General features: G+C 69.8%; 52 protein-coding genes, 1 tRNA gene and 1 pseudogene (2 of these 54 running past the window's edge). 18 read left to right on the plus strand and 36 right to left on the minus strand.

Going from position 1 to position 57,057, the window contains the following annotated elements:
- Nucleotides 1-304 carry the start of an anthranilate phosphoribosyltransferase gene (gene trpD, locus EVS81_RS01075; protein ID WP_130108754.1) on the minus strand. 761 nt of this gene lie to the left of the window's left edge, so 304 of the gene's 1,065 nt are visible here — the first part of the coding sequence; the start codon lies at nt 302-304; the stop codon falls past the left edge of the window.
- Between the two features lie 252 nt (nt 305-556).
- On the opposite strand from trpD, the gene ctaE reads away from it, so the two are divergent.
- From ctaE to qcrB, 4 genes are read left to right on the plus strand one after another with little or no spacing between them, the layout of a single operon-like run.
- Nucleotides 557-1,171, plus strand: a complete 615-nt coding sequence (ctaE, locus tag EVS81_RS01080) for an aa3-type cytochrome oxidase subunit III (RefSeq protein ID WP_053384091.1) — start codon at nt 557-559, stop codon at nt 1,169-1,171.
- A 20-nt stretch (nt 1,172-1,191) separates the two neighbouring features.
- Nucleotides 1,192-1,992: a cytochrome bc1 complex diheme cytochrome c subunit gene (gene qcrC, locus EVS81_RS01085; RefSeq protein WP_130108755.1), complete on the plus strand. Its 801-nt coding sequence runs from the start codon at nt 1,192-1,194 to the stop codon at nt 1,990-1,992.
- 45 nt (nt 1,993-2,037) lie between these two features.
- Nucleotides 2,038-3,153, plus strand: coding sequence for a cytochrome bc1 complex Rieske iron-sulfur subunit (gene qcrA, locus EVS81_RS01090; RefSeq protein WP_130108756.1), 1,116 nt, complete (start codon nt 2,038-2,040; stop codon nt 3,151-3,153).
- Nucleotides 3,150-4,778, plus strand: a complete 1,629-nt coding sequence (gene qcrB, locus EVS81_RS01095) for a cytochrome bc1 complex cytochrome b subunit (RefSeq protein WP_130108757.1) — start codon at nt 3,150-3,152, stop codon at nt 4,776-4,778. The genes qcrA and qcrB overlap by 4 nt, the downstream gene beginning before the upstream one ends.
- Before the next feature lie 452 nt (nt 4,779-5,230).
- On the opposite strand, the gene EVS81_RS01100 is transcribed toward qcrB, so the two are convergent.
- From EVS81_RS01100 to EVS81_RS01125, 6 genes are all read right to left on the minus strand, one after another.
- Nucleotides 5,231-5,644: a TetR family transcriptional regulator gene (locus EVS81_RS01100; RefSeq protein WP_165384162.1), complete on the minus strand. Its 414-nt coding sequence runs from the start codon at nt 5,642-5,644 to the stop codon at nt 5,231-5,233.
- A gap of 4 nt (nt 5,645-5,648) precedes the next feature.
- Entirely contained in the window at nt 5,649-6,092 is a 444-nt protein-coding gene (locus EVS81_RS01105) for a GNAT family N-acetyltransferase (protein ID WP_130108759.1), read from the minus strand.
- A 21-nt stretch (nt 6,093-6,113) separates the two neighbouring features.
- Entirely contained in the window at nt 6,114-6,536 is a 423-nt protein-coding gene (locus EVS81_RS01110; protein WP_130108760.1) for a cytochrome c oxidase subunit 4, read from the minus strand.
- Nucleotides 6,537-6,555: 19 nt separating this feature from the next.
- Nucleotides 6,556-8,187, minus strand: a complete 1,632-nt coding sequence (gene ctaD / locus EVS81_RS01115; RefSeq protein WP_130108761.1) for an aa3-type cytochrome oxidase subunit I — start codon at nt 8,185-8,187, stop codon at nt 6,556-6,558.
- Nucleotides 8,188-8,204: 17 nt separating this feature from the next.
- On the minus strand, nt 8,205-9,059 hold the full coding sequence (ctaC, locus tag EVS81_RS01120) for an aa3-type cytochrome oxidase subunit II (protein WP_130108762.1): 855 nt from the start codon (nt 9,057-9,059) through the stop codon (nt 8,205-8,207).
- Nucleotides 9,060-9,210: 151 nt separating this feature from the next.
- Nucleotides 9,211-9,588 (minus strand): HesB/IscA family protein, encoded by a 378-nt coding sequence (locus EVS81_RS01125; protein WP_130108763.1) that lies wholly within the window; start codon nt 9,586-9,588, stop codon nt 9,211-9,213.
- A gap of 172 nt (nt 9,589-9,760) precedes the next feature.
- Between EVS81_RS01125 and EVS81_RS01130 the strand changes: the two genes are divergently transcribed.
- Nucleotides 9,761-10,339 carry a DUF3043 domain-containing protein gene (locus EVS81_RS01130; protein WP_130108764.1) on the plus strand — a complete coding sequence of 193 codons (579 nt, stop codon included), beginning with the start codon at nt 9,761-9,763 and terminating at the stop codon, nt 10,337-10,339.
- A 75-nt stretch (nt 10,340-10,414) separates the two neighbouring features.
- Here the strand turns inward: EVS81_RS01130 and EVS81_RS01135 are convergent, their stop codons facing one another.
- From EVS81_RS01135 to EVS81_RS01170, 8 genes are all read right to left on the minus strand, one after another.
- Nucleotides 10,415-11,455, minus strand: coding sequence for a quinone-dependent dihydroorotate dehydrogenase (locus EVS81_RS01135; protein WP_130111216.1), 1,041 nt, complete (start codon nt 11,453-11,455; stop codon nt 10,415-10,417).
- Between the two features lie 11 nt (nt 11,456-11,466).
- The gene (nrdR, locus tag EVS81_RS01140; RefSeq protein WP_130108765.1) at nt 11,467-11,973 is read right to left on the minus strand and encodes a transcriptional regulator NrdR; all 507 of its coding nucleotides are present in this window, start codon (nt 11,971-11,973) and stop codon (nt 11,467-11,469) included.
- A complete protein-coding gene (hisD, locus tag EVS81_RS01145) occupies nt 11,973-13,298 on the minus strand; it encodes a histidinol dehydrogenase (protein ID WP_130111217.1) in 1,326 nt (441 codons plus the stop codon). The genes nrdR and hisD overlap by 1 nt, the downstream gene beginning before the upstream one ends.
- A 75-nt stretch (nt 13,299-13,373) precedes the next feature.
- Nucleotides 13,374-14,912 carry a class I SAM-dependent methyltransferase gene (locus EVS81_RS01150; protein WP_130108766.1) on the minus strand — a complete coding sequence of 513 codons (1,539 nt, stop codon included), beginning with the start codon at nt 14,910-14,912 and terminating at the stop codon, nt 13,374-13,376.
- Between the two features lie 52 nt (nt 14,913-14,964).
- A complete protein-coding gene (locus EVS81_RS01155; protein WP_130108767.1) occupies nt 14,965-15,609 on the minus strand; it encodes an NAD(P)-dependent oxidoreductase in 645 nt (214 codons plus the stop codon).
- Between the two features lie 103 nt (nt 15,610-15,712).
- A complete protein-coding gene (locus EVS81_RS01160; RefSeq protein WP_130108768.1) occupies nt 15,713-17,167 on the minus strand; it encodes a glutamate synthase subunit beta in 1,455 nt (484 codons plus the stop codon).
- The gene (gltB, locus tag EVS81_RS01165) at nt 17,160-21,779 is read right to left on the minus strand and encodes a glutamate synthase large subunit (RefSeq protein ID WP_130108769.1); all 4,620 of its coding nucleotides are present in this window, start codon (nt 21,777-21,779) and stop codon (nt 17,160-17,162) included. Before gltB ends, EVS81_RS01160 begins: the two co-directional genes overlap by 8 nt.
- Before the next feature lie 422 nt (nt 21,780-22,201).
- Nucleotides 22,202-22,963 carry an SDR family oxidoreductase gene (locus EVS81_RS01170; protein ID WP_130108770.1) on the minus strand — a complete coding sequence of 254 codons (762 nt, stop codon included), beginning with the start codon at nt 22,961-22,963 and terminating at the stop codon, nt 22,202-22,204.
- A 174-nt stretch (nt 22,964-23,137) separates the two neighbouring features.
- On the opposite strand from EVS81_RS01170, the gene EVS81_RS01175 reads away from it, so the two are divergent.
- Nucleotides 23,138-23,494, plus strand: coding sequence for an RNA polymerase-binding protein RbpA (locus tag EVS81_RS01175; protein WP_130108771.1), 357 nt, complete (start codon nt 23,138-23,140; stop codon nt 23,492-23,494).
- A gap of 4 nt (nt 23,495-23,498) precedes the next feature.
- On the opposite strand, the gene lnt is transcribed toward EVS81_RS01175, so the two are convergent.
- From lnt to EVS81_RS15975, 8 genes and pseudogenes are all read right to left on the minus strand, one after another.
- Nucleotides 23,499-25,112 carry an apolipoprotein N-acyltransferase gene (gene lnt, locus EVS81_RS01180; protein ID WP_130108772.1) on the minus strand — a complete coding sequence of 538 codons (1,614 nt, stop codon included), beginning with the start codon at nt 25,110-25,112 and terminating at the stop codon, nt 23,499-23,501.
- Nucleotides 25,102-27,426: a DEAD/DEAH box helicase gene (locus EVS81_RS01185; protein WP_130108773.1), complete on the minus strand. Its 2,325-nt coding sequence runs from the start codon at nt 27,424-27,426 to the stop codon at nt 25,102-25,104. Before EVS81_RS01185 ends, lnt begins: the two co-directional genes overlap by 11 nt.
- A complete protein-coding gene (tatC, locus tag EVS81_RS01190) occupies nt 27,423-28,244 on the minus strand; it encodes a twin-arginine translocase subunit TatC (RefSeq protein WP_240739906.1) in 822 nt (273 codons plus the stop codon). Before tatC ends, EVS81_RS01185 begins: the two co-directional genes overlap by 4 nt.
- Nucleotides 28,245-28,309: 65 nt before the next feature.
- Nucleotides 28,310-29,254, minus strand: a complete 945-nt coding sequence (locus tag EVS81_RS01195) for a helix-turn-helix transcriptional regulator (RefSeq protein WP_130108774.1) — start codon at nt 29,252-29,254, stop codon at nt 28,310-28,312.
- The gene (locus tag EVS81_RS01200) at nt 29,247-30,284 is read right to left on the minus strand and encodes a helix-turn-helix transcriptional regulator (protein ID WP_130108775.1); all 1,038 of its coding nucleotides are present in this window, start codon (nt 30,282-30,284) and stop codon (nt 29,247-29,249) included. Before EVS81_RS01200 ends, EVS81_RS01195 begins: the two co-directional genes overlap by 8 nt.
- An 8-nt stretch (nt 30,285-30,292) precedes the next feature.
- The gene (locus tag EVS81_RS01205) at nt 30,293-31,216 is read right to left on the minus strand and encodes a peptidylprolyl isomerase (protein ID WP_130108776.1); all 924 of its coding nucleotides are present in this window, start codon (nt 31,214-31,216) and stop codon (nt 30,293-30,295) included.
- 33 nt (nt 31,217-31,249) lie between these two features.
- Complete coding sequence (locus EVS81_RS15970; protein ID WP_240740039.1) at nt 31,250-32,377, minus strand: tRNA (adenine-N1)-methyltransferase; 1,128 nt, start codon at nt 32,375-32,377, stop codon at nt 31,250-31,252.
- Nucleotides 32,378-32,575: 198 nt separating this feature from the next.
- A pseudogene (locus EVS81_RS15975) lies at nt 32,576-33,088 on the minus strand (HAD family hydrolase); the annotation flags it as partial.
- Between the two features lie 132 nt (nt 33,089-33,220).
- On the opposite strand from EVS81_RS15975, the gene EVS81_RS01215 reads away from it, so the two are divergent.
- Nucleotides 33,221-34,264: a proteasome assembly chaperone family protein gene (locus EVS81_RS01215; protein WP_205879366.1), complete on the plus strand. Its 1,044-nt coding sequence runs from the start codon at nt 33,221-33,223 to the stop codon at nt 34,262-34,264.
- On the opposite strand, the gene mshC is transcribed toward EVS81_RS01215, so the two are convergent.
- The 3 genes from mshC to EVS81_RS01230 all read right to left on the minus strand — a co-directional run bounded on the left by mshC (nt 34,261) and on the right by EVS81_RS01230 (nt 37,815).
- Nucleotides 34,261-35,520 carry a cysteine--1-D-myo-inosityl 2-amino-2-deoxy-alpha-D-glucopyranoside ligase gene (mshC, locus tag EVS81_RS01220; RefSeq protein ID WP_130108778.1) on the minus strand — a complete coding sequence of 420 codons (1,260 nt, stop codon included), beginning with the start codon at nt 35,518-35,520 and terminating at the stop codon, nt 34,261-34,263. The two genes, EVS81_RS01215 and mshC, sit on opposite strands and share 4 nt — an antisense overlap.
- Complete coding sequence (locus tag EVS81_RS01225; protein WP_130108779.1) at nt 35,517-36,404, minus strand: undecaprenyl-diphosphate phosphatase; 888 nt, start codon at nt 36,402-36,404, stop codon at nt 35,517-35,519. Before EVS81_RS01225 ends, mshC begins: the two co-directional genes overlap by 4 nt.
- 73 nt (nt 36,405-36,477) lie before the next feature.
- Nucleotides 36,478-37,815 carry a M20/M25/M40 family metallo-hydrolase gene (locus EVS81_RS01230; protein ID WP_130108780.1) on the minus strand — a complete coding sequence of 446 codons (1,338 nt, stop codon included), beginning with the start codon at nt 37,813-37,815 and terminating at the stop codon, nt 36,478-36,480.
- Nucleotides 37,816-37,923: 108 nt separating this feature from the next.
- Between EVS81_RS01230 and EVS81_RS01235 the strand changes: the two genes are divergently transcribed.
- The gene (locus EVS81_RS01235; protein ID WP_240739907.1) at nt 37,924-38,925 is read left to right on the plus strand and encodes an EamA family transporter; all 1,002 of its coding nucleotides are present in this window, start codon (nt 37,924-37,926) and stop codon (nt 38,923-38,925) included.
- A gap of 66 nt (nt 38,926-38,991) precedes the next feature.
- Here EVS81_RS01235 and EVS81_RS15720 read toward each other — a convergent pair whose 3' ends face one another.
- The 5 genes from EVS81_RS15720 to EVS81_RS01255 form a co-directional block, all read right to left on the minus strand.
- Complete coding sequence (locus EVS81_RS15720) at nt 38,992-39,147, minus strand: hypothetical protein (RefSeq protein WP_165384163.1); 156 nt, start codon at nt 39,145-39,147, stop codon at nt 38,992-38,994.
- Entirely contained in the window at nt 39,144-39,608 is a 465-nt protein-coding gene (locus EVS81_RS01240) for a hypothetical protein (protein WP_205879367.1), read from the minus strand. Before EVS81_RS01240 ends, EVS81_RS15720 begins: the two co-directional genes overlap by 4 nt.
- 100 nt (nt 39,609-39,708) lie before the next feature.
- The gene (locus EVS81_RS01245; protein ID WP_130108781.1) at nt 39,709-40,704 is read right to left on the minus strand and encodes an Fpg/Nei family DNA glycosylase; all 996 of its coding nucleotides are present in this window, start codon (nt 40,702-40,704) and stop codon (nt 39,709-39,711) included.
- A 4-nt stretch (nt 40,705-40,708) separates the two neighbouring features.
- Nucleotides 40,709-41,200, minus strand: a complete 492-nt coding sequence (locus EVS81_RS01250; RefSeq protein WP_130108782.1) for a ribose-5-phosphate isomerase — start codon at nt 41,198-41,200, stop codon at nt 40,709-40,711.
- Nucleotides 41,201-41,241: 41 nt separating this feature from the next.
- Nucleotides 41,242-41,862: a mycothiol-dependent nitroreductase Rv2466c family protein gene (locus EVS81_RS01255; protein ID WP_130108783.1), complete on the minus strand. Its 621-nt coding sequence runs from the start codon at nt 41,860-41,862 to the stop codon at nt 41,242-41,244.
- A gap of 128 nt (nt 41,863-41,990) precedes the next feature.
- Between EVS81_RS01255 and pepN the strand changes: the two genes are divergently transcribed.
- From pepN to EVS81_RS01270, 3 genes are read left to right on the plus strand one after another with little or no spacing between them, the layout of a single operon-like run.
- Nucleotides 41,991-44,552: an aminopeptidase N gene (pepN, locus tag EVS81_RS01260; RefSeq protein ID WP_130108784.1), complete on the plus strand. Its 2,562-nt coding sequence runs from the start codon at nt 41,991-41,993 to the stop codon at nt 44,550-44,552.
- Nucleotides 44,553-45,467 carry a mechanosensitive ion channel family protein gene (locus EVS81_RS01265; protein WP_240739908.1) on the plus strand — a complete coding sequence of 305 codons (915 nt, stop codon included), beginning with the start codon at nt 44,553-44,555 and terminating at the stop codon, nt 45,465-45,467.
- Nucleotides 45,464-45,910: a globin gene (locus EVS81_RS01270; protein WP_130108785.1), complete on the plus strand. Its 447-nt coding sequence runs from the start codon at nt 45,464-45,466 to the stop codon at nt 45,908-45,910. The genes EVS81_RS01265 and EVS81_RS01270 overlap by 4 nt, the downstream gene beginning before the upstream one ends.
- A 23-nt stretch (nt 45,911-45,933) precedes the next feature.
- On the opposite strand, the gene EVS81_RS01275 is transcribed toward EVS81_RS01270, so the two are convergent.
- Nucleotides 45,934-46,578: a LysE family translocator gene (locus EVS81_RS01275; protein ID WP_130108786.1), complete on the minus strand. Its 645-nt coding sequence runs from the start codon at nt 46,576-46,578 to the stop codon at nt 45,934-45,936.
- A 140-nt stretch (nt 46,579-46,718) separates the two neighbouring features.
- Between EVS81_RS01275 and EVS81_RS01280 the strand changes: the two genes are divergently transcribed.
- From EVS81_RS01280 to EVS81_RS01290, 3 genes are all read left to right on the plus strand, one after another.
- Complete coding sequence (locus EVS81_RS01280; RefSeq protein WP_130108787.1) at nt 46,719-47,288, plus strand: HhH-GPD-type base excision DNA repair protein; 570 nt, start codon at nt 46,719-46,721, stop codon at nt 47,286-47,288.
- Between the two features lie 38 nt (nt 47,289-47,326).
- Nucleotides 47,327-47,399, plus strand: a tRNA-Arg gene (locus EVS81_RS01285).
- 59 nt (nt 47,400-47,458) lie between these two features.
- Entirely contained in the window at nt 47,459-48,658 is a 1,200-nt protein-coding gene (locus EVS81_RS01290; protein WP_130108788.1) for an MFS transporter, read from the plus strand.
- 58 nt (nt 48,659-48,716) lie between these two features.
- Here EVS81_RS01290 and def read toward each other — a convergent pair whose 3' ends face one another.
- Complete coding sequence (def, locus tag EVS81_RS01295) at nt 48,717-49,280, minus strand: peptide deformylase (protein ID WP_130108789.1); 564 nt, start codon at nt 49,278-49,280, stop codon at nt 48,717-48,719.
- A 63-nt stretch (nt 49,281-49,343) separates the two neighbouring features.
- Here def and orn point away from each other — a divergent pair, with 63 nt between their 5' ends.
- Nucleotides 49,344-49,994: an oligoribonuclease gene (gene orn / locus EVS81_RS01300; RefSeq protein ID WP_240739909.1), complete on the plus strand. Its 651-nt coding sequence runs from the start codon at nt 49,344-49,346 to the stop codon at nt 49,992-49,994.
- A gap of 3 nt (nt 49,995-49,997) precedes the next feature.
- Here orn and EVS81_RS01305 read toward each other — a convergent pair whose 3' ends face one another.
- Complete coding sequence (locus EVS81_RS01305; protein ID WP_130108791.1) at nt 49,998-50,423, minus strand: DUF1801 domain-containing protein; 426 nt, start codon at nt 50,421-50,423, stop codon at nt 49,998-50,000.
- Nucleotides 50,424-50,639: 216 nt separating this feature from the next.
- Here EVS81_RS01305 and EVS81_RS01310 point away from each other — a divergent pair, with 216 nt between their 5' ends.
- Nucleotides 50,640-52,970 (plus strand): EAL domain-containing protein, encoded by a 2,331-nt coding sequence (locus EVS81_RS01310; protein ID WP_130108792.1) that lies wholly within the window; start codon nt 50,640-50,642, stop codon nt 52,968-52,970.
- Between the two features lie 41 nt (nt 52,971-53,011).
- Here EVS81_RS01310 and EVS81_RS01315 read toward each other — a convergent pair whose 3' ends face one another.
- Entirely contained in the window at nt 53,012-53,833 is an 822-nt protein-coding gene (locus EVS81_RS01315) for a hypothetical protein (protein WP_240739910.1), read from the minus strand.
- A gap of 335 nt (nt 53,834-54,168) precedes the next feature.
- On the opposite strand from EVS81_RS01315, the gene EVS81_RS01320 reads away from it, so the two are divergent.
- Together EVS81_RS01320 and EVS81_RS01325 are read left to right on the plus strand one after the other, a co-directional pair.
- Nucleotides 54,169-54,894, plus strand: a complete 726-nt coding sequence (locus EVS81_RS01320; protein WP_240739911.1) for an N-acyl amino acid synthase FeeM domain-containing protein — start codon at nt 54,169-54,171, stop codon at nt 54,892-54,894.
- Nucleotides 54,894-55,835: a ThiF family adenylyltransferase gene (locus EVS81_RS01325; RefSeq protein WP_130108795.1), complete on the plus strand. Its 942-nt coding sequence runs from the start codon at nt 54,894-54,896 to the stop codon at nt 55,833-55,835. The genes EVS81_RS01320 and EVS81_RS01325 overlap by 1 nt, the downstream gene beginning before the upstream one ends.
- Before the next feature lie 38 nt (nt 55,836-55,873).
- Here EVS81_RS01325 and EVS81_RS15980 read toward each other — a convergent pair whose 3' ends face one another.
- Nucleotides 55,874-57,057, minus strand: the 3' portion of a protein-coding gene (locus EVS81_RS15980; RefSeq protein WP_240740040.1) for a DUF5979 domain-containing protein. It continues 2,776 nt past the right edge of the window; the window shows 1,184 of its 3,960 coding nt (coding positions 2,777-3,960); its start codon lies beyond the right edge, outside the window — the gene reads right to left on this strand; the stop codon is at nt 55,874-55,876.

Below are 57,057 nucleotides of genomic sequence, written 5' to 3' on the forward strand. Positions count from 1 at the left end.
TGATCGAGGCCATGGTCGAGATGTTCACCGTGCCGAACCGGTCGCCTCCGGTGCCGACGATGTCGAGCGACATCGCAGGCAGCGAGATCGGGGCGGCCTCGGCGAGGATCGCATCGCGGAAGCCGATGACCTCTTCGACCGTGACGCCCTTCGAGCGAAGGGCGACCAGGAACGCGCCGATCTGCGCGCCGCTCGCCTCGCCTGTCATGAAGCGCGACATCGCCCACTCGGCTTGCGACACGCTGAGGTCCTCGCCGTCGAGCAGAGTCGAGAGCACGATGGGCCAGCTGCGTTCGTCGATCATGCGCCAATCCTACCGAGGACTGCCGCGCCGCCGAGCGCAGGGCGGGGAGCACCGGCGCGTACTGCGGCGAGCCGCTCGACCGGACGTCGCAACGACCCATTCATCAGATGTATGTGATACCGCGTCGCGCACGATCGAGGCCCGCGAACCCGATAAGCTGGGCGGGAGACTCGCAGAAAGTTCGGCGCGCCGGGTTCGAGTGAAAACGCACACCAAACTTTCAGCCATAATGGAGGGGTGACAACGACCACTATGAATACCAAGTCAGCCGTGCCCTCGGTGAAGCGACCGAACCTCGTCGCCGTGGGCACGATCGTGTGGCTCGGCAGCGAGGTCATGTTCTTCGCCGGCCTCTTCGCGATCTACTTCACGCTTCGGGCCATGAATCCCGAGCTGTGGGCCGAGCAGACCGCGAAGCACAACTTCACCTTCGCGCTGATCAACACTCTGATCCTGGTCGCCTCCTCGTTCACCGCTCAGGCCGGCGTGTTCGCCGCCGAGCGGATGCAGCCGCGCGCCACCGGCGCCAGCCCCAAGAAGTGGGGCACGGTCGAGTGGTTCTACCTCACCTTCTTCATGGGCGCCGTGTTCGTCGCAGGCCAGGCCTGGGAGTACGCGACGTTCGTCTCCGAGGGCATCACGCTCGCCTCCGATCCTTACGGCTCCGCGTTCTACATGACCACCGGCTTCCACGGCATCCACGTGTCGCTCGGGTTGGTCGCGTTCCTGCTGGTGATCGGGCGCATCTACGCGGTCAAGAACTTCACCCACAAGGAGGAGACCACCGCGGTCGTCGTGTCGTACTACTGGCACTTCGTCGACATCGTGTGGATCATCCTCTTCATCGTCATCTACGTCCTCAAGTAGGGTCAGGAGAAATCGAGAACATGGCTCGCGCCAAGAAGAACGTTCGCAAGTCGGGCCGCCGGCATCCGCTTGCCACCGCAGCCCTCGTTGCGGTCGGCCTGCTCGTCACGGGTGCCGCGTACACCGGCTTCAGCCAGACCTCCGCGACCGCTGAGATCGACCTCGAGTCCCCCGCGACCATCGAGGCCGGCGAGAAGCTGTTCGGCGCCAACTGCGCCACCTGCCACGGAGCCAGCGCCCAGGGTACGCCCGACGGGCCCTCGCTCATCGGCGCGGGCGCCGCGTCGGTCAACTTCCAGGTCGGCACCGGCCGCATGCCCCTCGCCTTCCAGGGTCCGCAGGGCATGGTCAAGCCCGCGCAGTTCAGCGAGGACCAGACGCTGCAGATGGCCGCGTACGTGGCTTCCCTCGCCCCGGGGCCGGCGCTGCCCGATTCCCGATACCTCCAGGGCGACGGTGATGTCGCGAACGGCGGCACGCTGTTCCGCATCAACTGCGCGATGTGCCACAACGTCGCAGCGGCCGGAGGCGCGCTCACCGAGGGCAAGTTCGCCCCCAAGCTGACCGGGGTCGCGCCCACCCACGTGTACGAGGCCATGATCACCGGCCCCCAGAACATGCCCGTCTTCAGCGACGCGAACATCACGCCGCAGGAGAAGGCCGACATCATCTCGTACCTCAAGTACATCGAGGAGAAGCCTGCTGTCGGCGGGCTCACCCTCGGGTCGATCGGCCCGGTGGCCGAGGGCCTGTTCATCTGGGTGATCGGGCTGGGTGCCATCGTGGGCCTCACCGTCTGGGTCACCGCGAAGTCGAACTAGTCCGACAGCGGCAACGAGTTCATGAGTCAGGAGTCAAGGAGCAACATGGCAGAGGAAGCGAAGAACAGCGGCGACGAACACGCCGTTGTCGCCGCCCAGGGCCACGGCCCGGTCGAGGCAGCGGTGGGTACCGCGGTCGTCTCGTCCGACGCCGTGCAGAATCCGGGCCTTCCCCCGCACCGCAAGCGCGTCACGGATCTCGATCCGAAGCGCGCAAAGCGCGCCGAGCGTCTGGTCTACACGCTCTTCTACATCTCGATCGCCGGCAGCCTGGGCGCCGTGCTCGCGTACATGTTCTTCCCGATCGAAACGGGAGATCTCATGGCGATCCGGCTGCAGACGCTGTTCGTCGGCCTCGGCATGGCGCTCTCCCTTCTCGCGATCGGCATCGGCGCGGTCCACTGGGGCAAGGCGCTCATGGCAGACCACGAGTCGATCGACGAGCGACACCCCGTGGCGAGCGACGAGCCCACGCGCGAAGGCGCCGCAGAAGTGTTCAAGCTCGCCGACGAGGAGTCGGGCTTCTCCCGCCGCTCGCTCGTGCGCAACAGCCTGATCGGCGCACTCATCGCGTTCCCTCTGCCGGGCATCACCCTGCTCCGCGGTCTGGCCCCGCAGGATCGCGATCCGGTGCAGCTGCTCAAGCACACCATGTGGGACACGGGCGTGCGCTTGGCGCGCGATCCCTCCGGTGTTCCGATCAAGGCCAGCGAGGTCACCATCGGCTCCGCATTCCACGTGATTCCTGAGAGTCTGAATCACGACGATTTCCACAACCTCACGCTCGACGAGCGCGGCGGAAGCGACAACCTGCTCGACGCGAAGGCGAAGGCGATCGTCCTGCTCATGCGCCTCGACCAGTCTGAACTCAAGGAGCTTCCCGAGCGCGCGGATTGGTCGTACGACGGCATCGTCGCCTACTCGAAGGTCTGCACCCACGTCGGGTGCCCGGTCGCGCTCTACGAGCAGCACACGCATCACCTCCTGTGCCCGTGCCATCAGTCGCAGTTCGACGTCTCCGAGCACGCGAAGGTCGTCTTCGGCCCGGCCAAGCGGCCGCTGCCGCAGCTGCCCATCACCGTAGACGACGAGGGCTACCTCGTCGCGCAGAGTGATTTCCATGAACCTGTCGGCCCGAGCTTCTGGGAGCGCCTCAAGTGAGCAGCACCGTAACCGAATCCCCCGCCCAGAGCGGTTCGACGCAGAGCGGTTCGAGCCGGTTCACCGCTGCGGCCGCGAACTACCTCGATGAGCGCACCAAGATCGGCGTCGCCGTCAAGGAGTTCGGCCGCAAGGTCTTCCCCGACCACTGGTCCTTCCTGCTCGGAGAGGTGGCGCTCTACAGCTTCGTCGTCATCCTCCTCTCGGGCACGTTCCTCACCCTCTTCTTCCAGGCGTCGATGGCCGAGGTGCACTACACCGGCCCCTACGTGCCCATGAAGGGCCTCGAGATGTCGGTGGCGATGGCGTCGACGCTCGACATCTCCTTCTCGGTGCGCGGTGGTCTGCTCATGCGCCACGTGCACCACTGGGCAGCGCTGCTCTTCGTGGCGTCGATCGGCCTGCACATGCTGCGCATCTTCTTCACGGGTGCGTTCCGCAAGCCTCGCGAGCTCAACTGGGTCATCGGCTTCGTGCTCTTCGTGCTCGCGATGGCCGAGGGCTTCACCGGCTACTCGCTCCCCGACGACGTGCTCTCGGGCAACGGTCTCCGGATCATCGACGGCATCATCAAGGCCATCCCGGTGATCGGCACCTACCTGTCGTACTTCTTCTTCGGCGGCGAGTTCCCCGGAACCGACATCGTCGGTCGTCTCTACATGCTGCACATCATGGTGCTGCCGGCGCTCGTCATCCTCTTCGTGGCGCTGCACCTCGCTTTCGTCGTCATCCACAAGCACACGCAGTACCCCGGCCCGGGCAAGACCCAGCAGAACGTGGTCGGCTACCCCGTGCTCCCCGTGTACGCGGCGAAGGCCGGCGGCTTCTTCTTCATCGTGTTCGGTGTGATCGCACTGATCGCCTCGACCGTGGGCATCAACCCCATCTGGAACTACGGCCCCTACGACCCGTCACCCGTGTCCGCGGGCACCCAGCCCGACTGGTACATCGGCTTCGCCGACGGCATGCTGCGTCTCGTGCCGCCGGGGCTCGAAACCGAGTGGTTCGGCTATACGTGGTCCTGGAACATGCTCCTGCCGCTCATCATCATCGGCATCTTCCTCGTGCTCGTGGTCGCCTACCCGTTCATCGAGGCGTGGGTCACCGGAGACAAGCGAGAGCATCACATCCTCGACCGTCCGCGCAACGCCCCCACCCGCACCGCGATCGGCGCGGCCGGCGTCACCTTCTACGCGGTGATGTGGGCGGGCGCGAGCTCCGACCTCATGGCGACGCACTTCCAGCTCTCCATGGAGGGTGTCATCCACGCGCTGCAGGCCGCGCTTATCCTTGGGCCGATCATCGCCTATCAGCTCGCCAAGCGCATCTGCCTGGCCCTGCAGAAGAAGGATCGCAGCATCGCGCTGCACGGCTATGAGTCCGGGCGTATCGTCCGTCTGCCCGGCGGCGAGTTCGTCGAGGTGCACAAGCCGCTCGACGAGTACGAGCAGTGGGAGCTGGTCAGCTACCACGACTACGCTCCGCTCATGCTGCGCCCGAACGACGATGGTCGCATCCCCTTCTCGAAGCGTCTGCGCGCCGGCTTCAGCCGTTGGTTCTTCGAGGACCGGATCGTTCCGCCGACGAAGGGCGAGATCGAGCAGGGACACCACGAGGGTCACTGATCGACCACCCTCCGCACGTGTGAGGCCCCGCAGGAGTTTCCTGCGGGGCCTCACACGTGCGTCCGGGGGCGGCACCACTCCCCTGCTGCCACTCGGAGCGAGCGAGACACCCGTGTCGGTGCACGCATGCGCATCGGTGCACGAACTCGTCGGTGCACGACGAGTCGGTGCACAGCTGCGTTCGTACGCAATCCCGTCCGGGCACGGATGAATCCGTGCCCGAGCCCTTCAGGCACACGAGCTCGTCCGTACGGGAGGATGAGAACGCGCCGGCCCGCTCACACCCATACCAGCCGGCTGGTCGCACTGGGCGGTAGGTACACGAACGGCATTCGTGAGAGCACTTGCGTGATCGCCCCGTAGCCTGGGACGGCAACGACGCCGATGAAGCGCCGGGACGCAATCAGCCTACGGACGGTACACGAAACACCGTTCCGATCCTGCGCTCACGGCTATGGAGCATCGATCAGCGCGTGAGATCCCTCCGCGAGCAGTGCGGCGAATCGGGACTCCCCCAGGGAGCTGCCCAGCTCGAGGAGGCCGGCCGTCAGCGGCTCGCGCATTCCTGGTACATGGCTTGAGGCGACACACTGCACGAGAAAGCGCAGCAGCGTGGCTCGATGCGCTTGGTCCCTCTCCGATACCGGCTCGCGCAACTCGTCGAGCACGAACGCGAAGCACGCGAGAAAGAGATCTCGCTTCGTGGCGAAGCTCGCGTAGAGGTGCGGTTGGGACATCTCAGCGCGGGCGGCGATGGCCGAGGTCGACGCTGCGGAAAAGCCGAAGAGGCCGAACTCGATGAGTCCGGCCTCCAGCAGGCGGCTGCGATTCTCGCCGGGCGGCCTGCGAGCACGACGTTCGGTCACCCGATCACCGCAGATCGAGAATCTTGCGGTAGTGCTCCCCAACGGGTTCGAATCCGCGATGATTGTAGAAGGAGCCGATACGAGCGGTCGATGCGGAGAGCTGACGCACGCCGCGCCCCATGCAGTAGTGCTCGTTCGCCTGCATCAGCCGGTCTCCGACCCCGTGACCACGGGTACCTTCGTCGACGACGATCTCCTGCAGGTGCGCGGTGAGACCGGGCGCGTGCAGAAGGCGCGACACCGTCATCAGCGAGTACCCGACGACGGTGCCGTCGCGCTCCGCGACGAAGAGCACGTTCGTCTCCTGGTCGCGGTGGCGCAGCACGTTGTCGTAGGCGACCATGAACTCGTCGCGGCCGATGGCCTCGCGACCCGTGGTGAACTGGCGGGCCAGAGCGAAGACGGCGGTACCGTCTTCGCTCTGGCCGCGGCGGATGATGATGCTCAAGCGAACAATCCTCTGTCGAAACTACCGTGCGAAGTTGCCACGGTAGTACTCGTAGACCCAACCCACCACGCCGACGAGCACGATCGGCAGGGCGATGAACGAGAGCCAGAAATTGAAGCCGATGCAGAGTCCGAGCACCACGAGGGATGCGCCGAAGGCCAGGAAGATGGGCCACCAGCTCCAGGGGCTGAACTCACCGAGCTCGGGGTCGCCGTCGTCGATATCGGAGTCCTCGCGGTCCTCGACCAGCACGCCGCCCTGCTTCTTCTGAACAAGCACCAAGTAGAAGGCGATGAATCCGGTGAGGCCCGCGGACAGGAGGATGGTCACGCTGCCCGACCACTCGATGTAGCCGTGCTCGATCACGTTCCAGAGTGTGTAGACCGTGGCGAGCAGCACGAAGTAGGCGGTCAGCAACCAGAAGAGGACGATGTTGGATTTCATGGTTCAGTTCTCCTCGGGGTCACTTCGCGAGTTCGCTCGCGCGCACCGGCTGCTCGATACCGCTGACCTCGGGATGGTTGAGGTCGAACGCCGGCGACTCCGACCGGATCCGCGGGATCGAGGTGAAGTTGTGACGCGGGGGCGGGCACGAGGTGGCCCACTCGAGCGAACGTCCGTAGCCCCAAGGATCGTTGACAGTCACCTTCGGTGCGCGACGCGCGGTCAGGTAGACGTTGAGCAGGAACGGAATCATCGACGCACCGAGAATCATCGCTCCCACGGTCGAGAGCTGGTTGCCCCAGGTCACGCCGTCCGACGGGAGGTAGGTGTAGTAGCGGCGGGGCATGGCCATGACGCCCAGCCAGTGCTGCACGAGGAAGGTCGTGTGGAAGCCGATGAAGAGCACCCAGAAGTGCACCTTGCCGAGACGCTCGTCGAGGAGCTTGCCGGTCCACTTGGGCCACCAGAAGTAGAAGCCCGCGAACATGGCGAACACGACCGTACCGAAGACGACGTAGTGGAAGTGCGCAACCACGAAGTAGGTGTCGGAGAGGTGGAAGTCCAGAGCCGGCGACGCGAGGATGACACCGGTGAGACCGCCGAAGACGAACGTCACCAGGAAGCCGAGCGACCAGAGCATCGGCGTCTCGAAGGTGATCGAGCCCCGCCACATCGTTCCGAGCCAGTTGAAGATCTTCACGCCCGTGGGGACCGCGATGAGCATCGTCATCAGCGCGAAGAACGGCAGCAGCACCGATCCGGTGACGTACATGTGGTGCGCCCACACGGTCATCGAGAGCGCCGCGATCGCAATGGTGGCGTAGATCAGCGTCTTGTACCCGAAGATCGGCTTGCGGCTGAACACCGGGAAGATCTCCGAGACGATGCCGAAGAACGGCAGCGCGATGATGTACACCTCGGGATGCCCGAAGAACCAGAAGAGGTGCTGCCACAGGATGGCTCCACCCTCGCCGTTGTAGATCTGCGCACCGAAGATGCGATCCGCGGCGAGACCGAACATCGCTGCGGCGAGCACGGGGAAGACGAGCAGCACGAGGATCGAGGTGATCAGGGTGTTCCAGGTGAAGATCGACATGCGCCACATGGTCATGCCCGGTGCGCGCATCGTGATGATCGTCGTGATGAAGTTGACGCCGCCCATGATCGTTCCGAAACCGCTCACGCCGAGGCCGAGCACCCAGAGGTTGCCGCCCACACCCGGCGAGTACGTCATGTCCGACAGCGGCGCGTAGGCGAACCAGCCGAAGGACGCGGCGCCCTGCGGGGTGAGGAAGCCGCCGACCGCGATGAGCGAGCCGAAGGTGTAGAGCCAGAACGCGAATGCGTTGAGCCGCGGGAAGGCCACATCCGGTGCGCCGATCTGCAGCGGCATGAGGACGTTCGCGAAACCCGCGAACAGCGGGGTGGCGAACATCAGCAGCATGATGGTGCCGTGCATGGTGAACAGCTGGTTGTACTGCTCCTTGGTCGCGACGACCTCGAGGTTCGGTGCGAACAGCTGCGCGCGGATGACCAGTGCCATGAGGCCGCCGATCAGGAACCACACGAAGGAGCTGATCAGGTACATGTACCCGATCACCTTGTGGTCCGTGGACGTCAGCCACGAGACGATGACGTTGCCCTTCTTCATGTTCTTGCTATCCCTCGCTAGTCGTTCTGCGCCTTGGCGCTGTCGTTATCGCCGGCGATGTGCTCCTGGTTCGGGTTGAACTCCTTGGTCACCTGTCCCGTGTTGCCGGCGTCGCGCAGCGACTCGATGTACGCGTCGTACTCGTCCTGCTCGACGACCTTCATCTGGAAGAGCATCATCGAGTGGTACTCGCCACAGAGCTCGGCGCACTTGCCCATGAACGTGCCCGTCTTGGTCGGGGTGAAGCTCATGTAGTTGGTCTGGCCGGGGATCATGTCCTTCTTGTAGAGGTACTCGACCACCCAGAAGGAATGGATGACGTCGCGGGTCTCGAGGCGCAGCTCGGTCGTCTTGTCGACCGGCAGGTAGAGCACCGGCATCGTGTCGTCCGTCGCCTCGCCCTCGTCATCGGTCTGCACCTGGACGCCCTGGAAGTAGACGTCGTCGTTCACGTAGTTGAAGTCCCAGGCCCAGCGCTTGCCGATGACCTCGACCACGTTCTCGGGCGCCTCGTAGCGCTGCTCGATCTTGCTCTGCTCCTGAGCGGTGAACGCGAAGAAGCCCAGCACGAGGATGACCGGGACGACGGTGAAGAAGGTCTCGATCGGCATGTTGTACCGCATCTGCACCGGGAGACCCGTCTGACCCTTGCGACGGCGGTACGCGATCGTGGCCCAGATGATGAGGCCCCACGTGATCACGCCGACGGCGAGCAGCACGATCCACGAGGTCACCCACAGCCCGGTGATCCCGTCCGTGTGGTTGGTCGCCCCTTCGGACCCCTCGGGCAGGAAGCCACGCTGCTGCTCGGGGGTGCAGCCGGCGAGAAGCAGTGCCGTCGAGAGCACCACCGGGGCCGCAACCCATTTCATTCGACGATTGGAACGCACCGCATACCTTTCGAAACGTTTCTCGCCGGCACCGGATGCAGGCGAAGCTGATGACTCCCTGATAGCTTAGCGCGATCCCGAGCGTTCCCCGAACCACGCGCGGGTGTCGCGGATGTTCTTCGCGCTGCGCGACTCAGCTGAAGCTGTCGCCGCAGGCGCAGCTGCCCTGCGCGTTGGGGTTGTCGATGGTGAAGCCCTGCTTCTGGATCGTGTCCTCGAAGTCGATCATCGCCCCGTCGAGATACGGAATACTCATGAGATCGACCACCACCTCGACCCCGTCGAAGTCGACCACGGCATCGTTCTCGAGCTCGCGCTCATCGAAGAACAGCTGATAGATGAGGCCCGAGCAGCCGCCCGGCTGCACCGCGATGCGAAGCCGCAGGTCGTCGCGGCCCTCCTGCAGCAGCAGGCTGCGCACCTTTTCGCGCGCGGCCTCGCTCAGCTGCACCCCGTGGGCGCGCTCCGGGGCCGCGACGCCGCCCTCCGAACCGATCGTTCCCGTGCTCATGCGTTCTCCTCACTCGTGCCCTCGTGACTGCCATCAGTCTACCGCCGACGCGGGATCACCGGGACCGGGAGATCGGCCGGGTCGCCGGGGCGGTATCCTGGAAGGAGACGTCGGCGACGCGCCGGCATTGCAGCGAGGATCGAGCGCGGATGCGCGGAACGAGAGGACAGGCGTGGCGAAGAAGGGCGTTGACAACGCGGCCGGCGCGAACGAGCAGGGGGCGGACGACCGCGGGCCGGTCGGCAAGGGCCGTCCGACGCCGTCGCGCAAGCAGGCGGAGGCCGCGAACGCCCGGCCGATCGTCGGTTCCAAGGACAAGTCGATGGTCAAGGAGCAGCGTCGGCAGCAGGCGAGCCAGCGAGAGCGGGCCCGGATCGGCATGATGGAAGGCGACGAGCGCTACCTCGGTCCGCGCGACCGCGGCCCGCAGCGCCGCTTCGTGCGCGACTACGTCGACGCCCGGTGGAGCATCGGCGAGCTGCTCATCCCGATGATGCTGGTCGTCCTCGTGATGACGTTCATCCCCGGCATCATGCAGGTCGTCAGCCTCATCGTGATCTGGGCCTTCGTGGGCCTCGCGATCATCGACGCCGTGCTGCTCGGCGTGCGGCTCAAGCGACTGCTCGGCCAGAAGTTCGGAGAAGATCGCGTGCAGTCCGGCTACCGGTGGTACGCCGCCATGCGCGCCTTCCAGTTCCGCCCGCTGCGCGTGCCGAAGCCACAGGTGAAGCGCGGACAGCGCCCCAACTGAGGGCGAGCCGAGACGAGCACGGCCCCGGGAGGATCCCTCCCGGGGCCGTTCGCATGCATTCGAAGGGTGCGACGGCTACCCCGCGTTCCCCCGCCAGCCGGCGCGTCGCAGTCCACGGTTGATGGCCCGGGCCCAGAGCGGTCCCTCGTAGAGGAACGCTGTGTAACCCTGCACCAGCGTCGCGCCGGCGCCCAGGCGCTCGAGCACGTCAGCCGCGGTCGTGACGCCGCCCACGGAGACGACGCAGAATTCGGGATCCGGTGCCGCCGCGCGGATCCGTCGCAGCACCTCGGTCGACCGCTGCCGCAGCGGTGCTCCGGAGAGCCCGCCGGCCCCCATCGCCTCGATCGCATCCGCGGAAGCACTGAGCCCGTCTCGGGAGACCGTGGTGTTGGTCGCGATGATCCCGTCGAGGCCGAGGCGCAGCGCGAGGTCGACGATGCCGTCGATCTGCTCGTCCTCCATATCCGGGGCGATCTTCACGAGCAGCGGAACGCCGTCGGCCGCCTCGCGCACGGCGGCGAGCAGCGGCTCGAGCATCTCGAGCTCCTGCAGGCCGCGCAGCCCGGGAGTGTTGGGCGAGCTCACGTTGACGGCGAGGTAGTCGGCCAGCGGCGCCAGACGCTGCGCGCTCCACACGTAGTCCTGCACCGCATCGTCGACCTCGGTCACCCGGCTCTTGCCGATGTTCACGCCGATCACCGGGCGGTGCCGGGCCAGTCGCGCGCGCTCCACGCAGGGGACGGCCGCCGCCGAGCCGCCGTTGTTGAATCCCATCCGGTTGATGAGGGCGCGGTCCTCGACCAGGCGGAACAGGCGAGGTGCGGGGTTGCCCGGTTGCGCGTGCCGGGTGAGCGTGCCCACCTCGACGTGGCCGAAGCCGAGCGCGCCGAGGCCGAGGATGCCGTCGGCGTTCTTGTCGAACCCCGCGGCGATCCCGAACGGGCTCGGAAACTCGGTGCCCAGTGCGCGCACGCGCAATGAGGGATCCGGAGCGCAGGCCCGGCGGGCGAGACCGCCGAGCAGCGGCACCGCACGGATCACGCGAAACGCGAGGTGGTGCGCGCGCTCGGGGTCCATCCGCCGCAGAACGGTGCTGAAGAGCAGCGGGTACAGGCGCATGTGCGTCACTCCTCGGGGGTGCGGGCGTCTGCCCGGGAATCGGATGCGTCGGAATCGGAACCGCCGCCGGGGTGCGCCCGCAGCTCGGCGATCGCGGCGTCGAAGTCCGCGAGCGACTCGAACGCCTGGTAGACGCTCGCGAAGCGCAGATACGCGACTTCGTCGAGCTCGCGCAGATGCGGCAGGATCGCGAGACCGATCTCGTTCGCGTCGAACTGGGCGATGCCGCTCGAGCGCACCGACTCCTCGACCTGCTGCGCGAGCACCGCCAGGTCGGCCTCGGTCACCGGTCGGCCCTGGCACGCCTTGCGCACCCCGCTCATCACCTTCTCGCGGCTGAAGGGTTCGACGACCCCGGAGCGCTTGATCACCGTGAGGCTCGCGGTCTCGGTCGTGGTGAACCGACGGCCGCACTCGGGGCACTGGCGGCGGCGGCGGATCGAGAGCCCGTCGTCGGCGGTGCGGGAATCGATCACCCGGGAGTCCGGGTGCCTGCAGAACGGGCAGTGCATCAGGGGGCCTCCTCGCCGCGGTCGCGCTCGAACCGCGCGCTGACCGCCTCGCCGTGCGCGGGCAGACCCTCCGCGCCGGCCAGCGCGAGCAGGGGGCCCTCGACCCGGGCGAGCGCCGCGCGGTCGTAGCTGACGATCTGCTGCGGCCGCAGGAAGGTGTGCGCTCCCAGCCCGGCCGAGAAGCGCGCGGTGCCACCGGTGGGCAGCACGTGGTTGGATCCGGCGAGGTAGTCGCCGAGGCTCACCGGCGTGTACCCGCCGACGAAGATCGCGCCCGCGTCGGTGATGCGCGCGAGCACCGCCGAGTCGTCGGCCGTCTGGATCTCCAGGTGCTCGGGCCCGTAGGCGTTGCTGAGGCGAGCCGCCGTGGCCAGGTCGTCGACGAGGATCACCGCGGACTGCGGCCCGCCGAGCGCTGCGGCGACGCGATCCGCGTGCCGCGTGCGCGGCGCGCGCTGCGCCACCTCGGCGAGCACCCGCTCCGCGAGCTCCGTCGAGTCGGTGACCAGCACCGACGCGGCCGCTTCGTCGTGCTCGGCCTGGCTGATGAGGTCGGCCGCGACGAAGCCGGGATCGGCGGTCTCGTCGGCGATGACGAGGATCTCGGTGGTACCTGCTTCGGAGTCGATGCCCACGCGGCCGCTCACGACGCGCTTCGCGGCCGCGACGAATACGTTGCCCGGCCCGGTGACCACGTCGACGGGCTCGAGCCCGATCTGCGGGACCCCGTGCGCGAACGCCGCGATGGCCCCCGCGCCCCCGATCGCGTACACCTCGTCGATGCCGCACAGCGCTGCGGCCCAGAGCACCGCGGGGTGCGGCAGTCCGCCCGTGTCGCGCTGCGCGGGCGATGCGAGCGCGAGGCCGGGAACCCCCGCCGTCTGCGCCGCCACCGCGTTCATGATGACCGATGACGGATAGGCCGCCTTGCCTCCCGGCGCGTAGAGTCCCACCCGGGACACCGGCTGCCAGCGCTGGCGGATCTCGGCGCCGTCGGCCAGACGCGTCACCTGCTCCTGGGGCACCTGCGCCGCGGAGGCGCGGCGCAGCCGGGAGATCAGCTCCCGCAGCGCGTCGGCGACATCCGGCGGGCAGTCGGCCAGCGACGCGGCGATCGCCTCCGCGGGCACCCGCAGCGCGTGCCCGTCGACGCCGTCGAAGTCGCGCGCCTGCTCCCGCAGCGCCGCTTCGCCGCGCTCGGCGACATCGGCGACGAGGGGACGCACCCGCTCGACCGCCTGCTCGGCGCTCACGGCGGCGCGCGGAACGAGTTGCTGCAGATCGCCTCGCGAGAGTTCCCGCCCCCGCAGATCAATGGTTCGCATCACCGAACCAGTCTACCGGGGCGCGGAAGCGTCGGGGCGCGGGAGGGCGGGGTGCGCTCGTCGCGGGCTCCTGCGTCAGCGAGCGATGGGCACGAGCATGCCGCACCAGGCCAGTTCGCGCGCGCTGGACACGAGGGCCTCCGCCGCGGCGCCCGCGTCGACCTCGAGCAGCGTCGCGAGCGCGTCGGCGATCGGGCCGAGTGCGAGCTCGCCGTCGCAGACTCCGACGGCCGCGGCGAGCAGCGGATCCGCGGCGATGCGCCGGGCGATCGGACGATCGGTCGTGAGCACGATCGACCGGGGGGCCTCCTCGCCCGGGCGATGCTCCCGCGCCTCCCCGACGGCCGGGTCGATCAGCCAGCGGGTCGCCAGCACCTCATCGTCGCTCATGAGCTCCGCGGCCGCCCCCGCGTCGAACGCCCGCGAGAGCAGATCGCCGGGCGCGTCCCCCCGGAATCCGCCGGCGGCGTGCTCGACGTGGACCACCCCGCCGTCCGCCGTCCGGGGACTCCGCCGCACGCGGATCGACCCGAGGCCCACCGCGACGATCCGCCGCTGCGAGAAGTCGTCCAGCCACCCCTCGACCAACTCGTCGAACTCCGGAGAGCCCGGCCGCGCTCCCCCGTCGCGGGCCCAGGTCTCGGCGTACTGCACCGGTTCCACACGATCCCGCTCGATCACCCAGGCGTCCAACGCGCCGAGGCGTTCGCCCGCTCCCGTGATCCATGCGCGCACCCGCTCGAGGCCGTTTCCGCCCCACGGGGACTCCCAGTTCGCGAGGCACAGCAGCTCGCCGCCCTCCGCGAGCAGCTCCGGCGCCTCCCGCACCACGCGCTCCGCGAGCGCGTCGCCGATCATGCCGCCGTCGCGGTACTCGTACACCGGGGTCTCAGCAGATCGCGGCGTGATCACGAACGGCGGGTTCGAGAGGATCAGGTCGAAGCGCTCCCCCGCCACCGGCGCGAACAGGTCGCCGCGGCGGAACTCGATCTCCCCCTCCAGCCCGTTGAGCCTCGCGTTGGCCCGGGCCATCATCAGTGCCCGCTCCGAGATGTCGGTGGCCACCACTCGCCCGCGCAGCGCCAGGTGCATCGCGACGACGCCGCAGCCCGTGCCGAGATCGAGGCAGCGCGGCGCGTCGTACGGGGGCGCCTGCCCGATGAGCGAGCGGGTGGCGCCGCCGACCCCCATCACGTGGTCGGCGCGGGCGGGGCCGCTCCGCAGATGGTCGTCGAGGTCCGAGAGGATCCACCAGTGCAGCGGCTGCTCCTTCCGCGCGTCCGCGACTTCCACGGGGGTGAGCGAGAGCGCCGCGCGCAGGGATCCGGGTGGCGTCTCCTCGACGAGGCCGAGCGCGAGCGCACCCTCCGCGCCGAGCGCGGGAAGCGCCGCGTCGATCGCGGAGCTGTCGACCGCGTCTCCGAGCAGCAGCAGGCGGATCAGCTGCGGGAGCGCCCCCTCGGCCCGCGCCCGCAGCGCGCGGCGGGCCGGGGCGAGCACTCCGCGCCGACGTGCCGCGTCTGCGCTCGCTCCGAGCATCTCGGCAATGGCGCCGACGCGGTAGTCCGCGGCGCGCAGATCGGTTCTCAGTCGGTCGATGAGGTCGGGATGCACCCGTCCAGACTAGTCACCCGAGGCGCGATGCACGCGCCGCCCGAGCTCGGGATCAGTACGCGACGGTGAAGCGCGCCCGATGGTGCTTCGGCTCCTCGATCTCGTCGACGATCGCCACGCCGAAGTCGGCGCCCGAGATCTCCGAGGCGCCGTCGGCGTCGGTGAGGAGCACGTCGCCTCCGATCCGATACTCGCCTCGGTACTCGCCGGCAGCCCAGGCGCCGAACGTCGCGGCCGGGCTCACCAGGAACCAGTCGAGCGCCTCGGGCGCGCCCCGGAGGTCGTCGAGCACGCCACCCATCTCGGAGGCCTCGGGCTTGATCGCATCGGCGAACTCGGGGTCGTCCATGACGCGCGGGCCGCCCTCGTGCTGCAGCAGCGAACCGGCCCCGCCGATCACACCGAGACGCACTCCGGCAGCCGCCGCTTCCGCCGCCAGTTCTGCGATCGCCGAGCGAGTACGCCCTGCCATGTCGCCGCGCGGCGACACTGCGACGACCACCACGTCCGCATGCTCGAGCGCCGCTGCGCGATCCGCGGGATCGGTGATCGATCCCGTCGCGTAGCGCACTCCCGCGACCTGCTCGGCCGCCTCGCCGCGGCTCATGCTCGTGACCTCGAGTCCGCGCACCGCCGCGGCCTCCACGATGTGCGATCCCGCGTATCCGCTGCCGCCGATCACTGTCACCTGCGTCATGTCGATCCTCGCTCCCTGTTGCGCTCGCGCCCGCACATCGCGGACCCGCCGAGTGCAACCGCACGCGGGCACGCGGTATTCCGTCGCCGTCGGGAGCTCCGCCCTAGGCGAATGCGCGATCGAACGCGGTGACGGGGCTCGGCAGCACCGTCTCCCCGGTCAGGTACCGGTCCACCGACGCCGCGGCGGCGCGCCCCTCGGCGATGGCCCACACGATCAGGGACTGGCCGCGACCGGCGTCGCCGGCCACGAACACCCCGGGGAGGTCCGTCGCGTAGTCCCGCTGCCGCTCGAACGCGCCCCGAGCGTCGCGCGGCAGCGCGATCGTCGCGTCCTCGACCGCCTCGGGGCCCGTGAACCCCATGGCGATGAGCACGAGATCGGCATCGATGAGGCGCTCGGTGCCGGGGATCGGCACGCGCCCCTCCTCCGTGAAGCCGGTCTCGGCGACCCGGAGCGCCCGCACCGCGCCGTCGGCGTCGCTCACGAACTCGACGGTCGACGCCAGGTAGCGGCGCTCCCCGCCCTCCTCGTGCGAGCTCGACACCTCGAACAGCGTGGGGTGCACGGGCCACGGCTGCGCATCGCTGCGGCTCGACGACGGCTTGCGGCCGATCGCCAGGTTGGTCACCGAGCGGGCGCCCTGGCGGTGCGCCGTGCCGATGCAGTCGGCGCCCGTATCGCCGCCGCCGATCACCACCACGTGCTTGCCCCGGGCGTCGATGGGCCCCGCGACGCTGCGATCGGTCGCCCGGCTGCGGTTCGACGCCGTGAGGTACTCCATAGCGAAATGCACGCCCGGAAGATCGCGGCCCGGAATCGGCAGTTCCCGCGGCACGGTCGCACCGGTGGCCACCACGACGGCGTCGAAGCGGCGGCGCAGCTCGCTCCAGGCCATGTCCCGACCGACCTCGATGCCGCAGCGAAAGCGGGTGCCCTCCTGCTTGAGCTGCTCGACGCGCCGCGCCACGAGCTCCTTCTCCAGCTTGAAGTCGGGGATCCCGAAGCGCAGCAGCCCCCCGGGCTCCTCGTCGCGCTCGTACACCGCCACCGTGTGGCCGGCGCGCGTGAGCTGCTGGGCGGCCGCGAGGCCGGCCGGACCGGATCCGACCACGGCGACCGTCTTGCCCGTGAGGCGCGACGGCGGCTGCGGCTGCACCCAGCCCTGCGCGAACGCCTGGTCGATGATGCTGTTCTCGATCTGCTTGATCGTGACGGCCGGCTGGTTGATGCCGAGCACGCACGCCGATTCGCAGGGCGCCGGGCAGGCGCGCCCCGTGAACTCGGGGAAGTTGTTCGTCTCGTGCAGGCGCTCGATCGCCTCCCGGCCGCGACCGCGGTGCATCAGGTCGTTCCACTCCGGAATCAGGTTTCCGAGCGGGCAGCCCTGGTGGCAGAAGGCGACGCCGCAGTCCATGCAGCGCGACGCCTGACGTGCGACGAGCTTCGGATCGGCGGGATCGACGACCTCTCGCCAGTCTTTGAGTCGCAGCGCGACGGGACGCTTCGGGGCGAGCTCGCGCTCGCGCACCTTCAGGAATCCGCGGGGATCAGCCATGGGTCGCCTCCAGGATCTCGGACCAGACCCGCTCGCCGTCGGGGTCGATGCCCTGCTCGTTCGCGCGCACTCGGATCTCGAGCACCCTCGAGTAGCCGCGCGGGATCAGTCGGGTGAAGCGCCGGAACAGGCGCTCGGGGTCGGCGTCGAACTCGGCCAGCAGCTCGCCGGCGATCTCGGACGCGGTCTGCTCCCGATGCCGGCGCAGCAGCGTCACGATCTGCTCGCGGAGCCCCTGCTCCTCGGCGGACACGGGGTGCAGCATGAGCGCTCCGGATCCGAGCTCCGCCGAGTTGACGTCGGCGGGATCCAGATCGAGGATCACCGCCTCGCCGCCCGACATGCCGGCACCGATGTTGCGCCCCGTGGGGCCGATGATCAGCGCGAAGCCGCCGGTGAAGTACTCGAGCGCGTGATCTCCCGTGCCCTCGACCACGGCGGTGGCACCCGACCCCCTGACGAGGAAGCGCTCTCCCACCGTGCCCGCGATCCACAGGTGGCCACTCGTCGCCCCGTAGCCGATGGTGTTGCCGGCGATCACGTTGCCGAACGCGGGATGCCCGGCATCGGGGTGCGGCCGGATGGCGATCTCGCCTCCCGAGAGCCCCTTCCCGACGTAGTCGTTCGCGTCGCCGATGAGTCGCAGCGCGATTCCGGCCGGCAGGAACGCCCCGAGGGACTGCCCGGCCGAACCCGTGAGCGTTACGTCGATCGTCTCGGGCGCCAGGCCGCCGGAGCCGTGGCGCTTCGTGACCTCGTGGCCGAGCATGGTGCCCACGGCGCGGTCGATGTTGCGGATGGGCAGGTGGACGATCACCGGTTCGCGGCGCTCGAGCGCATCGGCGGCCATGGGGATGAGCCGCGTGTCGAAGTGCTGCTCGAGGCCGTGATCCTGCTCGGCGCCGTGCCTGCGCGGGGCATCCGCGGAGAACTGCGGGCCCCGCAGGATCGGCGTGAGGTCGAGCCCCTCGGCCTTCCAGTGCCGGATCGCTCCGTCCACGTCGAGGGCCGCGGTGTCGCCGACCGCCTCGGCGAGCGATCGGTAGCCGAGCGAGGCGAGGATCTCGCGCACCTCCTCAGCGATGAAGCGGAAGAAGTTGACGATGTGCTCCGCCTGGCCTGTGAAGCGCTCCCGCAGCTCGGGATTCTGCGTGGCGACGCCCACCGGGCAGGTGTCGAGATGGCAGACCCGCATCATGATGCAGCCGGAGACCACGAGCGGCGCCGTCGCGAATCCGAATTCCTCGGCGCCGAGCAGCGCCGCGACGACGACGTCGCGCCCGGTCTTCAGCTGACCGTCGGCCTGCAGCACCACTCGCTCGCGCAGGCCGTTGAGCATGAGCGTCTGCTGGGCCTCGGCGAGACCGAGCTCCCACGGCGATCCCGCGTGCTTGAGCGAGTTCATGGGGCTGGCGCCCGTGCCCCCGTCGTGCCCGGAGACGAGGATCACGTCGGAGAGCGCCTTCGCCACGCCCGCGGCGACCGGACCGATGCCCGACTGCGCCACGAGCTTCGTGGAGATCCTCGCCGCGGGATTCGCCCGCTTGAGGTCGAAGATGAGCTGCTTGAGATCCTCGATCGAGTAGATGTCGTGGTGCGGAGGCGGTGAGATGAGGCCGACGCCGGGTGTAGCGTGCCGGGTCCGCGCGATCCAGGGATACATCTTCTGCGGCGGGAGCTGCCCGCCCTCGCCGGGCTTCGCGCCCTGGGCGAGCTTGATCTGGATCTCATCGGCGTGCGTCAGGTACATGGACGTCACCCCGAAGCGACCCGAGGCGACCTGCTTGATCGCGCTGCGCCGCTCCGGATCCAGCAGCCGCTCCTCGCTCTCGCCGCCCTCGCCCGTATTGGACCTGCCGCCGAGTCGGTTCATCGCGATCGCGAGGGTCTGGTGCGCCTCCGGCGAAATGGAGCCGTAGCTCATCGCCCCCGTGGCGAAGCGCTTCACGATCTCGCTGACCGGTTCGACCTCGCCGAGCGGCACGGGCGGGCGCTGCGGGGCGAAGGCGAAGAGCCCGCGGAGCGTCATCAGGCGCTCCTGCTGCTCGTTGACGCGCCGGGTGTACTCGGCGAAGACCTCGCGGCGCCCGGTGCGAGTGGCGTGCTGGAGCTTGAAGATGGTCTCGGGGTCGAAGAGGTGGGGCTCCTCGCCGCGGCGCCACCGGTACTCCCCTCCCGTCTCGAGGTACTTGTGCGCGAGCACCGCCGGATCGTCGGGGTACGCGGCGCGATGGCGGGCGGCCACCTCGCTCGCGATCACGTCGAGGCCGACGCCGCCGAGCTTCGATGCCGTTCCCGTGAAGAAGCGGTCGACCACGCCCTGGGACAGGCCGATGGCCTCGAACGTCTGCGCGCCGCAGTACGACGCGACGGTCGAGATCCCCATCTTGCTCATCACCTTGAGCATGCCCTTGCCGAGCGCCTTGATGAGACGGGTCACCGCCTCATCCTCGGTGATGTCCGGGATCGAACCGTTCCGCACGAGCAGACCCACCGATTCCATGGCGAGATACGGGTTCACCGCCGCCGCACCGTAGCCGATGAGCGCGGCGACGTGGTGCACCTCGCGCACGTCGCCGGCCTCCGCGATGAGCGCGACCCGCATGCGCTGCCCCTCGCGGATGAGGTGGTGGTGCACCGCGGAGATCGCGAGCAGCGACGGCACCGGGGCCAGATCCTTGTTCGAATCGCGGTCGGAGAGGATGATGAACTCCGCTCCCGCGTCGATGGCGGCGCTCGCCTCGAGGCACATGGCCTCGAGGCGATCGGCCAGGCCCTTCGCGTCGTAGTCGACCGGGTACAGGCCGCGAATCGTCACGGCGCGCTCACGCTCCGGGTCGTCGCCGAAGTGCTGGATGCGGGCGAGCGCGTCGTTGTCGATCACCGGGAAGTCGAGGATCACCTGCCGCGCGTGGTCCACCGACTGGGTGAGCAGGTTCTCCTGCGGGCCGATGCTGGTGACCAGGCTCGTCACGAGCTCTTCTCGGAGCGCATCGAGCGGCGGGTTGGTGACTTGCGCGAACTGCTGGACGAAGTAGTCGTAGACCAGGCGCGGCCGGGTCGAGAGCGCGGCGATCGGCGTGTCCGTGCCCATCGCCGCGATCGGCTCGATCCCGTCGCGGGCCATCGGCGTGAGCAGCAGGCGCAGCTCTTCCTCGGTGTATCCGAAGGTGCGCTGCCGGCGGGTGATGGACGCCGGCGGGTGCACGAGATGCTCGCGCTCGGGCTGCTCCGAGAGCCGGATCAGCCCCTCGTCGACCCACTCGCCCCACGGCGCGAGCCCGGCGAGCTCCGCCTTCACGGTCTCGTCGTCGCGCATGGCCCCGCTCGCGAGATCGACGGCGAGCATGCGCCCGGGCTGCAGTCGGCCACGGCGGGTCACGCGCTCGGGAGCGATGTCGAGCACCCCGGTCTCGCTGGCGATCACCAGCACGCCGTCGTCCGTCACGAGGAATCGTCCGGGGCGCAGGCCGTTGCGATCGAGCGTCGCCACGAGCTGCTCGCCGTCGGTCGCGATCATGGCTGCCGGACCGTCCCACGGCTCCATCACCAGGGAGTGGTACTCGAGGAAGCTCACGAGTTCCGGGTGCAGCCCGGCCTCGGACTCCCAGGCCTCGGGCACCATCATGGCGAGGGCGTGGGGCAGCGAGCGCCCCGCCATCACGAGCAGTTCGAGCACCTCGTCGAAGCTCGCGGAATCACTGCCCCCGTCCGAGCAGATCGGCAGCAGCGGCCGCACGTCGCCGAGCAGCTCGGAGGAGAGCTGCTGCTCCCGCGCCCGCATCCAGTTGCGGTTGCCGCGCACGGTGTTGATCTCGCCGTTGTGGGCGACCATGCGCAGCGGCTGCGCGAGGTGCCACGACGGGAAGGTGTTCGTGGAGTAGCGGGAGTGCACGATCGCGAAGCGGCTCGCGAATCGTTCGTCGGAGAGCTCGGGGTAGAACGCGGGCAGCTGCAGCGTGGTGACCATGCCCTTGTAAACGATGGTGCGCGCGCTGAGGGAGGGCAGGTAGCAGCCGGTCTCGTGCTGCACGCGCTTGCGCGTGCGGTACGCCCGGCGCTCGAGCTGGTCGGTGTCGAGCACCTCCCCGGCGGCGGGCACGAGGATGAGCTGCTCGATGACGGGGCTCGCCTCGCGCGCGCTCTCCCCGAGCACGTCGGGCCGCACCGCGACGGGGCGCCACGCCAGGGCGCTGAGCCCTTCCTCGGCGGCGATCGCAGAAACTCGGTACCGCACGGCCCTGCGCTCCGTGGACGCGCGCGGCAGGAACGCGAGGCCCGCCGCGTATCCACCCGCGTCCGGCAGCCGGAGCGCGGGATCGAACGCGTCCAGGGCGCCCCTGATGAAGGCGTCGGGCAGGTCGGTGAGGATCCCCGCCCCGTCGCCCGTGCCCGCGTCGGAGCCGATGGCGCCGCGATGCTCCAGGTTCTCGAGCGCTTCGAGGGCGAGCGCGACGATGTCGTGGCTCACCGCACCCGTGAGCGACACGACCGAGGCGAGGCCGCAGGCGTCGCGCTCATCCGCGGGGTCGTAGAGGCCGACCCGAGCGGGGAAGGACCCGGTCGCGGGCTTCGGGGTCTGCGTGCTCGGGCTCCCTGGGCGTACGTTCATCGACGTCCTCTCTGATCTGCGGGGCGTCGACGGCCCGGGCGGTACCACGCTCGACGGCCGCGCTGCGTATCACGACGCGACCGCACGACACGGTGGCTGGAACCCCAAATTTACCACTCGTTTCTTCGGTGAAACTAATTCGAAATCGTAGTTTCTACAACAGATTCGGAAACCCGCGCATTTTCACCGAACATCATGCGGAAACGCACGATTTTCGCCGCACACGACGAAGCCCCGTAACACGATCGAAACACGGGCGTCGCCCGGGTGAAATCGAGCCCGAAAACACGAACGTCCGATAGTCGGAACGCCGCCCGGAGGCCGTTCAACTATCGGACGCGCGCCGCTCGATCAGGCGATCCACTCCCAGGAGGACACGAGCTCAGAATTCGTCCTCCGTGAGCGCGGATCGCCGGTCCGGGCTATCCGCCGAAGCTCGCGGTGTCGCCCACCAATCGGGTGTGATCCTCGGGCACCGGGTCGACCGCGGCGCGCGCGACCTCGGCCGCGAACTCCGACACGTTGTAGAGCTTCCCGGCCTGCTCGCGGCGCTCCTCGATCGCACCAGGATTGAGCCGGTTCAGCAGGGTCGCGGTGACCGTGCCCTCGATCATGTCGCCCGACACCACGGTGAAGCCGATCCCCCGCTCCTGCAGCTCGGGGACCCGCTCGCGAAGCGCGTCCTCGCCCGCCCGCTTCGAACGCGCGACCGGCTCGTACTCGGGCATCGTCGGCGTCGAGCGGATGAAGTGCGCCTGGTGGCTCGTGACGAAGACCACTCGCGACCCCTCGCCCATGAGCGGCAGAGCGGCGTCGAGCACCGAGAGCTGCGCGTCGCGATTGAGCCGCAGGGCGTAGTCCTCCCCCATGCCGCTCTCCATGCCCCCCGAGGCGTTGAGCACGAGGATGTCGAGACCGCCGAACTCCCGTCGCACGGCCTCCATCATGCCCGCGACCGAGTCGGGATCGGTGAGATCTGCGCCCTGCACGATCGCGCGCACGCCCAGTCCGCCGAGCTGGGCCGCGAGCTTCTCGGCGCGGGGAGCCTTGTTGCGGAAGTTGACGACCACGTCGGCTCCCGCCTCGGCGAAGTACCGCACCGTATCCGCGCCGATACCTCGGGAGGATCCCGTCACGAGCGCGCGGCGGCCGGCGAGGCTGCCGGGTTCAAGAATCTGTGTCACAAATGCTCCTCATTCGTCTCGATCACGTGCCTCCAGAGTAGTCGAGCGCCGGGGCAAAACCCGGTATGGGGTATCGGGAAGCCCGGTCGAGCGGGTACGCTGCAAAGCGTGGCGAGGGCGCCTCTGGAACCGGTGGCGCCGGAGATTCACCCGACAGGCGAGGAGGTTCTCACCATGGCCGACCGTACGCTTCGCGGAACGCGCATCGGCGCGACGAGTCTGCAGGGCGAGGAGGGTGTCGAGCTCTCGCCCAGACGGACCGTGGAATACCTCACCGATCGCGGCCTGCGCTTCTCCGTACTCTTCGACGCCGACGCGGAGCCCCCGGCGGAGTGGGTGGATCAGAAGAGCGGTGAACTCGGCTTCCTCGACGACGAGGCGGGCCGAGCCGCGCGCGCCGAGTTCGAGGAGAAGGAGTCGTCGCAGCGCACGCCCTGGGACATGCTCATCGAGCGTCGCACACGGGAGGAGCTCGAGGAGCTGCTCGAGGAGCGGCTGCAGCTCCTCCGCGCTCGCCGCGGCGGTGCGTGAGCGGTCAGTCCCCGTTGCGCGCCGCGCGCCGCGCTCGGAGCGCCCCGACGGCGCCGAGTGCGAGGCCGAGGCCCCCGATCACCATCCACCCGGCCGCGATCGTCGCACCGAATCGCAGCGCCGGGGTCTCACCCAGCGTGCGGGGCACCTCCGCGACCATCGCCCCGGCGGTGTGCGGCACCAGCCGGTCGAGATCCGAGCCGTCGGGCGCGACGACGGCGCTCGTGCCGACCGTCGAGATGTTCACGAGGCTCCGCCCCGTCTCGATCGCGCGCAGTCGCGCGATCGCCAGCTGCTGCGCGCTCTCATCGGTGCGCCCGAAGTCGGCGTTGTTCGTCTGCGCGAGGATCAGCTCTGCACCGTCCCCCATCATCGCCACGGCCTGCGAGTCGAAGATGATGTCGAAGCAGATCGCGATTCCGGCGCGCACCGCTCCCCCCGTGGTGTCGATGTCGTACGCCGCGGGCCGGGTGCCCGCCGTGTACTCGAGCTGCACGAGATCGACCAGATCGGGCACCAGTGCGTGGAAGAAGTCGCGATTCGGCATGTACTCGGCGAACGGCACGGGGTAGCGCTTGTCGTATCGGCCCGGCATCTCGCCCGCCTCGCCCCACACGAGTGAGCTGTTGGTGTAGCTGCCATCGTCGTTCGGAAGCACCGAGCCCACCACCACGGGGGCTCCGGCACGCTCTGCCAGCCGCGCGACCCGATAGCCGTTGAGCGGGCTGCCCGGCAGGTCGAACTCCGCGCTGTTCTCCGGCCAGACGATGAGGTCCACGGCCTCGCCCTCGGCCTCGAGGCGATCGAGCAGCTGCGACGTCGCCGCGATGTGGTCGTCGATGACCGAGCCGGATTCGCGATCGTCGAAGATCCCCGATTTCGAGTTGCCCTGGATGGCGGCGATGCGCAGCGTGCCCGCCCGCTCCAGCGGCGCCGGCGGGATCAGAGCGAGCAGCAGGACCAGCGCCGCCGACGATGCGACGGCCCCGACGATCAGCCGACGTCGCGGGCGGAGGGCGCCCGCCACCGCGATCGGCAGCGCGCAGGCCAGAGCCAGGAGCCCCGAGAATCCGCTGAAGCCGAGCCAGGAGACGGCCTCCTGCAGCGGGCCGTCGGACTGCGTGTGCACGAGCCGACCCCAGGGGAAGCCGCCGTAGGGCCACGCGCCCTGCACGCCCTCGCGCACCGCCCAGAGCCCGGCGACCGCCAGGGCCTGGACGAACGGGAGCGCTCGACGCGCTCGCGGCGCCTCCGCCGCGAGATGGGCGAGACCGCGCGTCGTCACCGCGGCGGCGAGACCGAACAGCGCGAACCACAGCGTCATCACGGCGCAGAGGGCGAGCCACGGGATCGGGCCGAGGTAGAGGGTGAGCCAGGAGATGTGCGGACCCCAGAAGGCGGCTCCCGCCACTGCGCCGACGGCGAGGCCCGTGCGCCATCGCTGCTGCCACACGCCCGCGATGATCAGAGCGGCGCCCGGCAGGGCGGCCCACCACCACGCGAGCACGGGGCTCGCGGTGTCGAGCAGCAGCCCGCCCGCGGCCGCGCACGCGAGCGCGGCCCACCAGGGCAGCCGCGCCACCGTACCCGGCCGCGCGGCTGCGACGTCACTGCCCACTGGAGGCCTCGACGATCCCGCGACGCACGCGGCGCTTCGCCTCGCGGGACACCCGGGCGAGCTCACCCAGGCGGTCCTCTTCGAGCCCCGCGACCACGGCGGTCTCGCACGCCTGAGCGATCTGGTCGAGCAGGTCGATGGTCTGCTTCGACCAGCGCACGAAGTCGCCGGCGCCGATGCCCGAGCGCTCGAGCACCTCCTCGATGGGTCGACCCGACGCCCAGGCGTGCATGGTCGCTGCGAGGCCCGCGTGCGGCATGTCGCTCTGCGGAAGACGGGCGCGTTCGAACAGGTCGTCGAGACGCGCCCACGTCTCGAGCACACGATCGTGTGCGGCGACGAACGCCGCTCCGCCCGGCAGCCGGGGCTCTCCCTCGTCGTCGCGTCGCGGCTCGTAGCTCAGCACGCAGCACATGGCCGCGAGGCCGGCGGCGTCGAGCCCGCGCAGCACATCGTGGCGCAGGCACTCGGCGACGAGCAGATCGCGTTCGCCGTAGATGCGCCGCAGCAGCTCGCCCCATGCCGTCACCTCGGGCTCGCCGCCGTTGCGCTCGAGGTAGCCGAGCTCGAGCAGCAGCGACACCACCCGGTCGAAGGTGCGCGCGATCGTTCCCGTCCGGGAAGCGATCTGCCGCCTCCCGCGCTCGATCCGGCGGCGCAGCTTGCGCGCCCGGTCCTGCCAGCGCCTGCGATCCGCGCCCTGCGAGCGGGCCGCCGCGGCGTCGTAGCCTTCCAGCGAGCTCTGCTCGGCGCGCAGCTCCCGCGCCTGATCGACCACCGCGCGGTCGGCCTGGAACTGGGCGAACGAGAGCTCCAGCGTGTCGCGCACGCGCGCCTCGTCCATGCGCTGCAGCAGGTTGACCGCCATGTTGGGCGTGGGGCGGAAGCTGGATCTGACCGGGAACGACCGCGCGCCGGCGAGATGCGCCAGCGCCTCGAGATCGACGCCGTCGCTCCACACGACGACCGCGTGGCCCTCGGTGTCGATCCCGCGCCTGCCGGCCCGGCCGGTCAACTGGGTGTACTCCCCCGAGGTGAGCGGCACCCGCTGCTCGCCGTTGAACTTGTCGAGCCGCTCGATCACCACGGCGCGGGCGGGCATGTTGATGCCGAGCGCCAGGGTCTCGGTGGCGAACACGAGTTTGACGAGCCGACGCTGGAAGAGCTGCTCGACGACCGTCTTGAAGGTCGGCAGCAGCCCGGCGTGATGCGCAGCCACCCCGCGCTCCAGCCCGGCGAGCCACTCCCGCACCCCGAGCACGCGCCGCTCCTCGTCGCTCATGTCGCGCACTTCGGCGTTCGCGATGCGCCGGATCTCCTCGCGCTCATCCCGGCTCGTGAGCGAGACCCCCTCGAAGAGGCACTGCCGCACGGCCTGGTCGCACCCGTTGCGGCTGAACACGAAGACGATGGCCGGCAGCAGGCGGGTCTCGTCGAGCGCGCGCACGATGTCGGCGCGCGACACACGACGGGCGCGTCGCACCGGTGCGCGACCGCGCGCGCGGTCACGCCCGCGATCCCGATAGCCCGACGACTCCCGGCCTCCCCGAGGCCCTTCGCCCCGCGCCCGCCCGCCGGATGCGCGCCCGCCCTCGAGCATGCGCAGCTCGGGGTTGATGCGGCCCGCACGCGCGGTCACGGCTTCGCCGTCGCGCCCGACGTAGAGCGGGAGCAACGCCTGCGAGGTGAGCACGTGCTGGTACAGGGGCACCGGCCGGTGCTCGGAGAGGATGACGTCGGTGTCGCCGCGCACGGCGTGCATCCAGTCGCCGAATTCCTCGGCGTTCGACACCGTGGCCGAGAGCGCCACGAGGCGCACACTCTGCGGCAGGTGCAGGATGATCTCCTCCCACACCGCACCGCGGAAGCGGTCGCCCAGGTAGTGCACCTCGTCGAGCACCACGAACGCGAGCCCGTCGAGCGGCGAACGGGCGCCGGCCCCGTCTTCGGTCCCGTCGGCGTAGATCATGTTGCGCAGCACCTCGGTCGTCATCACGACGATCGGGGCGTCGCCCCGCAGGTTGACGTCGCCCGTCAGCAGGCCGACCTCCTGCTCACCGTACTCAGCGCACAGCTCGTGGAACTTCTGGTTCGACAGCGCCTTGATGGGTGCGGTGTAGAAGATGCGCGCGTCGCGCTCCCTGCGCGCGAGGTACACAGCGAACTCCGCGACCGTCGTCTTGCCGGATCCGGTGGGCGCCGCCACCAGCACGCTGCGCCCGTCCTCGAGCCGCTCGCAGGCGGTGCGCTGGAAGGCGTCGAGGGGGTACCCGATGCGCTGCGCGAAGTGCGAGAGGGCGGTCTCAGCCGTCATTCGGCGACCTTCGACGGGTCGTCATCGATCCCGTACTCGGCGAGTTCCGCGGAGCGGCGCTTGTCGGCTCGTCGATCGTGCAGGATCGCGATCCCCGCGGCCCCGAAGTAGAGCACCACGATCGGCGCGGCGAGCATGAACATGCTCATGAGGTCGGCCGCAGGGGTCGCGATCCCGGCGAAGAGGATGATGCACAGCAGTGCGACGCGCCAGCTCTTGAGGATCGATGCGCCCCGCAGCACCCCCATGAAGTTGAGCATCACGAGGAACAGCGGCAGCACGAATCCGACGCCCACCGCGAGCAGCAGCTTGATCGTGAAATCGAGATAGCGTCGTGCACCGATGAACGCCGCGTCCTCCTCCGGCGCGAAGCTCGTGAGGAGCGTCACGATGTTGGGGATCACGAGCCACCCCGCGTAGGCGCCGCCGAGGAAGAGCGGGACGGCGAGCCCCAGGAACCCGAAGCCGTACAGCTTCTCGCGCTTGGTGAGGCCCGGCGCCAGGAACGCCCAGATCTGATAGAGCCAGACCGGGCAGGCCAGGATCACCCCGATGAACAGTGAGATCTGGATCTTGAGGTCGAACGCGCCGGTGATGTCGTCGTAGTTGATCTGCGCGGTGCGTCCCTGCTGCTCGGCGATGTCGTAGATCGGCTGCCGCAGCATGTCCCAGACCCAGTCCGAGAGGAACCAGCCCGCGACGAGCCCGATTGCGATGGCGATCGCTGAGATGAACAGGCGATTGCGGAACTCGATGAGGTGCTCGCCAAGGCTCATCCGCCCCTCGGACTTGCGCTGTTTGCGCGCCTGCTTCGCCATTCGTTCAGTGTATCCCAGCCGATGCTGCACGACCGCGACCCGCACGTCGGCGGCGATGCCGCAACCTAGTCGTCGTATGCGGCTCTCGCGCGTTCCGCCCAGGCGCGCACGGCGGCTCTCGCGTCCTCCGGGTGCTCGATCACGATCTCGCCGGGCGCGCGCTGCACGAGGCGCACCGCGGCGCCCGGATGCCACGCCTCGATCCGCACCCGGACATCGTCGCCGACGGCGCCGATCGGCTGCGGCGAGAACGACGCGATCCGCGAGAGTGCGCGCTGCGACACCCTGGCCACGATCTCGGTCATGGCGGCACGGTCCTCAGCCACGGCGGCTCTCGGCGCGACCGACTCCGGCAGCATGCGGAGTTCGCGCATCTGATCGACCCTGAAAGTGCGCTCCGCCCGCCGATCCAGGCAGTAGGCGCGCAGATACCACTCACCCGATTCTTGGGTGAGCGTCAGCGGTTCCACACGCCGCGACGTCTCGGCGCCGGAGACGTCGCGGTACGCGAACGCCAGCACCCGCGCGGCGGTGATCGCGGCCACGACCTCCGGGATCCTGGCGTCCTCCGGATCCGCGGTGACCGTGACCGGACGCCGATCCGGCCCGCCGAGCGCGCGGCTCAGCTTCGCCGCGGTGCGACGCGCGAGCCGTGCATCGTCAGGGGGCAGCACCGGGGTGAGCGCCTGCAGACCCGCGATGAGTGCGGCCGTCTCCGTCTGGGCGAAGCGCGGCGTCTCGTCCACCGCGACGGTCCGGGTAAGGCTGACGACGTCATCCCGTTCCAGCGCGTCCCAGTCGATGTCGAAGAGGTCCTCGTGCTGATAGCTCATGGTCTCCCCCGGCACGCCGGCGGTTCCGAGGAATCGCACGAGCGAGCGCAGCAGATCGGCGGGCACGTCGAACGCCTCCGCGAGCATCGGCACGGGTGTCGGTCCGTGCTCGCGCAGATACGGCACCAGCGAGAGCAGCAGCAGCACCCGATCCGGAGCGATGACGTGCTTATGCATCGGAGACCGCCCCCTCTGCATGCTGCGCCGCGATCCGCCGCAGCCCGAAGACCACGAGTTCGCGCAGGTCTTCTGGGGCCAGCACCGCGACATCGGCGCCGTAGCCGATCAGTTCGGCGGCGAGCATGTGGCGGTCGAGCACCCCGACGCGCAGCTCGACCTGCTCCTCGCCGTCGCGCCTTCCCGCTGCCCCGTCGGCCCCCGCGCCGAGCGGCGCCGAGCGAGGCGCGAGACGGGCCTCGGCCACGGAGGCCCTGCGCACGCGGAGCACGGCCTGGTGCCGCTCCGGTAGACGCAGGAGATCCTCGACGATCCCGTCGGCGCGCCCGTGCAGCGCCGCGTCGAAGCGCGCGGTCGAGACCTGCACCGGTGTGGAGATCCGCGCGAGCAGGAACACCCGGTCGGCGTTCCGATCCAGATCGTGCGCGATGAGGTGCCACCGTCCTTCGACGCGGTGGAGTCGCAACGGGGCCACCCGGCGCGCGAGGGGCGCGTCGCGGCCCGGCAGCGTGTAGCCGAAGCTCACCACCCGGTCCTCGTCGATCGCGCGCTGCAGGGGCGCGGCCGCCGGCTCGGCCGAACCGAGGCTCGGAGCGACTCCGAGCTGCCTCACGTCGAGGCCTGCCCCGAGCGCTTCGAGTCGCATCGCCGCCCGGCGCGACTCGGCGCTCAGACTTCCCTCTCGCCACGCGAGCGCGGCGAGCCTGAGCAGCATCAGTTCACGCTCGTCGAAGCGCAGATCCGCCGGGAACGCGAACAGCTCCTTCGCGATGCGGTAGCGGGTGAGCTGATTGTTGCCCGGCTCGAGCGGCGAATCGCGCGTTTCGATCTGGATGCCGAGATCGCGCAGCTGCTCCTTGTCGCGCTCGAACTGCCGGTCGAGTGCGGCGCCCGGCCCCTCGGCGCGGTAGCGCTCGGCGTAGCCGTACACCGACGACAGCAGCTCGCGCTTCGTGAGGCCCTCGGGGCTCACGACCAGGGCGAGCACCAGACTGAAGATGCGCTGCTCGCCGGGCACTCGGCCGGCCACGGCTGCCCTCAGTTGACGCCGACGATGTCGACGACCACCACCTGCGCCTGCTCGCCCTGCTCGTGATCGATGATCACCACCTGCGATCCGACGGTCTTTCCGGTGAGCTCGGCGCGGAAGGCGTGACCGGACTGCGCGATCTGCTCCTCGGTGCCGAGCGCCATGAGTCCGGATTCCCAGGTGTTCGTGCGCTCCTCGCCGTCCCAGCCCACACTGAGCACCTGCGCGATGACGTTGTCGTCGGGCGCCACCTCGTCACCGGCCCCCGCGATGCGCACGGCGGATTGGGTGCCCGCCGGCGCCGGGCGCGGCGGCAGCACCACGCCGGGGCGGCCCTCGTCGTTCGTGACGACCGCGGGGTAGCCGGACGGAAGACCGCGCACCGGTCCGCTCGCCGCGAGCGGGCTCGTCGATACGGTGTCGATCACACCGACGATCGGAGCCGCTCCCGCGCCGCCGAGCTGCATCGCGAACTGCGCGCTCTCCTCGGGAGACAGCGCGAGTACCACCCGCTCGCCGGGCACCGTGCAGCGCACGGCCTCGCTCAGCGGGTTCGGCGCATCGGCCGAGACGAGCAGCAGCTCCGGAGACTGCGCCGCGTCGGCGAAGCCGGGGCTCTGGTAGAGCTGCTGGCCGCTGCCCGCATCGAAGAACGCCATGTTCACCCCGACGAGGGTCCCCTCATCGGCGGCCCCCGAGCGCTGCTCGGCCGACTCGACGACCGTGCGCTGCGAGACGAGGATCTCGGCGCCCACCGGGGCGGAGATCCGGGGGGCCTCGCCGAATGCGGTCGTCACCGCGACGGCATCGCTGAGCGCGCCGGGCTCGAGCTGAGGCTCGCAATCGGCGGCCATCCGCTGCGCGCTGCAGCCGGTCGCACCGGCCAGGAGCAGCGCAACCGCTGCGGTTGCGGGAACCAGTCGACGAAGCATATGCACCTCTCGCAGAAGCCTGTGTGAACCTCGCTATCCTATCGAATCAGTCTGGGGAGGATGCTCCTGACGCGCGGCGCCGGCCCTGTTGTCGGTGCCGTTGTCGGTGCCGTCTCCGTCGTCGCCCGCGTGGTGCTCGTCGAGGGCGCCGCGGTCTCTGGCGAAGCGCCGTGCCTCGCGCACCTTCTTGCGCAGCACCTTGTCGCTCTTGCCGCGCTCCCCGACCGCCTCCGGCGTCCAGACCCGCTCGGGCTCCGCGCCGCCCAGGTCCGGCAGCCAGCTGGCCAGATCCTCGTCGGTGAAGTCGCCCTTCGACGCGCGCCGCTTGAGTTCGGGCAGCACCGTTCCCGGGGCCAAGCGGCGAGCCGTGATGAGGAAGCCGGTGTGGGCCACCATTCGGTGGTCCGGTCGCACCGCGAGTCCCTCGACGTGCCACCCGCGCACCATGGTCTCCGACGATTGCGGGTGGGTGAACGCCGCGCTGCGGCGGATCTCCTCGGCGGTGCGCGAGAGCTGAGTCGCGGTGGCGACGTAGCAGATCAGCACCCCGCCGGGCGCGAGCGCCTCGGCGGCGACGTCGACGCACTCCCACGGGGCGAGCATGTCGAGCACCACGCGATCGATGGTTCCCGCCGGGCACGCGGTCGGCAGCGTCTCCTGCAGATCGCCCACCGTGACGGTCCAGTTCCGCGGCGCGCGACCGGCGAATGCCGCCACGTTTCCGCGGGCGACGTCGGCGAACTCCTCGCGCCGCTCGAACGAGAACAGCCGCCCTTCGGGTCCGATCCCGCGCAGCAGGTGCAGGGAGAGCGCGCCGGAACCGACGCCGGCCTCCACGACCCGGGCGCCCGGGAAGATGTCGGCGAGCGAGAGGATCTGCGCCGCGTCCTTCGGATAGACGATCGCGGCACCCCGCGGCATCGACATCACGAAGTCCGACAGGAGCGGGCGCAGGGCGAGGTACTCCTCGCCGGTGCTGTTCACGACCACAGACGCATCGGGCAGACCGACGATCTCGGAGTGACGGATCATGCCGCGATGGCTGTGGAACTCGCCGCCCTCCACCAGCGTGACGGTGTTGAGCCTGCCCTTCGGACCCGTGAGCTGCACCCGGTCTCCGTAGGCGAGCGGTCCGCGGGGAGCGGGCGCGCCCTCGAGCACGCCGGCGGCACCGGCAGGCTCGCGCTCCGGTCGCCGCCGCAGCAGTCCGAAGCGTGAGGCGAGGCGCTCGGCGTCGACCCCGGCGAGCGTCGGCCACAGCTCGTGCGCCGAGGCCTGCGAGAGGTCGACGAGATTGGGCACCCCGATCGCGATCGCACCCGCAGCCCGCGCCGACCCGACGCCCGGCGCCGAGTCCTCGATGGCCAGGCACTCCTCGATCGCGGCGCCGAGCAGCTCGGCACCGCGCAGATAGGGTTCGGGGTGGGGCTTCTCATGGGCCACCTCATCGCCCGTGACGCTCGCCGCAAAGGTGCCGGCGGGAAGCATCTCGAGCACCACGTCGGCGATCTCGCGCACCGACATCGTCACGAGCGCGCTCGGGATGCCCGCTTCGGCGAGCGAGACCAGCAGCTCGAGGGCGCCCGGGCGCCACTGCGGCTCTGAGGCGCGAAGACCGGCGATCACGCCCTCCGCCCACTCCGCGATGATCTCGTCGGTCTCGAGCGGCACGCCGAGCTCCTGGAACAGGCCGGCGGCGGCCCGCAGCCCCGAGCCGACCATGCGCTCGCTCAGCTCGGGACTCAGCTCGATCCCGTAGCGGGCGAGCATCGCGTGCTCCGCCGCGAGCCACAGCGGCTCGGAATCGATCAGGGTGCCGTCCATGTCCCACAGCACGGCGGCCGGGGCGGGAGGAGTGGGGATCGCGCTCATCCCAGCAAGTCTAGCGACCGCGGGCCCCGAATCCGGCGCGCCGCGGCATCCGGCGGACCCGTCCCGGCTGGCACCCGCGCGCGCAGCCGATATCCTGGTGCAGATCCGTCCCGACTCGAGGAGCGCTGCTTCGTGACCGCACCCGCCGCACAGTACCCCCGCGTGCTCATCGCCGCCTTCCAGGGCTGGAGCGACGCCGGCGACGCGACGACGGAGGTGCTGCAGCACCTCGGCGAGCTCCTCGACGCCGAGGTGCTCCACGTCATCGGATCCGAGGGCTACGTGGATTTCCAGGTGCACCGCCCGCGGCTCGTGCTGGACGCATCGGGCCGGCGCACGCTCGAGTGGCCCGACACCCGGCTCTACGGAACGGTGCAGCGCCCCGGAGAGCCCCGCGTCGCCGAGACCGATCAGAGCGCCGACGCCGATCCGGCGGTCGAGACCGTGCACCGCCTGGACGGCAGCCCCGTCAGCGACCTCTTCCTGCTCGCGGGTGTGGAACCCGCGCGCGACTGGCAGAACTTCGCCGACGAGATCGTCGAGCTCGTCGACGTCTGGGCGATCGATATCGTCATCCTGCTCGGCGCCATGTTCTCGGATGCGCCGCACTCGCGCCCGATCGTGACCACGCTCACCTCGGAGAGCCCGGAACTGCGCGCGCAGACCGGGGCGGAGCGCAGCAGCTACGAGGGCCCGGCCGGCATCTCCGCCGTCGTCGATCTCGCGCTCGCGGAGGCGGGGATCCCGCCCGTCTCCCTGTGGGCGCAGGTGCCGCACTACGTGCACAGCACCCCGTCGCCCAAGGCCACGCTCGCGCTGCTCGACAAGCTCGAAGAGCTGCTCGACGTCGTGATCCCCCGCGGCGAACTGCTGGCGCAGGCGAACGAGTGGGAGGCGAACATCAACCGCATCGCCGCCGCCGACGAGGAGATGTCGCGGTATATTCGCCGCCTCGAGGAGTCCCGGGACGAGGCGCTCGCCGCCGAGACCACCGGCGACGCGATCGCGATGGAGTTCGAGAAGTTCCTCGAGCGGGATCGGCAGAACCCCGCGGTGGCCGAGTCTCGCCCCGGGGAGGCACCGGAACGCGGGGACGAACCGGTCGTCGGGGACGACCCCTCAGACGGGGAGGAGCCCTCCGACGGGGAGACCGACCCCCTGTCGGAATCCTCCTAGACCTCGACGCCCAGCAGCGCCAGCACGGCCGATTCGACGAGCTCGGGGTCGTCGACCCCGCGATCGAGCGCCGCGTCGAGGATCGCGAGCATGACCGGCGTGTCGAGATCGTTGGCGAGCGCGGCGCGCAGCTGCTGCACCACCGCGTGCGCCGATGCCGGATCCTGCCCAGCACGACGCACGCCGGTGCGCCAGGCGTCGAGGCGACGCGTGGCGATGTCGAGATCCGCGTCGTGCCACTCCCACTCGGAGCGGTAGTGGTGGGCGAGCAGCCCGAGTCGGATGGCCGAGGGATCGGCCGCCGGAACGCTGTGCGTGCCGTTCAGCAGCTTCGACACGAACACCAGGTTGCCGCGAGACTTCGACATCTTGTGGCCTTCGTACGACACCAGGCCCGCGTGGCAGTACGCATGGGCGAGCGGGGTGCCCGAGATCGCCGTCGCGTGGGCCGCGGTGTACTCGTGGTGCGGGAAGACGAGGTCGGATCCACCGCCCTGCACGGTGAACGCCCCGCCCAGCGCACGGGTCGCGATGACCGAGCACTCGATGTGCCACCCCGGGCGCCCCGCGCCGACGACCGATTCCCAGGTGGGCTCGCCCGGGCGCGCCGCGCGCCACAGCAGCGGGTCGAGCGGGTTGCGCTTCCCCGGGCGCTCGGGGTCTCCGCCGCGCTCGGCGCTCAGCCGCAGCATGAGTGCGCGGTCGTAGGGCGCCACGTCTCCGAGACGCCACTGCGATGCACGCTCGGCGGCGTCGGTATCGAAGTAGACGTCCTCGCCCTCGACGCCCTCCGTCGGCACGGAATACGCCAGACCCAGCTCCATCAGCTCGCGCACGGCCGCCGCGATCTCGTCGATCTGCTCCGTCACCGCGACGTAGTGCTCGGGCGGGATCATGCCCATGCGGTGCATGTCCGAGCGAAAGAGGCCGATCTGCTCGTCGGCGAGATCGCGCCAGTCGACTCCGGTGGCCGCTGCGCGCTCGAGCAGCGGGTCGTCGATGTCGGTGATGTTCTGCGCGTACACGGTCTCGATCCCGGCGTCGCGCCAGGCGCGCTGCATCAGGTCGAAGGTCAGATAGGTGAACGCGTGGCCCAGGTGCGTGGCGTCGTAGGGCGTGATGCCACAGACGTAGAGCAGAGCCCGACCCTCGGCGATCGCGGGGTACTCGAGGCGCCCGCTCGCGGTGTTGAACAGCTTGGGGACGATCCCCTCGCCCGGGAGGCGGGGAACGTTCGGCGGGGTCCAGGTTCTCACAGGCCGCCTCCGTTCGTCGCTGCGACCGCGACGGCGCCGTCGGCCGCCGCCATTCCGCTCTCGGCGCTGAGCACGCCCGTGCCGAGCAGCACCATGATGACGATGCCGAGAAGCACCCGATAGACCACGAAGGGCATGAAGCTGCGCTTCGAGATGTAGCTCATGAAGAACTTGATCACGAAGATGGCGACGACGAAGGCGATCGCCGACGCGAGGATCGTCAGAGACATGGGCGCTCCGCCGCTCGGCTCGCGCACCTCCTTGATCAGCTGGTAGAAGCCAGAACCGAGCACCGCGGGGATCGCGAGCAGGAACGAGTAGCGGGCGGCCGCCTCGCGGGTGTACCCCATCAGCAGGCCGGCGGTGATCGTGCCTCCCGAGCGAGAGACGCCGGGGATCAGCGCGAGAGCCTGGGCGAAGCCGTAGGCGAGGCCGTGCTTCCAGGTGAGCCGCTCGAGCGGACGGGTCTTCCGGCCGACCCGGTCGGCGACGCCGAGCAGCAGGCCGAAGACGATGAGCGTGGTCGCGACGAACCAGAGCGAGCGGAGCGTGGTCTCGATCTGATCCTGGAAGAGCAGGCCGAGCACCACGATCGGCAGCGTGCCGAGGATGATCCACCACCCCATGAGGGCGTTCGGATCGGTGCGCGGGATCCGGCCCGAGAGCGAGCGCGCCCAGGCGCCGATGATGCGCACGATGTCTCGCCAGAAGAACACGATCACCGCGGCCTCCGTGCCGATCTGCGTGATCGCGGTGAACGCGGCGCCGGCGTCGCCGATGCCGAGCAGCTCGGAGGCGATGCGCAGGTGGGCGCTCGACGAGATCGGGAGGAACTCGGTGAGCCCCTGGATGATGCCGAGGAGGATCGCCTCGAAGATTCCCATCGTTTCCTTTCGTGGCGGCAGCCGCGCACCGCGTCTGATTCGGGCCGCCGTCCAGGATAGCCCAGCGCGGAGCTCAGTACGTGCGCAGCAGGTCCACGAGCACCCGGTGGCCGAAGTCGAGCGCGTCGAGCGGCACCCGCTCGTCGACGCCGTGGAACATGCCGGGGAAGTCCAGGTCGGCCGGAAGCCGCAGCGGAACGAAGCCGTAGCCCGTGATCCCGAGCAGCGAGAGCGCCTTGTTGTCCGTGCCCCCGGAGAGCAGATAGGGCAGCACTCGCGCCTCCGGATCCGCGCGCCGCAGGCTCGCCGTCATGGCCTCGACGAGCTCTCCGCCGAACGGCACCTCGAGCCCGATGTCCGAGTGCACGGTCTCGATCTCGATGTCGGGGCCGACGATCCGCTGCACCTCCGCGAGCACGTCCCCCTGCTCGGCGGGAAGCGACCGCACGTCGACGAGGGCCTCGGCCGTGTCGGGGATCACGTTGTGCTTGTAGCCCGCGGCGAGCACGGTGGGATTGCTGGTGTTGCGCAGGCTGGCCTGGATGAATCCCCCGCCCGCGCCGAGGCGCAGCACGAGCTCGTCGGCGGAGACCTCGCTGGGGTTCTCGCCGAGGATCCCCGCGACCTCGTCGAGCAGCTCGCGCGTCGTGTCGCACAGCACGAGGGGCCACTCGTGGCGGCCGAGCGCGGCGATCGCCTCGGCGAGGCGGGTGACGGCGTTGTCGTGCCAGACCCGGGACCCGTGCGCGGCGGTGCCGCGGGCCCGCAGGCGGATCCAGTCCAGCGCCTTCTCGCCGGTCTGGATCAGGTACGCCCGGGTGCCCGCCACATCGATCGAATAGCCGCCCACCTCGCTGATCGCGGTCTCGGCTCCGGCGAACAGCTCCGGGTGGTTCGCCACGAGATGATGGGCTCCGTAGACGCCGCCGTTCTCCTCGTCGGCGAAGAACGCGAGCACGATCTCACGACGCGGCAGTTCGCCGGCGCGCAGCAACTCGGCCACGGCCGTGAGCATCATCGCGTCCATGTCCTTCATGTCGACCGCGCCGCGCCCCCAGAGCATGCCATCGCGGATCTCACCGGCGAAGGGATCCACGCTCCAGTTCGCCGGGTCGGCGGGCACCACGTCGAGATGACCGTGCAGCACGAGCGCCGGCAGCGCCGGGTCGGCGCCGGGGACGCGCGCGATCACACTCGCCCGGCCGGGAGCAGCCTCGAAGATCCGCGGGTCGAGCCCGAGCGCCCGCAAGTAGTCGGCCACGTACTCCGCAGCCGGGAGCTCGGGCTCGGCGTCGCCCCCGCCCCGATTGCTCGTATCGATGCGGATGAGGTCGCGCGCCACCCGCGCGGTCTCGGAGAGCGGCGTGTCGATCGGTTCCGGGCGCGCTCGCCCTGCGGGTTCGATGCTCATGCCCCCCAGCGTAGCCGGATCGGGAGGCTCGCCGGCCTCGGGCGGCGCCGAAACGCGGTACCCTCGCAGCAGGCGCCGCCGCACACGCGGCGGGACGAGCATGCGGAGGTGACCACGGTGAGTGCCGCGCGCCTGCCCGTCGCCGGGTTTCTCCTCGCGCTCGGCTCGGCGGCGAGCTTCGCGCTCTCGGGCGTCTTCGCGAGCGCGCTCATCGGGGCGGGCTGGAGCGCAGGGGCCGCGGCCACGGCCCGCATCGTCGTCGCGACGCTCGTGCTGGCGGCCCCCACCGCGATCGCCCTGCGCGGACGCTGGGATCTCGTGCGCCGCGCCTGGCGGTCGATCCTGCTCTTCGGCCTCCTCGCCGTCGCCGGGTGCCAGCTGGCGTTCTTCCTCGCCGTGGAGTTCATCCCGCCGAGCCTGGCCCTGCTCATCGAGTTCATGGGACCGGTGCTGCTGATGCTCTGGATGTGGCTGCGCACGAGGATCGCCCCGACGCGGGTGACGCTGCTCGGCGCCGCAATCGCCGTCGTCGGCCTCGTCGCGGTCTCCGGGGTGGGGCTCGGGGCCGCGCTCCACCCCCTCGGCATTGCGTTCGCGCTCATCGCGGCGATCGGCAATGCCGCCTACTACGCCGCGGGAGCCGCGAGCGACCACGGAATCCCGCCCCTGCCCTTCGTGGGTCTCGGGCTGGCCGTCGCGGCGGTCGCGCTCGTCATCGCGAGCGCCGTCGGGCTGCTCCCGTTCACGGCGACCGCGGTCGCACCGGTGATCGCCGATGCCGAGCTCTCGCCGATCGCCGTCGTCGCGGGCATGGCGCTCATCTCGACGGTGCTGGCCTACGTGCTGGGGGTGTCGGCGTCCCGCCGCCTCGGAGCCACCGTCGCCAGCTTCACGGGCTACTCCGAGCCGCTGTTCGGCATCCTGTGGACGATCCTGCTGCTCGCGCTCGTGCCGTCGGGATCGCAGTGGATCGGCGCGGCGCTGATCGTGGCCGGGGTCGTCACGGTGCGCATCGGCGAGCTGCGGGGCGCTCGGACGCGGCTGCGTGGCGCCCCGGGGGTCCGCGAGACCAGCAGGAGCGGCGAAACCGAGCCGAACCTCTCGGACTGAGCCGTTCGACGGCGATATTCCGCGCCGGTTCGACGTATCGGCGCGGTTTCGAAGAATGTCGAGGGCTCAGTCGAACATGAACGTCGACGCGCACGTGCCGAACGCGATCACGAACGCCGCGAAGAGCACGAGCGTCACCCACGCCTTCGGCGGCACGTCCTGCGGCGACTCGTCGACGTCGCCCGCGGCGCGGTCGTCCCGGAGCCCGTCGGGCCGGGTCACAGTCCGCTCACCATCCGCGAGATATCCGTGGCCATCGCCACGGCGAGGATCACGAACACCACCGCGATGAACCAGGTGTACATCCAGCGGGACCGGTGATCGCCGATCCAGAACCGGCGCACGCTCACCACGCCGTTCACTCCTGCGACGAGGCACAGCAGAATCCCGACGGGCGCCGCGAACACGCCCGCGAAGCCGAGGATCGGCACGAGGATCGGCACCAGCAGGTAGGTGATGAGGCAGCGCACCCCGGACACCGCCATCGACACCCGGAACCCGCGGTGCGCTTCGCGCTCCACGCGCGCCGAGCGGTCGACCTCGCGCACGCGCAGCAGTGACCGCATGAATCGGTCGGCCGGCGGGCGCTCGGAGGGGCGCTCGGGGCTCCCCTGCGCGGCATCCGGCGACGCCGCTGAGGCGCTCCGCTCCTCGTCAGTCGACGGTGCACGCACAGCGCTCATCGCTTCCCCTCGATCGATCCGTCCCCGGTCGCAGCCGCATGACGAAGCGGCGACCTGTGCTTCCAGCCTAGCAAGGCGCAGCGCCGATCCCCCGGCGGCGTCAGGACTGGCAGCTCGGGCACCAGTAGAGCTTCCGCGCGCCGAGCTCCTCGAGCAGGATGTTCGTGCCGCAGCGCTTGCAGGGCGTGCCCTCGAGCTTGTACACCCAGTGACGCTCGTCCCGCTCCGCCAGCGCGCGCCGGTAGTCCGCTCCCTCGAGCCCGTCGATCGTGATCATCTGCCCCACGGTGATGCCGATCTCCAGGAGGTGCGCCCAGTCGTCCCAGAGCGCTTCGAGCACCGAGGGATCGAGCGAGCTGGCCGGAGTGTGCGGGTCGAGCCCCGCCCGGAACAGCATCTCGGCGCGGTAGACGTTGCCGATGCCCGCCACCACCGACTGATCCATGAGCACCAGGCCGATCGGCGTGCGCTTCTTGCGCGCGCGCTCCACGAAGCGCCGCCGCTCCTCCGGTGTGTCGGCGTTCGCGGGATCCGGACCCAAGCGGTGGACGACCGCATCGACCTCGGCGGGCGTGAGCACTTCGCAGGCGGTCGGCCCGCGCAGATCCGCGCAGACCGTCTCGTTCAGCAGACGCACCCGCACCTGCCCCACCGGGTCGGGCGGGAACGCTCCGTTCTCCTCCTCGGCCCGATCCCGCTCCGCCATGCGCACGTGCGCGACTCGCGCGCGGCGCGGCGCCCCGATCGATGCGACCGAGTCCTCGGCATCACGATCGATCGCTCCGGCCATGCCGGTCTGGCCGAGCCTGCCCCGCCCGAACTTCGTCGCGTGGATCTGGATCGACGGGTCGACGCGCACGTCGCCCGCGAAGTCCCAGGCGCCGTAGATGCCGAGGTGCACCCGCAGCCAGCGCTCCCCCGCGAACTCGAGGAACATCTGCTTGCCGACCGCGCGCGCATCGGTCATCTCGTGACCGCTCAGGATCGCCGCGCCCTGCGCGAACCGGCCCTGGGGACTCGTCACCTCGGGACGCGTCCCGACGAAGTTCGTGCGGAACTGGCGGGCGATGCGGTGAACGCTGTGACCCTCGGGCATGCGGCTACAGCTCGTCGACGTGCTTGCCCGCGATGCCGCCGGTGAGCTCGTACTCCCCGAGCTGCGCCACCCGGCGCACGTGCCGCTCGTCGCCGGGGAACGGCGTCGCGATGAACAGGTCGATGAACCGGATCGCGTCCTCGAGCGGATGCTGGCGCGCCCCGATGGAGATCACGTTGGCGTTGTTGTGCTCGCGGGCGAGCGTGGCGGTCGACTCGTTCCACACGAGCGCGGCTCGGATCCCCCGCACCTTGTTGGCCGCCATCTGCTCTCCGTTGCCCGAGCCGCCGAACACGACCCCGAGGGCCGCGACGCCGTCGCGCTCGTCACGGGCGACGCCGAGCGCGGCGTTGATGCAGAACGACGGGTAGTCGTCAAGCGCGTCGTACTCCCGCGGGCCGTGATCGACGACCTCGTGTCCCTGCTCCGTCAGGTGCTGCTGCAGCCGCTGGCTGAATTCGAGTCCGGCATGGTCCGTGGCAACGTGAATGCGCATGGATCCAGACTATCGGGATCCCGGCAGCGCGCAGCGCGCCGTCAGAACTGCGGGCCCGCGGTGCGGCCGCGCTTCAACTCGTAGAAGCCCGGAACGCTCGCCGCCATCACGATGCCGTCCCAGAGGCGCAGCGCCTGCTCCCCCGTCGGAGCCGGGGTCACGACCGGGCCGAAGAACGAGACGCCGTCGACCGAGATGATCGGCACGCCCACGTCCGGTCCCGCGATCTCGAGCGCGTGCTCGGTGGTGCTCCGCAGCTGCGCGTCGTACTGCTCGTCATCGGCGGCCTCCGCGAGCGCGGGATCGAGCGAGAGCGCCGCGAGGCCCTCCGCGATGATCGCGTCGAAATCGTCGCGACGACCGGGATGGATCCGCGTGCCGAACTCGGTGTACAGCCGGGCCACCACGGCTTCGCCGTGCGCTCGCCGAGCGGCCTCGATCACGCGGCCCGCGCGATGCCCGTTCAGCAGCCCCTCGGTGTAGGGGCTCGGCTCACTGGCCTCGTTGATGATGCGCAGGCTGATCGGATGCCAGGCGACCTCGAGGCCGCGCGCTTCTGCGACCTCCGTGACCCACCGACTCGTCATCCAGCACCAGGGGCAGATGGGATCGAAGAAGAACTCGACCGTGTGCGTTTCGGCAGGGTGCGGGGCAGCGCTCATGCCGCCAGCCTACCGGGCCGACCGGCGCGCACACCACCGCCGGCGCGGGCACGGCCCGCTGTCAGAGGGTGAGGCATAGGCTGGATGCAGCAACCGTCACGACCGCAGAACACTCGTCAGGAGCAGCAGTGCCAGGAACGAATCTCACCCGCGAAGAAGCCCGCCACCGGGCGAGCATCGTCTCGACCGAGCACTCCGAGGTGGAGCTCGATCTCACCACCGGACCGGAGACCTTCTCCGCCGTCACCACCATCCGGTTCTCCGGGTCGGAGGGCGCATCGACCTTCGTCGACCTCATCGCCGACTCGGTGGAGAGTGTGGAGCTGAACGGCGCGGCGCTCGATCCCGCCGAAGTGTTCGCCGACTCGCGCGTGCAGTTGCCCGCGCTCGCGGCCGAGAACGTCGTGCGCATCGCCTCGACGCAGCGCTACACCAACACCGGCGAGGGCCTGCACCGATTCGTCGACCCGGCCGACGGCGAGGTCTACCTCTACTCGCAGTTCGAGGTGCCGGACTCCCGCCGCATGTTCGCGGTGTTCGAGCAGCCCGATCTCAAGGCGACGTTCCAGTTCACGATCACGGCGCCGGCCCGCTGGGAGGTCGTGAGCAACCAGCCGACGCCGCAGCCCGTTCCCGCGGGCGAGCGGAACGGCGAGGCCGCCGCCGTCTGGGCCTTCGAGCCGACCCCCGTCATGTCGAGCTACATCACGGCGCTCATCGCCGGCCCCTACAGCGTGGTGCGCTCGGAGCTCACGAGCCGAGACGGGCGCACGATCCCCCTGGGTGTCTTCTGCAGGGCCTCGCTCAGCGACTTCCTCGACGCAGACTACATCTTCGAGAAGACGCGGGAGGGCTTCGCCTTCTTCGAGGAGCAGTTCGACTACCCCTACCCGTTCGACAAGTACGATCAGCTCTTCGTCCCCGAGTACAACATGGGGGCGATGGAGAACATCGGCGCGGTGACCTTCACCGAGGCCTACGTGTTCCGCAGCCAGGTCACCGACGCCATGCGCGAGCGCCGCGTCGTCACGATCCTCCACGAGCTCGCCCACATGTGGTTCGGCGATCTCGTCACGATGCGCTGGTGGAACGACCTGTGGCTGAACGAGTCGTTCGCCGAGTACATGTCCACCCTGGGCGTCGCCGAGGCGACCGAGTGGAACGAGTGCTGGACCACCTTCGTCGCCTCCGAGAAGTCCTGGGCGTATCGGCAGGATCAGCTGCCCTCGACGCACCCCATCGTCGCCGAGATCCGCGACCTCGAGGACGTGCTCGTCAACTTCGACGGCATCACCTACGCGAAGGGCGCCTCGGTGCTCAAGCAGCTCGTCGCCTGGGTGGGCCGGGAGCCGTTCATGCGCGGCGTGCACGAGTACTTCGTGAAGCACCACCACTCCAACACCGAGCTCTCCGATCTGCTCGCCGAACTCGAGGCGCAGAGCGGGCGCGATCTCGCCGAGTGGTCGAAGCTGTGGCTCGAGACCGCCGGAGTGAACACGCTGCGCCCGGTCTTCGAACTCGACGCCGACGGGCGGTACACGAGCTTCGCGATCGAGCAGACCGCGATCGACGAGTACCCCACGATCCGTCCGCACCGCATCGCCGTCGGCCTCTACGCGCGCGAGGGCGACGCCATCCGCCGCCTGCAGCGCATCGAGCTCGACGTGGCGGGAACCCGCACCGAGGTGCCCGAGCTGACCGGGGTGGTGCAGCCCGAGCTCCTCCTGCTCAACGACGACGATCTCACCTACGCGAAGATCCGGCTCGACGAGCGCTCGCTCGGCACCGCGACGGCGCAGCTCGGCGCCATCGAGGATTCGCTGGCGCGGGCCCTCGTCTGGGGCACCCTGTGGGACGCGACCCGCGACGCGGAGTTCCCGGCCTCCCGGTTCGTCGACGTCGTGCTCGAGCACGTCGCGCATGAGACTGCGTCGACCACGCTGCGCACCCTCCTGAGCCAGCTGCTCCTGGCCGCCTCCGCCTACGTGGCGCCGGCGAAGCGGCAGGCGACCCTGGAGCGGGTGGCCGATGCACTGTGGCGCCTGGCCGTCGATGCGGAGCCGGGCTCCGACAACCAGTTCCAGTTCGTCAAGGCGTTCGGGCAGTCAGCGGCCAGCGAGGAGCAGCTCGAGACCGTACAGGGCCTCTTCGACGGTTCGCTCCCGCTCGACGGCCTGGACGTCGACACGGATCTCGGCTGGGAGCTGCTCATCGCGCTCGCAGCCGGCGGTCGCGCGACCGAGCAGCAGATCGAGGCACGCCTGGCCGAAGACCGCACCGCGACCGGCAACCAGTCGGCGGCGCACGCACGCGCCGCCCTTCCGACGAGCGCCGACAAGGCGCGCGCCTGGGCATCGGTGTTCGAGCAGGTCGACAAGCCCAATGCGATCGTGCGCGCCACCGGGCTCGGGTTCGCCCGCGCGCACGACCTCGCCCTGCTGGAGCCGTACGTGGAGCGCTTCTTCGCGGCCCTGCTCCCGGTGTGGGAGTCGCGCAGCTACGCCATCGCCGAAGAGCTGATCGAGGGCTTCTATCCGGCTCCCCTCGCAAACGCGGAGCTCGCGGAGGCCACGCGCGCCTGGCTCGACGCCCATCCCGAGGCGCCGGCCGCGCCGCGCCGCATGGTCACCGAGCATCTCGCGGGCGTCGAGCGCGCCCTGCGCGCGCAGCGGGTCGACCAGGAGGTCTGAGTGGACGGCGTCGAGGAGGTGGAGGAAGCCATGTGGCAGGCGTTCGGCGACTTCCTGGTGACGTATCAGGTGCCGTTGCGCATCCTGCTGATCGTCACGCTCGCCGTGCTGCTCAACTGGATGCTGCGGCGGGTCCTCATGCGCACCGTCACCCGGATCGTGACGGGAGTGAAGCGCGCGCAGAACGTCGACACCACCTCCGAGATGCAGGCCGCGCCCTACGTCAACGCGCGCGCGGTGCAGCGCACGCGCACCCTCGGCACCGTGGGGCGCGCGGCCATCACCTGGCTCGTCGTCGTGGTCGCGCTGATCCTCGTGCTCGCGGAGCTCGACGTGAACGTCGGCGCGCTGGTGGCCTCCGCCGGCATCGTCGGCGCGGGCCTCGCGTTCGGCGCCCAGAACATCGTCAAGGACATCCTCAACGGCATCTTCATGGTGTTCGAAGATCAACTCGGCGTCGGCGACTGGATCACGGTCGGCGAGATCAGCGGCACGGTGGAGGACGTCGGGATCCGCGTCACCCAGGTGCGGGGCATCGACGGCACGCTCTGGTTCGTGCGCAACGGCGAGGTGCTCACCCTCGGCAACGCGTCGCAGGGCTGGGGCCGCGCGCTCATCGACATCACGGTCGAGGCCGACGCCGACCTCGACGAGGTGGAGCGCGTCACGCTCGATTCGGCGAAGGAGCTGCTCCAAACGCCCGAGACGGCCCGCAAGATCACCGGTGCACCTGAGGTCTGGGGCGTCGAGAGCGCCTTCGGCGACCGTGCGACGCTGCGCCTCGCGATCCGCACGCGGCCCGAGGCGCAGTGGGCCGTGCAGCGGGCCATGCGCCCCGTCCTCGTCCGCAGATTCGCCGAGGCCGGCATCCAGCTCGCCACTGAACTGCCGCAGTTCCCCGGAGGAAAGAAATGACGCACGATCCAACCCATCCGCCGCAGCCCCGCCTCACGCTCCGCTCGAGCGAGAGCGGAGCGGCGGTCACCGACACCGTCTGGGCCCAGGTCGGGGGCACCGAGACGTTCGACCGCCTCGTGCGGGCCTTCTACCGCGAGGTGCGCCGCGACCCCGTGCTCGCACCGATGTACCCCGACGCGGATTGGGAGGGCGCGATCTGGCGGCTGCGCACCTTCTTCGAGCAGTACTGGGGCGGACCGGCCACCTACTCCGAGCAGCGCGGGCATCCGCGCCTGCGCATGCGGCACGCGCCGTTCCCCGTGACCCCGAAAGCGAAGGAGCACTGGCTCAGGCACATGCACGCCGCGCTCGACGAGATCGCGCTGCCGCCCATGCACGACGCCGCCTTTCGGGACTACATCGAACGTGCGGCGCTCGCGATGGTGAACCGCTTCGAGTGATCCTCCGCGCCGCGTCCGCAGACTCAGACCGACGGCTGACGCTGTCCCGAGAAGAGCAGAGCGCCGCCGAGCGCGATCATGACGCCGCCTCCCGTGGCTCCGAGCGCGGCCATGCGCTTCGGCGAACTGCCGAGCCAGGTGCGCGCGGCACTCGCCGCCAGCACCCAGGCCGAGTCGCAGATCGCCGCCATCACGACGAACACCAGACCGAGCTCGAGCATCTGCAGCGGAATCGCACCGGCCTCCCGGCTGACGAACTGCGGCAGCACGGCGACGAAGAACACGATCGTCTTCGCGTTGGTGACGCCGACGAGGAATCCCTGCAGCGTCTGCCTGCGCCGCGTGAGACGGAGCGGGGTCGCCGTGCGCAGCGCGGCATCGCCGCGGTGCCGGATCGCCTGCACACCGAGGTACACGAGATAGACCGCTCCGACGAACTTCAGCGCGGTGAAGAGCACCGCCGAGGCCGCGACGACGGCGCCGACCCCGAGCGCGACCGCCACGACCAGCACCGCGGCGCCGATGAGGTTGCCGAGCACGCTCAGCAGCCCGCCGGCGCGGCCCAGCGCGAGGGAGCGACCGATCGTGAACAGCACGCTCGGCCCGGGGATCACGATCAGCACGAAGGCCGCGAGCCCGAACGCGACCAGGTTCTCGAGGGGCACCATTCCTCGATCCTAACCGTGTCGGCGCGCACCGACCCCGGCGCTCCGGGATGCGCGCGGCCGAAGACGCTCGCGGAGCTGGGCCGTGCACCGCTGGGCCGTGCACCGCTGACTCAGACGGCGATGCGCCGTAGACTGGGGCCATGAGTCTCCACCTCACCGACGACGATGCCGCCGACGCCCTGCTCACGGACAATGCGCTCGCACTCCTCATCGGAATGCTGCTCGACCAGCAGGTCGCCATGGAGGTCGCGTTCACCGGCCCGCTCAAGATCCAGCAGCGGATCGGCGCGGTCGATGCACGCTCCATCGCGGAGACGGATCCGGACGACTTCGTCGCCGCCTTCCGGCAGTCCCCGGCGGTGCACCGCTTCCCCGGCTCGATGGCCGGTCGGGTGCAGACCCTCTGCCGCACGCTGATCGACGACTGGGGCGGCGACGCGGCGGCGATCTGGACGCAGGGCGAGCCCGACGGCCCGACCGTGCTGAAACGACTGCAGGCGCTCCCCGGCTTCGGCGCGCAGAAGGCCAGGATCTTCCTCGCGCTGCTCGGCAAGCAGTGCGGGTTCACCGGCGCGGGCTGGCGGGAGGCCTCCTCGCCCTACGGCGACGAGGGATCCTTCCGCAGTGTGGCCGACATCGTGTCTCCCGAGACACTGCTGCAGGTGCGCGAGACGAAGCGCGCGGCGAAGGCTGCGGCGAAGCGCGGCTGACCCGCGCCCGCTGCTGCGCGTAGTAGGCTGAAGTGGTTGCCTCCGTAGCTCAGTGGATAGAGCAACGGCCTTCTAATCCGTCGGTCGCAGGTTCGAATCCTGCCGGGGGCACTCCGAGCACCGGTCCGAACAGGGGCGGTCCCGCGCGCGCCCGGCGCTAGGATCGTGTGGTGCGCGATTCCTCCCGACCCCGGCTCCCCTTCGAGGTCTGGGCGCTCGTCGCCGGCGGGTTCACGGTGGCGCTCGGGTACGGGGTGGTCGCACCGGCGATCCCGCAGTTCGCACTCGAGTTCGGGGTCTCCAACTTCGCGGCGTCGGCCATCGTCAGCGCGTTCGCGCTCATGCGCCTCGTCTCCGCTCCGCTCGCGGGATGGACCGTGGGGCGACTCGGCGAGCGCCGCACCTACTCCCTCGGCATCCTGATCGTCGCCGTCTCGACGGGCGCCGCGGCCTTCGCCGCCGACTACGCCCAGTTCGTCGTGCTGCGCGGCGCCGGCGGCATCGGATCCACGATGTTCACCGTCGCCGCGACGGCACTGCTCATCAAAGTGAGCCCGCCGCACGCACGCGCTCGCGTCGCGAGCCTGAACGCGGCGGGCTTCCTGCTCGGCGGCCTGCTCGGCCCCGTCTTCGGCGGAATCGTGGCGTCGTTCGGGCTGCGCGCACCCTTCGTGTTCTACTTCGTCACCCTGCTCGCGGCGGCGGCGGTCGTCGCGGTCGCGCTGCGAGGCTCGAGGGCGGCGGCCCGCCCGAGCGGGCCCGACGCGACGGAGGACGACTCGATGACGCTTCGCGCGGCGCTCCGCATCCCCCATTTCCGGGCGCTGCTGCTCTCGGTCTTCGCCTTCGGCTGGGCATCGTTCGGGGTGCGCGTCTCGGTGATCCCGATCTTCGTCGCCGTGGCGTTCGGCGGCGACGCGGCGCTCGCGGCGTGGGTGCTCGCGGCCTACGCCGCCGGCAACGCCCTCTTGATCCTCCCATCGGGGCGGTGGAACGACACGGTGGGCCGCAAGCCGATGCTCGTGATCGGGTCGGCGGTGCTCGCCACCGGCTACCTCGCGCTTCCGGCCGCGCCGACCATTCCGGTGGTGCTCGCGGTGATGTTCGCCGCGGGACTGGGCTCGGCCCTCGTCAACCCCGGTCAGCAGGCGGTGCTGGCCGATGCGCTGGCGCAGCGTCGCGGCGGAGGTGTCGTCGCCGCGTACTCGATGACGAGCGACCTCGGCGGGGTGCTCGGCCCGCTGGTGGCGGGCGCGGTCGTCGACCTCGCCGGCTTCGGATGGGCCTTCGGCATCACGGCAGCGCTGCTCGCCGGAGCGATGCTGGCATGGCTGCTCCTGCCCGACTCCAAACGACTCGCCGCGAGCTGAGCCGCAGCGCGCCCCCGATCCCCGGCAGCGCCCCGCGGTTGCGCGCCGGCGAACGCGTTCACCCCTCCAGGTCGTCGACGCCCGGGAGCCAACTGAGACCGGGCTTGCCCCAGCCGTTCTTGCGCTGCGCCTTCTGGGCTCCGCGGTTCTCGGGATGCACCAGGCGGTCGACGTAGAGCAGCCCGCTCAGGTGGTCGAACTCGTGCTGCAGAATGCGCGCGAACCAGCCGCTCGCCTGCACCTCGAAGGGAGTGCCGTCGACGTCCTGAGCCCGCAGCAGTGCGCGCGGCGAACGCCGCAGGGCGAAGCGCTCTCCGGGGAACGACAGGCAGCCCTCGACCTCGTCCTCGCCCGGCAGGCCCGGATCGGGCGGGGCGATCCACAGCTCGGGATTGATCGCCGCCCCCTGGGCGGGCGCCTCGTCCTGATCCTCGTACATCCACACGAAGACGCGCTTGCCCACACCCACCTGGGGCGCCGCCAGCCCCACGCCGGGCGCGGCGACGGTGGTCTCGAACATGTCGTCCACGAGCGTGCGCAGCTCGGCGTCGAACTCGGTGACGGGGGCTGCGGGGCGGTGGAGCACCGGCTCGCCGCAGATCACGATGGGAAGCACTGCCATGGACTCCAGCCTACCGGTGAGCGTCTAGACTGAACGGGTCCACGCGGGTGAATGGAGTGCAACGTGTCGAACACGCCAGCGGATCAGATCGTCTGGATCGACTGCGAGATGACAGGTCTCGACGTCGATCGCGACGGCCTGTGCGAGATCGCCGTGATCGTGACCGACTTCGAGCTCGAGCCACTCGATCCCGGGTTCGAGATCGTCATCAATCCCGGGGCCGATGCGCTCGCGAACATGAACGATTTCGTGCGGGGCATGCACGAGAGCTCGGGCCTGCTCCCCCGCATCGAGAGCGGCGCCACCCTCGAGGCCGCGGAGTCACAGGTGCTGGAGTACTTGAGCCGCTTCGTCACCGCAGGCCGTCGGCCCCTCGTCGCCGGCAACACCATCGGCATGGATCGCCGCTTCATCGCGAAGTATCTGCCGCGCCTCGAGGAGCGGCTGCACTACCGAAGCATCGACGTCTCAACGATCAAGGAGCTGAGCCGGCGCTGGTACCCGGCCGCCTACTTCGGCGCGCCCGAGAAGCGGGGCGGACACCGCGCTCTCGCCGACATCGCGGAGTCGATCCAGGAACTCGCCTACTTCCGCGGGGCGGTGATGATCGACGGACCCGGGCCGGACAAGAACGCGGCTGCCGGGATCTCGCGGGCGACGAGCGAGCGCTACGCCCGGATCATCGACGGACCGGAGCCCGGCAACGAGTCCTGAGACTCACGGCTCGGGATCGTCCTCGCGCGACCAGGCGACGGCGATGAGTCTGCGCAGCACGTCGAGGTCGATCTGCTCGAGCCGCTTCACGTAGACGCAGCCGGCCCCCTCGGTGTAGGTGCCAAGCCGCGGCAGCAGCGCGGACCCCGCCGGGAGGTCCTTCAGACCGTAGAGCGAGAGCTGCGCTTTGCGCGGGGAGAACCCGGTCTTCGGCCACTCTCCGCGCGTGCGTGGATTCGCGGGCGAGACGTAGCGGTAGCTGCCGTATCCGACGATCGACGGCCCCCACATCCGCGGATCCTCCCCCGTCACCTCGCGGAAGATCTCGGCGAGCGCCAGACCGTCCTCCCGACGCTTCGCCGGGGTGACGCGCTCCAGGAACTCCCGCACATCTGCATCGGTCGGTCGCGTCTTGATCTCGTCGGCCATACCGCCATTCTCGCGCACTGAAGCCGCTCGGGGAAGCGCATCCGGCGGCGAGGCCGCGCGGGCCGGGGATGCAGGGTTCGGTGCCGTGGGATCTGCGCCGTTCCCGGGCAATGCGCGATGATCGCACGACACTCGTGCCATGATTGATGCGGCTGATCCTGCCGCACATCGCGTCGTCGCCGACGCGGCGCAGGCCGAGACATGGGAAGAGGGGCCGTGTTCAGACGCAGAGGCGCGACGAATCGGGGCAACGCGCTCTCAGTGCTCTTCGCAGCGATCGCGCTGGGCGTCATCGGCACCGGCTGGTTCCTGCTCATCCGATCCGAGCCGGCATCCTGGACCCACGTGATCGCGACGATCGCCGGAGTGGTGATCTGCGCGCCGTTCGCGATCCACGTCGGGCGCTCCGCCGGGTATCCCCTCGTCGGGGTCGGCGTCGTCATCCTCGCGATTCCACCGGTACCGGAGTCCGCCGTGCTCGGCGTCTCCGTCTGGGCCCTCGGCGTGGCGATCTCCCTGCTGGTCCTCCGCCGGAGCCCCCTGCACGCACTGAGCGTCACGGGAACGAGCATCGTGGGCGCGTTCGCCTTCGTCGCCGTGCACGGCGCGCTGTCGGCGCTCGGCGTCTGGCAGCTCCCCGCGTTCGTCGCGGCCGCCGCGGCCTACTACCTGCTCTTTCTGCTGGGCGAATGCGCGCGCCAGTGGCCCCGCTCCACCCCCGATCACGGCTTCAGCCTCTCGAGCATCAGCTTCCCCCGTGTCGCGCTCGTGGTCCTCGGCATCGGGGTCATCGCGACCCTGATGAACTACGTCAACTCCTCTCTCATCCCGTGGTTCGAGCACAATCCCGCGGCGAGCCGCAGATCCTTCGTCGTGCTGCTCACGGCTTCGCTGCTGTACGTGCTCGCGCAGCGGCAGCGCTACACCGCGATCGAGCACCGTCTGAACGCCCTGATCGATGCGGCCGTGGAACTGCCCCGCGAGACGGGACGCGGCATCGCCGACGCCCTCCAGGAGCGGGCACGCGACATCGTGCGGGCGAATGCGGTCGAGCTGCGGGAGGCGCCGCCCGAGGCGCACGAGATCGGCGCGCCGGTCAGCCTCGAATCGGGCGACCAGCGCCACCTGGTCGCCGAGCGCAAGATCGGCGGCGGCCCGTTCACGCGGGAGGACCAGCACGCCCTCGTCACCCTCGCCCACGTCGCGAGCGAAGCGGCACGGGTGCAGAGCGAGGTCGACGTACTCGAACGCCGCGCGAACAGCGACACGCTGACCGGCCTGCCGAACTACGGCGCATTCCAGAAGGCACTCGTCGAGGCGAACGAGCATCGGCCCTACCACGAGGGCATCGCCCTGCTCTTCATCGATCTCGACAACTTCAAGAAACTCAACGACAACTTCGGGCACCGCGCCGGCGACGAACTGCTCTGCGCGATCGCCGAGCGCCTGCAGAGCAGCGCGGGCGGCGGAGACTTCGTGTCCCGTGTCGGCGGCGACGAGTTCGTGGTCATCCTCACGGGGCTCGTCTCCCTCGAACAGGCGAAGGAGTCGGCCGACCGGATCATCGAGAAGATCAATCAGCCGCTCTCGCTGGAGGGGCGATACATGCGCCCGATCGTCAGCGCCGGCCTGGCCTTCTCGAGCCACCGCGAGCTCGACGCTCAGACGCTCGTCGAAGACGCGGATCGGACGATGCTGCAGGTCAAGCGCTCGCGCCGCCAGGGCGGGCACCTCGAGGAGAGCAGCGTGAGCGTCTCGCTGCACCGTTCGACGCGCACCAACGACATCGTCGCCCGCGCCATTCGCGGTAACCGGCTGAGCCTCGCGTTCCAACCGATCGTGAGCATCGAGCGCGGCAGCATCTGGGCGTTCGAGGCCCTCGTGCGCTATGTCGATCCCGAGCTCGGCCCTATCTCGCCTCCGTCCCTCGTCGCGCGAGCCAAGAGCCTCGGTCTCATGAACGAGCTCACCCAGCAGGTCATCACCAAGGCGCTCGAAGCGGCCGAGCAGTTCCGACGTCTCGAACCGGACATCGACTGCATGACCGTGAACATCGAACTGGGGCAGATCAGCGAAGCCGAACTCGGGCCCTTCATCCGCGCCGCAGCGGCGGCGCACCCCGACATCAGGCTGTGCATCGAACTCAACGAGCGCTCGCTGCGCTCGGTGACCGACGATCTGAGACGCGATGCGGAAGCCATGCAGGAGGCCGGTGTGATCATCGCGCTCGACGACTACGGCTCGGACGACTCCCCCGTCGGCGCGCTCGTCCGCTTCCCGATGAACATCCTGAAGATCGACAAGAGCCTCATCAGCGACCTCGAGGATGTGCGCCAGCGCGAGGTGATCAGAGCGCTGCAGGGATTCGGGGACAATCTCCAGCACACGGTCGTGGTCGAGGGCATCGAGAACCGGGCGATGGCCGATGTGCTGGTCGAACTCGGCGTGCGCGATGCGCAGGGCTACTACTTCGGCCGGCCGCTCCCGCTCGCGCAGACGCTGGACCGCATCCGTCGATCGAGTACGCAGGCCACCCTCCGCCGCTGACGGGTCTCTCCCGCGGGGCCGTCGGCGGCCGCCCGCCGGGCTCAGTAGTCGGCGTCGGATTGAGATTGCGGAGTGACGTCGACGCCCCCGCTCACACGCGCGATCGCGTGCTCGGGAACGAAGTCGGGATCGAGCTCGAAGAACGCGTCGAGCACACCGATGAAGGCGAGCGACGCGACCGACCAGGTCTCGGGCTCGGGCTCGGCAGGGATGTCGAAGTGCGCCTCGACCAGGGCCGGGACGGTAGCGCGCACGATGCCGAGCCCCTCGATGACGGAGGCGGCAGCAACAACGAACGCCTGATAATCGTTGTGGAACACGGGCTTGAGCCGGTAGCCGATCGTCGGCAGCACGTTGCGGTAGAAGCTCTCCATCGTCTCGACGAACGCGAGCTCGCTCGCCCGCAGGGCGTCGAGGACACGGGTGCGTCCGGCGCTCTCGGGCCAGGACAGGATCGTGGTGGAGAGCGCCGCGTAGGTGCGCCACTTCGCCGACGCCGTGACGACGTCGAAGTTGTACTCGGCGGCGGTGCGGATGATGTCGATGAGCACGCTGCGCCGTCCCTCGACGGAGCGGAGGTCGTCGGCGCGCATGCTGAGGTACTGCCACGTCGTCAGAAGGGTCTCGGTATCCGCGCGATCGATCTGAGCCTGATTGGCGAGCTCGCAGAACAGATCGCCGAGGAACGCGTCGGTCGACGCCCACGTCTTGCCGAACTGCTTCATCGAGACGCCGGCATCGGAGCAGAGCCGCTCGAGCGATACCGGATCGATCCCGAGCGTGAGCCCCGAGGACTCGACATGCAGAATGGCGCTGTGCAGTACCCGGTTGCGTACCGAGTCGATTCCGGTCTGATCACGCAAGCCGCTCGCCCGATTCCAACTGTCTTCCGGCACCGTTGCACCTCAATTCCCACCTGCTCGTTGCTCCATCGTATCAATTTGCGCGCCTCATCGCGGGTTTTCCCGAAGAGCCGTGGAATCGGGACACCTGTCGTGCGCCTCGAACCGACACGTCGGCACGGGGTGCGCGGCACGCACCCCGAATGGTGCACAATAGGTGTTCGAACGAGTCCTTCGCGCACACGAACCGGGGGATACACGACCTGTCCGGAGCGGTTCTCGCCTCCGAGGCTTCCAGGAGGATCCCGGCGTTGTCCCACATTGATCGAAGTGTCACGAATCACGAGGTGATTCCCGTGATCGAATCGAGCGTCTTCTCGGAGCACTCCACCGCCCGGCTCGCCGGCGGTCTGATCGCCAGGAACGGCGTGCCGCTCCCCGGCCTCGAGACCGAGTACGCCGCGCACTTCCATCTGCGCAAGAAGGTGTACGTGGATCAGACCGGCCAACTCGCGGAGAGCGAGCTCCAGGACGACGGGACGGACCGCGACGAAGACGACGAGCGGTCCGTCACGTTCGCGGTGATCGAGAACCACCAGACCGGCGCGCGCATCGTCGGCGTGGCGCGTCTCATCCTCCGCGGGGAGCACCGCCCGCTCCCGGTCGAGGAGTTCTGCCCCGACGTGCTCGCGCCGGGAGAGCTGGGCCCCGAGAGCGTCGAGGTCTCCCGGGTGATCGCCCGCCACGAGACCGCAGCGATGCAGAACCTCGTGCAGGCGCACCTCTTCGCGCTCATGCTCGCGTATCTTTCGGCGCACGAGCTCGACCGCACCTTCGCGATCCTGGAGCCGTGGCTCGAGCGTCATGTGAAGGGCGTGCTGGCCATCTCGCGCATCGGCGAGCTGCGCTACGTGGAGCACTACCTCGATTACAACGTACCCATCGAGATCGACATCCCCGCGTCGGTGGAGCGGGTGAACGCTCACAACGCCGGATTCATCGATCAGTATCGCGCCGCGGAGCCCGGGATGGCCTACTTCGGCCGCACGTACAAGGGTGTCCGCAAGGAGCGCGCGGCCTGATGGGGAGCAGGAACGTCCGCTCCCCCGAGTTCTCGCGCAACTACGGGTTCTGGAGCGAATCCGAGCAGGAGGCGCTCGTCGCGGCGAAGGTCGCGATCGGCGGTGTCGGCGGCGACGGCTTCCAGCTGGGTCTCAAGCTCGCGCGCATGGGCGTCAGCCGGTTCAGCATCGCGGACCCGGAGGTCTTCGAACCCGAGAACATCAACCGCGTCGAGGGCGCCTCGGGGTCGACGTGCGGCCGCAATAAGGCGGAGGTCTTTCGGGATCGCGTCCTCGACATCAATCCGGATGCCCAAGTGGAGATCTTCCTGAGCGGGGTCACACCGGAGAACATCGAGCCGTTCATGCGCGACGCATCGCTGGTACTGGACGAGTCCGAGCTGACAAGGCCCGAGATCGGCACCCTGATCGCCCGCCGCGCGAGGGCGCAGGGCATTCCCGACCTGCTCGTGATGAACGTCGGCTTCGCCGCGCAGGTGACCTCCTTCGCGCCGGACTCCGCATGGACCTTCGAACGCTTCATGGGGTTCTCGGCCGACACCCCGCTCGACGAGATCGCCGGCGCGGGCGTGGATCTCGCCCGCTGTCTGCCCTACATCCCGCCCTACACCGACCTGAGATCACTGCAGGCCGTGCAGGGCGAGAACGGGGAGCAGCCCGCGTCGCTCCCGTCCATCTCCGTGGGTGTGGATCTCGCATCGGCGATCGGCAGCACGCAGGCGTTCCTCCATCTGACCGCGGGGGTGACCAATCGCCGCCGCTCCCCCATCTGGGCGCCTCGCGTGGCGTATACGGACGCCTATCTGATGCGCACGCGCACCTTGCGCGCCGGCCGGGCATCGTTCATGCGCCACGTGCTGATCGCGAGCGCGCGGCAGCGACTCGGTCTCAACCCGCTCGGAAGCTACACCCTCGCCGATATCGCGCGCCGCGCAAGCTGAGGAGCTCACGACCGATGCACCGCTGCGGGCATCGAGCGTCACCGTCGCCTCCTCAGCTGTCGGGCGAAGACGATGCCGCCCAGGGCGAGGAGCGCCATCGCCGCGGCGAGCAGCGACTCCGATAGCGGCCCTCCGGTCACTGCGAGGAGCGGCACCTCGGGCGACGTGCCCGCGTTCTGAGAACGCTTCTGCCCGGCATCTGCTGCGTCGGGGCCTGTGCCGAGGTCCGCTGCTTCGGTTCCGCCGCCGGGGGTGCCGGGGATGCCCGGCGTCTCCGGGAACTCAGGCGTCTCCGGGGTCTCCGGGGTCTCCGGCGTCTCCGGCGTCTCCGGCGTCTCCGGCGTCTCCGGCGTCTCCGGATTCTCCGGGGTCTCAGGCGTCTCAGGATTCTCAGGCGTCTCAGGATTCTCAGGCGTCTCAGGATTCTCAGGCGTCTCCGGGGTCTCCGGATTCTCCGGATTCTCAGGCGTCTCCGGGATCTCAGGATTCTCGGGGGTCTCCGGATTCTCAGGATTCTCAGGATTCTCAGGCGTCTCGGGGGTCTCGGGGGTCTCGGGGGTCTCCGGGGTCTCCGGGGTCTCCGGATTCTCCGGATTCTCCGGGTTCTCCGGCGTCTCCGGCGTCTCCGGCGTCTCCGGCGTCTCCGGCGTCTCCGGATTCTCCGGCGGCTCCGGCTCTCCTCCCCCGGAGCAGGATTCGTCTGCACAGAGGAAGGTGTTGACGGCGGTGATCTGCAGTTCCTGCCACGAGTCCGGCTGCCCGGACTGCACGATGGTCGCCGTGTCGCGGGACGCATGGTCGATCCGCGTGCTCGTGGCGCCGCCGTCGTCCGTCTCGACGGCAAAGCAATGCGCACCGATGGGCAGGGGCAGCGGCGAGCCGCCCTCGGACACGTTCACGGTCTCGCCCCCGCGCAGGCGTACGAGGCCGGAGTAGACGGTCGACCAGACGGACTCCTCATCCCCGGTGGGTTCTTCCACCTCGCAGCTCACGAAGAACTCGAAGTCCGTATCCGCTGCGTCGATCAGGGCCTCCTCATCGCCCTCCACGAGCTTGCGGACGGAGAGCGTACCCGCGGAGTAGCGGTTCGTCAGGGAGACGCGCACCGTCTCTCCCGCAAGACCTGCCTCGTCGAGGGGCACCAGGACGTGCACGGGCTCTGGACGCGATTCGGGATCCGCACTCCCGGCGCCCGTCTCGCTCACCGTGCACTCCGCACCCG

The organism is Leucobacter triazinivorans (genome assembly GCF_004208635.1).
Taxonomy (GTDB): Bacteria; Actinomycetota; Actinomycetes; order Actinomycetales; family Microbacteriaceae; genus Leucobacter; species Leucobacter triazinivorans.

What these genes read in the sequence shown, in the direction of transcription:
- ctaE (WP_053384091.1), top strand. Translation starts at nt 557, where the DNA reads ATGAATACCAAGTCAGCCGTGCCCTCGGTGAAGCGACCGAACCTCGTC.
- qcrC (WP_130108755.1), top strand. Translation starts at nt 1,192, where the DNA reads ATGGCTCGCGCCAAGAAGAACGTTCGCAAGTCGGGCCGCCGGCATCCG.
- qcrA (WP_130108756.1), top strand. Translation starts at nt 2,038, where the DNA reads ATGGCAGAGGAAGCGAAGAACAGCGGCGACGAACACGCCGTTGTCGCC.
- EVS81_RS01110 (WP_130108760.1), bottom strand. Translation starts at nt 6,536, where the DNA reads ATGAAATCCAACATCGTCCTCTTCTGGTTGCTGACCGCCTACTTCGTG.
- ctaD (WP_130108761.1), bottom strand. Translation starts at nt 8,187, where the DNA reads ATGAAGAAGGGCAACGTCATCGTCTCGTGGCTGACGTCCACGGACCAC.
- ctaC (WP_130108762.1), bottom strand. Translation starts at nt 9,059, where the DNA reads ATGAAATGGGTTGCGGCCCCGGTGGTGCTCTCGACGGCACTGCTTCTC.
- EVS81_RS01125 (WP_130108763.1), bottom strand. Translation starts at nt 9,588, where the DNA reads ATGAGCACGGGAACGATCGGTTCGGAGGGCGGCGTCGCGGCCCCGGAG.
- nrdR (WP_130108765.1), bottom strand. Translation starts at nt 11,973, where the DNA reads ATGCACTGCCCGTTCTGCAGGCACCCGGACTCCCGGGTGATCGATTCC.
- hisD (WP_130111217.1), bottom strand. Translation starts at nt 13,298, where the DNA reads ATGCGAACCATTGATCTGCGGGGGCGGGAACTCTCGCGAGGCGATCTG.
- EVS81_RS01155 (WP_130108767.1), bottom strand. Translation starts at nt 15,609, where the DNA reads ATGACGCAGGTGACAGTGATCGGCGGCAGCGGATACGCGGGATCGCAC.
- EVS81_RS01160 (WP_130108768.1), bottom strand. Translation starts at nt 17,167, where the DNA reads ATGGCTGATCCCCGCGGATTCCTGAAGGTGCGCGAGCGCGAGCTCGCC.
- gltB (WP_130108769.1), bottom strand. Translation starts at nt 21,779, where the DNA reads ATGAACGTACGCCCAGGGAGCCCGAGCACGCAGACCCCGAAGCCCGCG.
- EVS81_RS01175 (WP_130108771.1), top strand. Translation starts at nt 23,138, where the DNA reads ATGGCCGACCGTACGCTTCGCGGAACGCGCATCGGCGCGACGAGTCTG.
- EVS81_RS01185 (WP_130108773.1), bottom strand. Translation starts at nt 27,426, where the DNA reads ATGACGGCTGAGACCGCCCTCTCGCACTTCGCGCAGCGCATCGGGTAC.
- tatC (WP_240739906.1), bottom strand. Translation starts at nt 28,244, where the DNA reads ATGGCGAAGCAGGCGCGCAAACAGCGCAAGTCCGAGGGGCGGATGAGC.
- EVS81_RS01195 (WP_130108774.1), bottom strand. Translation starts at nt 29,254, where the DNA reads ATGCATAAGCACGTCATCGCTCCGGATCGGGTGCTGCTGCTGCTCTCG.
- EVS81_RS01205 (WP_130108776.1), bottom strand. Translation starts at nt 31,216, where the DNA reads ATGCTTCGTCGACTGGTTCCCGCAACCGCAGCGGTTGCGCTGCTCCTG.
- EVS81_RS01225 (WP_130108779.1), bottom strand. Translation starts at nt 36,404, where the DNA reads ATGGGAATCTTCGAGGCGATCCTCCTCGGCATCATCCAGGGGCTCACC.
- EVS81_RS01230 (WP_130108780.1), bottom strand. Translation starts at nt 37,815, where the DNA reads ATGAGCATCGAACCCGCAGGGCGAGCGCGCCCGGAACCGATCGACACG.
- EVS81_RS01240 (WP_205879367.1), bottom strand. Translation starts at nt 39,608, where the DNA reads ATGAGCGCTGTGCGTGCACCGTCGACTGACGAGGAGCGGAGCGCCTCA.
- EVS81_RS01245 (WP_130108781.1), bottom strand. Translation starts at nt 40,704, where the DNA reads ATGCCCGAGGGTCACAGCGTTCACCGCATCGCCCGCCAGTTCCGCACG.
- EVS81_RS01250 (WP_130108782.1), bottom strand. Translation starts at nt 41,200, where the DNA reads ATGCGCATTCACGTTGCCACGGACCATGCCGGACTCGAATTCAGCCAG.
- EVS81_RS01255 (WP_130108783.1), bottom strand. Translation starts at nt 41,862, where the DNA reads ATGAGCGCTGCCCCGCACCCTGCCGAAACGCACACGGTCGAGTTCTTC.
- EVS81_RS01270 (WP_130108785.1), top strand. Translation starts at nt 45,464, where the DNA reads ATGACGCACGATCCAACCCATCCGCCGCAGCCCCGCCTCACGCTCCGC.
- EVS81_RS01275 (WP_130108786.1), bottom strand. Translation starts at nt 46,578, where the DNA reads ATGGTGCCCCTCGAGAACCTGGTCGCGTTCGGGCTCGCGGCCTTCGTG.
- EVS81_RS01280 (WP_130108787.1), top strand. Translation starts at nt 46,719, where the DNA reads ATGAGTCTCCACCTCACCGACGACGATGCCGCCGACGCCCTGCTCACG.
- def (WP_130108789.1), bottom strand. Translation starts at nt 49,280, where the DNA reads ATGGCAGTGCTTCCCATCGTGATCTGCGGCGAGCCGGTGCTCCACCGC.
- EVS81_RS01305 (WP_130108791.1), bottom strand. Translation starts at nt 50,423, where the DNA reads ATGGCCGACGAGATCAAGACGCGACCGACCGATGCAGATGTGCGGGAG.
- EVS81_RS01325 (WP_130108795.1), top strand. Translation starts at nt 54,894, where the DNA reads ATGGGGAGCAGGAACGTCCGCTCCCCCGAGTTCTCGCGCAACTACGGG.